This window comes from Pseudoalteromonas fuliginea, from assembly GCF_000690055.1.
Taxonomy (GTDB): domain Bacteria; phylum Pseudomonadota; class Gammaproteobacteria; order Enterobacterales; family Alteromonadaceae; genus Pseudoalteromonas; species Pseudoalteromonas fuliginea.
The window spans coordinates 1-54,877 of the sequence record NZ_JJNZ01000048.1 but is presented as its reverse complement, the minus strand read 5'-3'; the positions used below and the strand labels follow the sequence as shown (position 1 = coordinate 54,877).

The 54,877-nt window shown below is 37.8% G+C and carries 41 protein-coding genes and 2 pseudogenes; 24 read left to right on the top strand and 19 right to left on the bottom strand.

Translation table 11 applies throughout. The features are described 5' to 3' along the window. Nucleotides 1-67: 67 nt before the first annotated feature. Nucleotides 68-1,027 (bottom strand): hypothetical protein, encoded by a 960-nt coding sequence (locus DC53_RS06795; RefSeq protein ID WP_131649242.1) that lies wholly within the window; start codon nucleotides 1,025-1,027, stop codon nucleotides 68-70. A gap of 403 nt (nucleotides 1,028-1,430) precedes the next feature. On the opposite strand from DC53_RS06795, the gene DC53_RS06800 reads away from it, so the two are divergent. Further along, complete coding sequence (locus tag DC53_RS06800) at nucleotides 1,431-4,139, top strand: patatin-like phospholipase family protein (protein ID WP_081824572.1); 2,709 nt, start codon at nucleotides 1,431-1,433, stop codon at nucleotides 4,137-4,139. Nucleotides 4,140-4,657: 518 nt separating this feature from the next. Here the strand turns inward: DC53_RS06800 and DC53_RS06805 are convergent. Continuing rightward, entirely contained in the window at nucleotides 4,658-5,569 is a 912-nt protein-coding gene (locus DC53_RS06805; RefSeq protein WP_033030750.1) for a LysR family transcriptional regulator, read from the bottom strand. A 190-nt stretch (nucleotides 5,570-5,759) separates the two neighbouring features. On the opposite strand from DC53_RS06805, the gene DC53_RS06810 reads away from it, so the two are divergent. The 3 genes from DC53_RS06810 (at nucleotide 5,760) to DC53_RS06820 (ending at nucleotide 8,612) form a co-directional block, all read left to right on the top strand. Continuing rightward, nucleotides 5,760-6,437, top strand: a complete 678-nt coding sequence (locus DC53_RS06810) for a glutathione S-transferase family protein (RefSeq protein ID WP_007375605.1) — start codon at nucleotides 5,760-5,762, stop codon at nucleotides 6,435-6,437. Between the two features lie 86 nt (nucleotides 6,438-6,523). Further along, a complete protein-coding gene (locus DC53_RS06815) occupies nucleotides 6,524-7,651 on the top strand; it encodes a zinc-binding dehydrogenase (protein WP_033030748.1) in 1,128 nt (375 codons plus the stop codon). A 403-nt stretch (nucleotides 7,652-8,054) separates the two neighbouring features. After that, entirely contained in the window at nucleotides 8,055-8,612 is a 558-nt protein-coding gene (locus tag DC53_RS06820; protein WP_033030746.1) for a TMEM165/GDT1 family protein, read from the top strand. Between the two features lie 121 nt (nucleotides 8,613-8,733). Here DC53_RS06820 and DC53_RS06825 read toward each other — a convergent pair whose 3' ends face one another. From DC53_RS06825 to DC53_RS06840, 4 genes are all read right to left on the bottom strand, one after another. After that, on the bottom strand, nucleotides 8,734-10,887 hold the full coding sequence (locus DC53_RS06825) for a TonB-dependent siderophore receptor (RefSeq protein ID WP_033030744.1): 2,154 nt from the start codon (nucleotides 10,885-10,887) through the stop codon (nucleotides 8,734-8,736). Between the two features lie 87 nt (nucleotides 10,888-10,974). Next, complete coding sequence (locus tag DC53_RS06830; protein WP_007375609.1) at nucleotides 10,975-11,502, bottom strand: DUF6436 domain-containing protein; 528 nt, start codon at nucleotides 11,500-11,502, stop codon at nucleotides 10,975-10,977. Beyond that, a complete protein-coding gene (locus DC53_RS06835) occupies nucleotides 11,486-12,952 on the bottom strand; it encodes a methyl-accepting chemotaxis protein (protein ID WP_033030742.1) in 1,467 nt (488 codons plus the stop codon). The genes DC53_RS06830 and DC53_RS06835 overlap by 17 nt, the downstream gene beginning before the upstream one ends. 136 nt (nucleotides 12,953-13,088) lie before the next feature. Next, nucleotides 13,089-13,643: an isochorismatase family protein gene (locus tag DC53_RS06840; protein WP_033030740.1), complete on the bottom strand. Its 555-nt coding sequence runs from the start codon at nucleotides 13,641-13,643 to the stop codon at nucleotides 13,089-13,091. 152 nt (nucleotides 13,644-13,795) lie between these two features. Between DC53_RS06840 and DC53_RS06845 the strand changes: the two genes are divergently transcribed. Continuing rightward, nucleotides 13,796-18,307 (top strand): EAL domain-containing protein, encoded by a 4,512-nt coding sequence (locus DC53_RS06845; protein ID WP_033030738.1) that lies wholly within the window; start codon nucleotides 13,796-13,798, stop codon nucleotides 18,305-18,307. Nucleotides 18,308-18,355: 48 nt separating this feature from the next. Here the strand turns inward: DC53_RS06845 and DC53_RS06850 are convergent, their stop codons facing one another. Continuing rightward, a complete protein-coding gene (locus tag DC53_RS06850) occupies nucleotides 18,356-19,252 on the bottom strand; it encodes a cation diffusion facilitator family transporter (RefSeq protein WP_033015172.1) in 897 nt (298 codons plus the stop codon). 447 nt (nucleotides 19,253-19,699) lie between these two features. On the opposite strand from DC53_RS06850, the gene DC53_RS06855 reads away from it, so the two are divergent. Further along, complete coding sequence (locus tag DC53_RS06855; RefSeq protein ID WP_033030736.1) at nucleotides 19,700-20,653, top strand: SPFH domain-containing protein; 954 nt, start codon at nucleotides 19,700-19,702, stop codon at nucleotides 20,651-20,653. A 21-nt stretch (nucleotides 20,654-20,674) separates the two neighbouring features. Further along, on the top strand, nucleotides 20,675-21,130 hold the full coding sequence (locus DC53_RS06860) for an NfeD family protein (RefSeq protein ID WP_008134418.1): 456 nt from the start codon (nucleotides 20,675-20,677) through the stop codon (nucleotides 21,128-21,130). 34 nt (nucleotides 21,131-21,164) lie between these two features. Here the strand turns inward: DC53_RS06860 and DC53_RS06865 are convergent, their stop codons facing one another. Continuing rightward, the gene (locus DC53_RS06865) at nucleotides 21,165-22,037 is read right to left on the bottom strand and encodes an SMP-30/gluconolactonase/LRE family protein (RefSeq protein WP_007375616.1); all 873 of its coding nucleotides are present in this window, start codon (nucleotides 22,035-22,037) and stop codon (nucleotides 21,165-21,167) included. A gap of 154 nt (nucleotides 22,038-22,191) precedes the next feature. On the opposite strand from DC53_RS06865, the gene DC53_RS06870 reads away from it, so the two are divergent. Continuing rightward, nucleotides 22,192-23,028 (top strand): patatin-like phospholipase family protein, encoded by an 837-nt coding sequence (locus DC53_RS06870; protein WP_033030734.1) that lies wholly within the window; start codon nucleotides 22,192-22,194, stop codon nucleotides 23,026-23,028. 9 nt (nucleotides 23,029-23,037) lie between these two features. Here the strand turns inward: DC53_RS06870 and DC53_RS06875 are convergent, their stop codons facing one another. From DC53_RS06875 to DC53_RS06885, 3 genes are read right to left on the bottom strand one after another with little or no spacing between them, the layout of a single operon-like run. Next, the gene (locus DC53_RS06875) at nucleotides 23,038-23,283 is read right to left on the bottom strand and encodes a hypothetical protein (RefSeq protein ID WP_008134420.1); all 246 of its coding nucleotides are present in this window, start codon (nucleotides 23,281-23,283) and stop codon (nucleotides 23,038-23,040) included. Continuing rightward, nucleotides 23,280-24,875, bottom strand: a complete 1,596-nt coding sequence (locus tag DC53_RS06880; RefSeq protein WP_204247244.1) for a PepSY-associated TM helix domain-containing protein — start codon at nucleotides 24,873-24,875, stop codon at nucleotides 23,280-23,282. Before DC53_RS06880 ends, DC53_RS06875 begins: the two co-directional genes overlap by 4 nt. Then, nucleotides 24,872-25,159 (bottom strand): hypothetical protein, encoded by a 288-nt coding sequence (locus tag DC53_RS06885; protein WP_007375620.1) that lies wholly within the window; start codon nucleotides 25,157-25,159, stop codon nucleotides 24,872-24,874. Before DC53_RS06885 ends, DC53_RS06880 begins: the two co-directional genes overlap by 4 nt. A 640-nt stretch (nucleotides 25,160-25,799) precedes the next feature. Between DC53_RS06885 and DC53_RS06890 the strand changes: the two genes are divergently transcribed. The 3 genes from DC53_RS06890 (at nucleotide 25,800) to DC53_RS06900 (ending at nucleotide 28,480) form a co-directional block, all read left to right on the top strand. Next, nucleotides 25,800-26,021, top strand: coding sequence for a hypothetical protein (locus DC53_RS06890; RefSeq protein WP_007375621.1), 222 nt, complete (start codon nucleotides 25,800-25,802; stop codon nucleotides 26,019-26,021). A gap of 180 nt (nucleotides 26,022-26,201) precedes the next feature. Next, nucleotides 26,202-28,226, top strand: a complete 2,025-nt coding sequence (locus DC53_RS06895) for a hybrid sensor histidine kinase/response regulator (protein ID WP_033030730.1) — start codon at nucleotides 26,202-26,204, stop codon at nucleotides 28,224-28,226. Between the two features lie 32 nt (nucleotides 28,227-28,258). Continuing rightward, complete coding sequence (locus tag DC53_RS06900; protein WP_033030728.1) at nucleotides 28,259-28,480, top strand: hypothetical protein; 222 nt, start codon at nucleotides 28,259-28,261, stop codon at nucleotides 28,478-28,480. 109 nt (nucleotides 28,481-28,589) lie between these two features. Here DC53_RS06900 and ahpF read toward each other — a convergent pair whose 3' ends face one another. Together ahpF and ahpC are read right to left on the bottom strand one after the other, a co-directional pair. Then, nucleotides 28,590-30,170, bottom strand: a complete 1,581-nt coding sequence (gene ahpF / locus DC53_RS06905) for an alkyl hydroperoxide reductase subunit F (RefSeq protein ID WP_033030724.1) — start codon at nucleotides 30,168-30,170, stop codon at nucleotides 28,590-28,592. Between the two features lie 155 nt (nucleotides 30,171-30,325). After that, complete coding sequence (ahpC, locus tag DC53_RS06910) at nucleotides 30,326-30,895, bottom strand: alkyl hydroperoxide reductase subunit C (protein WP_033030722.1); 570 nt, start codon at nucleotides 30,893-30,895, stop codon at nucleotides 30,326-30,328. 258 nt (nucleotides 30,896-31,153) lie between these two features. Here ahpC and DC53_RS06915 point away from each other — a divergent pair, with 258 nt between their 5' ends. From DC53_RS06915 to DC53_RS06925, 3 genes are all read left to right on the top strand, one after another. Beyond that, a complete protein-coding gene (locus DC53_RS06915) occupies nucleotides 31,154-31,573 on the top strand; it encodes a DUF3429 domain-containing protein (protein WP_033030720.1) in 420 nt (139 codons plus the stop codon). A 67-nt stretch (nucleotides 31,574-31,640) separates the two neighbouring features. Further along, entirely contained in the window at nucleotides 31,641-32,042 is a 402-nt protein-coding gene (locus DC53_RS06920; RefSeq protein ID WP_008134428.1) for a hypothetical protein, read from the top strand. 3 nt (nucleotides 32,043-32,045) lie between these two features. Beyond that, nucleotides 32,046-32,876: a class I SAM-dependent methyltransferase gene (locus tag DC53_RS06925; protein WP_033030718.1), complete on the top strand. Its 831-nt coding sequence runs from the start codon at nucleotides 32,046-32,048 to the stop codon at nucleotides 32,874-32,876. Here DC53_RS06925 and DC53_RS06930 read toward each other — a convergent pair. After that, on the bottom strand, nucleotides 32,862-34,469 hold the full coding sequence (locus DC53_RS06930; protein ID WP_033030713.1) for a GMC family oxidoreductase: 1,608 nt from the start codon (nucleotides 34,467-34,469) through the stop codon (nucleotides 32,862-32,864). The two genes, DC53_RS06925 and DC53_RS06930, sit on opposite strands and share 15 nt — an antisense overlap. Nucleotides 34,470-34,570: 101 nt before the next feature. Here DC53_RS06930 and DC53_RS06935 point away from each other — a divergent pair, with 101 nt between their 5' ends. The 4 genes from DC53_RS06935 (at nucleotide 34,571) to DC53_RS06950 (ending at nucleotide 38,933) form a co-directional block, all read left to right on the top strand. Beyond that, the gene (locus DC53_RS06935) at nucleotides 34,571-35,578 is read left to right on the top strand and encodes an AraC family transcriptional regulator (protein WP_033030711.1); all 1,008 of its coding nucleotides are present in this window, start codon (nucleotides 34,571-34,573) and stop codon (nucleotides 35,576-35,578) included. A gap of 28 nt (nucleotides 35,579-35,606) precedes the next feature. Next, nucleotides 35,607-36,602 carry a Gfo/Idh/MocA family protein gene (locus DC53_RS06940; RefSeq protein WP_008134433.1) on the top strand — a complete coding sequence of 332 codons (996 nt, stop codon included), beginning with the start codon at nucleotides 35,607-35,609 and terminating at the stop codon, nucleotides 36,600-36,602. 442 nt (nucleotides 36,603-37,044) lie between these two features. After that, the gene (locus DC53_RS06945) at nucleotides 37,045-37,785 is read left to right on the top strand and encodes a FadR/GntR family transcriptional regulator (RefSeq protein WP_033030709.1); all 741 of its coding nucleotides are present in this window, start codon (nucleotides 37,045-37,047) and stop codon (nucleotides 37,783-37,785) included. 284 nt (nucleotides 37,786-38,069) lie between these two features. After that, nucleotides 38,070-38,933, top strand: coding sequence for an EamA family transporter (locus DC53_RS06950; protein WP_033030703.1), 864 nt, complete (start codon nucleotides 38,070-38,072; stop codon nucleotides 38,931-38,933). An 81-nt stretch (nucleotides 38,934-39,014) separates the two neighbouring features. Here DC53_RS06950 and DC53_RS06955 read toward each other — a convergent pair whose 3' ends face one another. Together DC53_RS06955 and DC53_RS06960 are read right to left on the bottom strand one after the other, a co-directional pair. Further along, on the bottom strand, nucleotides 39,015-40,211 hold the full coding sequence (locus DC53_RS06955; protein WP_008134438.1) for an MFS transporter: 1,197 nt from the start codon (nucleotides 40,209-40,211) through the stop codon (nucleotides 39,015-39,017). 73 nt (nucleotides 40,212-40,284) lie between these two features. Then, on the bottom strand, nucleotides 40,285-41,379 hold the full coding sequence (locus DC53_RS06960) for an NADH:flavin oxidoreductase/NADH oxidase (protein ID WP_033030701.1): 1,095 nt from the start codon (nucleotides 41,377-41,379) through the stop codon (nucleotides 40,285-40,287). Between the two features lie 478 nt (nucleotides 41,380-41,857). Between DC53_RS06960 and DC53_RS06965 the strand changes: the two genes are divergently transcribed. From DC53_RS06965 to DC53_RS06985, 6 genes and pseudogenes are all read left to right on the top strand, one after another. Beyond that, the gene (locus DC53_RS06965; RefSeq protein WP_033030699.1) at nucleotides 41,858-44,272 is read left to right on the top strand and encodes a TonB-dependent receptor; all 2,415 of its coding nucleotides are present in this window, start codon (nucleotides 41,858-41,860) and stop codon (nucleotides 44,270-44,272) included. Between the two features lie 92 nt (nucleotides 44,273-44,364). Then, a pseudogene (locus tag DC53_RS0120595) lies at nucleotides 44,365-45,962 on the top strand (tetratricopeptide repeat-containing sulfotransferase family protein). A 289-nt stretch (nucleotides 45,963-46,251) separates the two neighbouring features. Continuing rightward, complete coding sequence (locus DC53_RS06970; protein WP_081824571.1) at nucleotides 46,252-47,223, top strand: phospholipase A; 972 nt, start codon at nucleotides 46,252-46,254, stop codon at nucleotides 47,221-47,223. Nucleotides 47,224-47,252: 29 nt separating this feature from the next. After that, nucleotides 47,253-48,332, top strand: coding sequence for an efflux RND transporter periplasmic adaptor subunit (locus tag DC53_RS06975; RefSeq protein WP_050484148.1), 1,080 nt, complete (start codon nucleotides 47,253-47,255; stop codon nucleotides 48,330-48,332). A gap of 7 nt (nucleotides 48,333-48,339) precedes the next feature. Continuing rightward, nucleotides 48,340-51,417: an efflux RND transporter permease subunit gene (locus DC53_RS06980; RefSeq protein WP_033030697.1), complete on the top strand. Its 3,078-nt coding sequence runs from the start codon at nucleotides 48,340-48,342 to the stop codon at nucleotides 51,415-51,417. A 44-nt stretch (nucleotides 51,418-51,461) separates the two neighbouring features. Beyond that, a complete protein-coding gene (locus DC53_RS06985) occupies nucleotides 51,462-52,109 on the top strand; it encodes a DUF3313 family protein (RefSeq protein WP_033030696.1) in 648 nt (215 codons plus the stop codon). 15 nt (nucleotides 52,110-52,124) lie between these two features. Here DC53_RS06985 and gltS read toward each other — a convergent pair whose 3' ends face one another. The 3 genes and pseudogenes from gltS to DC53_RS07000 form a co-directional block, all read right to left on the bottom strand. Continuing rightward, complete coding sequence (gene gltS, locus DC53_RS06990) at nucleotides 52,125-53,324, bottom strand: sodium/glutamate symporter (protein ID WP_033030689.1); 1,200 nt, start codon at nucleotides 53,322-53,324, stop codon at nucleotides 52,125-52,127. Beyond that, nucleotides 53,321-53,755, bottom strand: a complete 435-nt coding sequence (locus DC53_RS06995; protein ID WP_033030687.1) for a potassium channel family protein — start codon at nucleotides 53,753-53,755, stop codon at nucleotides 53,321-53,323. Before DC53_RS06995 ends, gltS begins: the two co-directional genes overlap by 4 nt. Before the next feature lie 609 nt (nucleotides 53,756-54,364). Further along, nucleotides 54,365-54,877 (bottom strand): annotated as a pseudogene (locus DC53_RS07000) (transposase); the annotation flags it as partial.

Sequence of the window (54,877 nt, the reverse complement as noted above, 5' to 3'; positions counted from 1 at the left end):
CAAAATTAGTTGACCACTACAAATGGCTGGTGTGGGGGCTGGAGGTTAGAGACCTCCGGCTACCCGATTAGGTTTTATTTGAAGCAGTGATTAGTTTACGAATACTCCTTTTCTTAATATCTTTTTCAAAAGCAACATAGAGCATCAGAAATGAACTTAAAAACATTAAACTAAACAGAATGTATTTAGCATAAACACTACCTTTAGGTACCGATATCTTAGGATATATTTTAGTTGTCTTAAAATACTTCTCTAAATTAACCGTCTCTATATGCTCTGTTTCAATAACCTCTAATTCAGCATTACCATCTAATTCAGGCTTGAATTTAACTTCAACATATTCGCCGTTTATCGGTGCCATATAATTTATTATGGGACGTTCAAACATACCACTTAAAAGCATATAAAAGCTAAATCCCATATATGCTAAACTAATTGCCACTGGCAGAATGTATCCACGAAGTGTTTTTTTTGCATATGGTAAATCTATAAATTTTACCTTTCCTAAATCAGCTATTCGGTGATTCCATGAAATATTATCGATTAAAGCTTTAGTTTTCTTATCATTTATATCACCGTCAATTGAAAATAATGCCTGAAATGAAAAGGACTCCCCCTTTCTAAAAAGTCCAAAATCAAAACAAAGTTCGTTCTCTGACACTACATTTGAAGTTATATTTAAATCATTAGGTTTTGATAAAACTTTACACTCCAGCCACTTCCAATTATCTGGTAATATTGCTGTAAGTTTCTTTTCTATCATAGACGGCGAAATATCTTTTCCACCATCATTTGCTAGATAACCGTTGATAAGGATCACTTTACTGTCTATTTGGTTTTCTTTATAAGTTATCGATAAATTGGGAATTTTACTTGTTACATCATCAAATAGGCCAATAACTTGTTCATACACAAATGATAGTGAGGCTTTATTCTTTGCACTTTTGAGAGCTAAATAGATTCCCCATGCTCCAAATAAAACACTAACAACAATCCCTAAAGCTCCAAAAACATCTGATAATTCCAAAGTTGACTCCATACTTAAAAACCTAACGAATCTGTAGATTAACGCGTTTTTTATTTGTTTTTATTGATAAACAAACCATAGCTGAGTTCCTATTTTGATTCAATCTATTACAGTATTTTATGCAGAATATAAAGTGGGAGTTTGGTGTTGTTTTAATTGCCGTTTTGAAAGGAATTACGGGGGTTTGAGTGGCTTTTTTTAGGTTAAAAAGGGCTTCCCCTTCTTAACGCATCGTGTTTTGCAGTTTTTCTATATTATGAAAAAGGCAATACAGTTGCCATTTACTCTAAAATTAATGTGTATCTGACCATTTTTTTTAATCCTGACAATAGTTGCGTGTTTATTTACATAAAGGCTGATAACATTATCTTGTCTAGCTACATAATTTATGGTGTGAATTAACTTGTCAGTCTTTTCTAATGTGGAATATATAGATCTAAATAATAAAGATATCTTCTTGCTTAATGAGCTTGATGATTCGACGGTTGTGGATGCTATTCAAAAAAAGTTTGATGATTTTTTGAATAATGACCCGATGCTTTCATCTGTATTCACAAAATTAAAAGAAGCTTCAATACCCGCTGTAATATTTGGTGGCTGGGTAAGAGACCAGTACTTATCATGCACTAGAAATGTTGAATTAAGCCCTAGAGATATTGATATCGTTGTTGATTTACCTAAAGGAATATCTTTAGAGTCTATTTTGTCGAAAGATAATAAAAAAACAATGTTTGGAGGATATGTTGCAAAAACAACCATCTCATCGTTGGATATTTGGGATATTAAAAATACATATTTAATAAATTCACTTTCATTGGAATCAAGCCTTACTGTACTGCCATCGACAACTGTATTTTCAATAAACTCTATTATTTTTTATCCTAGCCAGTTACATCAGAAAGCAAAAGTACTCGAGTCTGGCTTTATTGATGCAATAGATAAGGGAACAATTTCGTTTAAGTCATCCAGAGTTCCTTTCCCAACGGTTCAAGTCGCCAGAGCTGTTATGTATTCTGCTAAGTGTTCATTTGAGCTCCATAGTGATGTAAAAAAGTTTATTCATCAGGTATGTATTTCTCCTTATGATGTGGAAACTATATTCGAAGGTATCAATAATTATTGTCCTTCTAAATACAAAGAAAAAGCTAACCATATTTTCACTCAAATATTGAAAGAAGCAGGCCTTGAATATCTCCCGAAAACACATTTTTTTAATCATTGTTGGGGGGTTTTTGAAGGAGGAGGTGTAAGAGGTGCTGCTTTAGCTGGGGCTTATAAAGCAGCTGTCTCATCTGGAATTAATTTTGGTCGAGTGGCCGGTACATCGGCAGGCTCCATTGTTGCTGCTCTAGTAGCAAGTGGAGCAACGCCTGAATTTATTTTAAATCAATTAGAAAAAAAAGATTTTAATGATTTTATGAAAACTACGTTGACCAAAGATAACGCTTTTGGTTCGAAATCATTGTGGAGGCATCTTACTAAGCCTATTAATGGGCTCCCAGGTGAATTGGTTGATATATGGAAAAATTCAGGTAAGTATTCTTCAATTGAAATTCAAACTTGGCTAGATAGGATTTTATGTGAGCAGCTAGGTATAAGGCCACCAGTGAGGTTTTCAGATTTAACAATTCCTCTTTATATCGTTGCATCGGATATTGCAGCAGGTAAACCTCGATTATGGAGCAAAGAAGAAACTCCAAATGAAAGCGTTGCATTTGCTGTCCGTTGTTCAAGTTCTATCCCTCTATACTTTCAACCTGTTTCTGATGGAACGTCACTATTAGTTGATGGAGGTATGATTAGTAATGTTCCTTCATGGGTTTTTTCTACCCCTGAAATGCAGAAAAAATCATCACGAATCCTTTGCTTCAGATTACAAGATACCACCAATTCAGAAATAACTAGCTTAACGGGTTTTATAGAAAGTTTAGTTTCAACAGTCATTAATGGGGGGACTGAGATACAGCTCCAAATGCAAAATAACACTTATGCTGTCAATATTCCTACAGGAGAATATAAGGCTACTGATTTTGACAGAGTCGATCTAGAAGCAAAAAATTGGTTAATAAAATCAGGGTTTGACAGTGTAAAGGAATTTGTCCGAGATGAAAGAATAGCAGTTAGAAATCGGTCGGAGAATATAATTTATAAAGGGTTTGATGAAAAGCTTCTTCTAATTGTTGAGTATCTAAATGAAGCAACTGATGAGGTTTTAATTGTTTCCTCAAATAGCTATTGGCTTTATTTTGTATTCCCTTCAGTTGTTTTTGCTTTAGATCGCGGTGTTAATGTCAACATACTGCTTAAACCCGCGAAACCAGATGATAAAGATGAAATATATAGGCAAAGACTACTTAAAGATATTGGTGCAGGTTTATTTTCTAATGAAGAGATCCCATTTGAAGGTGTACTGTTAGACCGTTTTAACGAACGAGCAATCGCAGCAATTAGTACCGCAGATGGTGTTGTTGGAAGGGACTATCAATATTCAGAGGAAAAAATAAGAGTGTATTCAAATAGATCATATGATTCCCCAATACTGAATGCACTTAACAATCAAATTGAAGCTGATATTTTTGAAAATAATAAGAATGTAAATATAACTATAGAATCAATTCCCCCGGAACAAGTATTTGAAAAATTAAAAGAAATTTCACAGTACAAGAACTCAACATTTACATTGGAATCAGTGTCATTAAGCGATAAGTTAATGACGTTAGATTTGCACGTTAAGGAATATAAGTTGGCCCAAGTGGCTTTGTTGGCAAGTATATTCAAAAAAGCTAACATTGCACTTTTCTCTCCAGCAACTTTTAAAACAAGCTTGGGGGTTAATTCGATTATAACTCCACCAATTATTGAAAAAGTTGGAAGTGAATTTGTTATCATAGAAGGTCACACGCGTTTTTATTATGCGTTAAAGAATAACATCCACTCAATAAAAGCAATTATAATTAATGGAGTTACAGGAATTTTACCTGCAAAACCTAGAGCAATATCTATGCTTAATTTAGTTTCAGATACTCTTGATAAGTCTGAACTATTTGATAATTTTGATAATAATCAAATGAGGCCAATAGAGAGTGTAATGCACCCAGTAGATGATTCTTAACCCTCTCTGTCAGACTAATTGTCGCGCTTCATATTTAACCACTAAATTAAATAGAAGCCCTAAACTTGCCTAGATTCTCATTTAATCCATTAAATAAGTCATTAGCCCTATTAAACCTAAATTACACACATGAAATGGCTGCATGATTCAGTTTTAACTTTTTATTGAGTAGTTTAAGTTTTATGCGAGTAGTTTTTCGCAGTTACTGATATTCGCTCGCCGTTTTCGGTTAAAATTTTTACAGTAACTTGCTTATTATGACAGCCTGTCAAACTCAATAAATTAGACAGCCACTCTAATTAAGCAAGCAAAACGATGGCAATTTAATTTAATTTTTAAGTTAATAATTTACCCTTTGTTGCCGGGTTATTTTCATTTCATCCATTAGATAATAGTGAACGAATAGGTCGCAGGTTAAAAACAATCAATTTAAAATAATAGGATTTTCTCCTAAAAAGGGTAATTACACAGTTTAAGTGCCTAAGAATAAATATAGCGCCCTGAGATTACTCACTTTATTAACTTTCATTTGTTACTTTTATTTTTTGTACTAAAAAATCCACAGCCGCTTTTACCTTTGGTACTAAGTAGCGTTGTTTTTGATATAACAAGTATACGGCCATTTCGGCGCTTTGCGTTATGGTAAGTTCATGTTCAAACGTAAGCTCTTGCAACTTTCCTGACTCTAGATATGAAGCTAACGCCCATCGGGTAGACATTAAAATACCTTCACCGTTGCACGCCTTTTTTGCAAGCCAAGGTCCATTGTTTGAAATAGCGACAGCAGGCCCTGAAACATCATGCCATTGACCATTCATATTGCACAACCAAGGCGTTGGCCCTAATGGAGCTTTAAAATAAAGACCCTTATGATGCTGCAACTCCATCGCGTTCATCGGCACACCGTATTTTTCTAAATAACGGGGTGAAGCGACGGGAATGAATCCATTGTCCATAAGCCTTATTGCAAGTACTCGCTCATTTGGGGCGTAACCGCCACGAATAGCAATATCAACATCATCACGTCCAAGTGTTGATAACTCATCACTTAAACTAACATCTAATATAATTTCTGGGTACAGCTGGCTGAACTCATCAAGTAAAGGAAGTAGGATTTTTTCGCCAAAACCCACCATCGAACTAATACGTAGACGTCCCATTGGGGTAGTTTGGTAACTACGAACAGTTTCATTGCTTTGCTCTAACTGATTTAGTATTTGCTGCATGTCGTTATAATAAATCTGGCCTACTTCAGTCAGCTTCACAATACGGGTCGATCGCTTTAAAAGCGTTGCACCTAAACTTTTTTCTAAATCTGCAACTCGCCTTGATAAAGAAGATGGCGGTACATTAAAAACGTTTGCAGCTTTAGTAAAACTTCCTGTTTCTACTACTTTATTAAAATATCGTATTGCCCGAAGTTGATCCAACTCTTCTCTCCATTAAGTAAATTTGCGAATGCCTTTATTATTGTCTTAAAGGCAAAAGTGATTCGCATTTTCTTTTATATATAACCAAATTAAAACAAGTAATAATGTATTTAGCTTAACGACTGAGATTTTAATTTGCATTTTTGATGCAATTAAAAAGTACCTTCACATTAATAATGGGAACTGATTTATGATTACTTTGCACGGCTTCGCCGCGAGTAACTATTACAACTTAGTAAAACATGTACTTTTGTATAAAGAACTCTCATTTAAAGAACACCTAATTTATAGTGGTAACGATGACTTATTGGCCATCAGTCCGGTCGGTAAAGTCCCGGCTATTACTACATCTGAAGGACTTAATATTTCAGAGTCGAGTGTTATTTGTGACTTTATTGAAGAAACTTATCCTGAAAATGCGTTATACCCAGAAAATGCCGGAGAACGCGCTGTTGTTCGCCAAATAATGAAAGTAGCTGAACTTTATTTTGAATTGCCAAGTAGACGATTAATACCTTATGTATTTTCAGGCACTGAAGCCCCTGAATCACTAAAAGTTGAAGTACGCCAAGTATTAAGCCGTGGCGTTATTGCCTTAAGTAGATTATGTAAGTTTTCTCCTTGTATTGCGGGTGAGCAATTTACAATGGCTGATATTTACGTTTATTACGTTAACACCATTGTCAGTGCTTTTGGCTCTAGCCAACTTGACTGGGATGTACTTGCACAAGTACCTAAAATGAAAGAGTGGAACGATTCGATGAGTCAATCTGCTATTGCCCAAAAAGTAGAAGCGGATCGACAGGCAAATATACCTGAGTTTATGCAAAAGATTAAAACTCAAATTCAAGCAGTGAATCCAAAGTAATATTTTACGCTAAGTGTAATCAAAAAATAACCAATACGATAAAGCGATTGGTTCAACGAACTTAATTATTGACAGGAGTGACCCAAATGACTGATACAAATATTCAACTTACTTCAACTATTAGTGAAAATGGTAAGCTAACACTTGCTTTAAAAAACATCGAAATGCCGCAACCAGGCCCCGATGAGGTTGTTGTTCGTCTTGAAGCTGCTCCACTAAACCCTTCAGACTTAGGCGTTTTATTCAGCGCAGCTGATATATCTACAGCGGTGCAATCAGGTACTGTGCAAAACCCTGTTATTACAGCTGATGTTCCGGCTCAATTTATGCCCACACTTAAAACGCGAGTTGATAAAGCAACGCCAGTTGGAAATGAAGGTGCTGGGACTGTTGTTGCTGCTGGCTCATCGCCCGCAGCACAAGCATTAATAGGTAAAACCGTAGCTGTAATTGGTGGAGGAACTTATCGTCAATTTATATGTGCCAATGTGCAGAGCTGTTTAGAATTAAAAGAAGGGACTACAGCTAAAGAAGGTGCGTCATCTTTTGTTAACCCGCTTACCGCACTAGCAATGGTAGAAACCATGCGCGCTGAGGGTCATAAAGCCATTATACATGCCGCAGCAGCTTCTAACCTAGGTCAAATGTTAAACCGTATTTGTATTGCCGATGGTATTGATTTAATAAATATTGTGCGTAAAGCAGAACAAGAAACACTATTACGTAACATGGGTGCAAAATATATTGTTAACTCAAGTAGCGACTCTTTTCTTTCGGACTTAACGGCGGCAATTATTGAAACGGGTGCAACGATTGCGTTTGACCCCATTGGCGGTGGTCAATTAACAAGTGATATTCTTAATTGTATGGAAGTTGCTGCAACTCGTGATATGAAAGAGCACACTATTTATGGCTCTGACACATTCAAGCAAGTTTATATTTATGGTGCATTAGATCGAGGCCCAATTACGCTAAACCGTAACTTTGGTTTTGCTTGGGCTGTAAATGGATTTTTATTATTTAATGCATTAGGTAAATTAGGAACTAATACAGTAATGGCGATGCGCGAACGTGTTGCAAATGAAATTACTACCACATTTGCAAGTCACTACACACATGAAGTGTCATTAGCTGAAGTATTGCATTTAAAATCAATTGCAGCTTACTCTAAACAAGCAACCGGTGAAAAATACTTAATTAAACCTCAGGCTTAAGTAAATTTCAAAGCTCACTATGGTTTAACTAATTGATTTTAAATATGTAAAAGCAGATGCTATTTATAGCGTCTGCTTTTTATTCATTTTTTAAAATAAAAGCAAACGCCATACTCTTCTTAATATTTACCGAATAAAAAATTTATGGAATAATGCAATTTCTCTTGGGGGAGTAGCCCACTCAGTACTGTCAATTACAATAAATAACTAGTTAGTGAACTAGAGCACTTATATTTTAATTAATTGATAAACGAGTAAACTTATCAACATAATTGCACCTCACGTGCATGGTAAGTTTGTAATGTTGTAGCAGCATTATCGGCGAGACCTAGGTAGGCACTATCCTCATGGCGGGAGATAGTTGTTTGCCTTGGTTTAATATTCCCGCCTGTAAGTAATATTTATGGAAGTTTTTTTCACATCAACCGTCACCGTAGCCTTAGCTGAAATAGGCGATAAAACACAGCTTTTATCGTTAGTACTTGCCGTCCGTTTTCACAATAAAATAGCACTTATTTTAGGTGTATTAGCCGCAACTATTATTAACCATGGCCTCAGTGCTTGGTTTGGAAATTGGCTGAGCAATAACTTTGCAACTCAGTACATGCCATGGATTGTTAATGTTAGTTTTATTGGCGTTGGCCTTTGGCTGCTTATTCCTGATAAGGATGAAAAAATTAGCCATAAGCACGATAAATATGGTGCTTTTTTTGTCGCGTGTATATTGTTTTTTATTGCCGAAGTTGGTGATAAAACACAAATAGCAACCATTCTATTAGGCGCGCAATACCAATCAATTTTGTGGGTTACTCTTGGCACTACACTGGGTATGTTAATAGCAAATATACCTGTTATTTTTGCAGGTAATGCGCTTTTAAGCCAAGTGCCATTAAATACAGTGCGTGCAGTTTCGGCCAGTGTATTTGTTTTACTAGGGTTATATGGCTTTGCTACTATTTAACCTAAACTCCGGAGAATAAACCTATCTCAAGCAGCTATTTCCAACCTTAACTACATTTAATTTAAAACGAAAGCTCAATATTATTGAGCTTTCGTACTTTTATCTTAGAGGTACTTTGGTATTAAAACTGATATTTTGCAGATAAATATACGCGTCTTGGCTCACCAGGAAAATGCCCAGTACGGTCAATAAAGCCACTCGATGCATATTCTTTATCAAAGACGTTTTTAACTGATATTTGCCATGTCCAGTTTTCTACTTGCGTTTTCCAGGCCATGTTATAAATTGTATATGGTTTAACGTGTGCGCCATCAAGGCTTACTTGTTCGTCAACATAGTCAAGCCCTGCAGCTATTGATGAGTTGATGTTTGGTAAATCGTAGCGCGTCCATAAGCCAGCTGTATTTTGTGGGGCATTTGCAAATTTATCAGTGCCTTCTGCTTGCGCAGAAAAATCTTCACTTTGCTCATTAATACGCGTGTCGTTATACGCATAACTTGCGGTTACAACCCACTTGTCAGTTATATCACCCACTATCTCAAGCTCAAAACCATCACTTTGTACTTCACCTAGGGATTCAAGTTGATCAATTCCCGTGTCGTTTTGCAATAAGCTGGTTTGTAATATATTTTTACGAATAATCTGATACGTCGCAATATTAATGGCTAACGAGTCATCAAGTAACTTAGTACGTAAACCTAGCTCTGTAATATGGCTGTTTTCAGGCTCAAATGGTCCACCAACTTCTTGCGACTGGCTTGCTGCATCTTGCGGTAAAAAACCGGTGCCATATAAAGCATAAGGAAAAAAAGTATCGCTAATATTGTAGCTAGTACCTACCCTAAAAGTAACATCGCTATCAGAGAACTCAACGTTAGATACTTTATCCGTGTCTTCAAAATGATCGTAGCGCAAGCCTGCGGTTATATTCCATTTTTCAGTGATATCTACTTGGTCTTGTATATAAATACCTAACCTTTTTGAGTCTGTGCTTATAATTCGCGGTGTTATATTTTCTAAGTCGTAATTAGCCGCCGATGTTAAACCATATTGTGGATCAATCAGCGAGAGTCCAGGTACAGGGCCGCCTTTACTTTGTTGAGTCGCAGTGCGGTACACGGCATCAAATTTTGATGAGTACCAATCAGAGCCCACTAAAAACATATGTTCCATATTGGCTATAGTTGTTTCAGCAATTAAATTAGCGGTAATACTTAGCCCTTCATTCTCGCGCTTTTGATCTCTAAATTCGCGTTCACTCCAATCAACAACACCATCATTATCGGTATCAGACAAGCCACGTGGCTCATGATAGTTTTGTTGCTCTTCATTGGTAAAATAACGAGTCGTAACATCTAAGCTAAACACATCACTTAATTGGTTTTTATACGTTGCTTGGTATACGTCCGCAGACATTTTTTGATAGTCAGTTGCTTCATTATGATTCCAATCTCTACTTGCAATAAAATCACCATTTTCGTCAACAGGCACACCACGTAAACGTGCTCCTCCTAAATCTTGATCTATATTAGTATATTGCAGCACAAGATTAGACTCATCATTAAAATCAAAGCGATAGCCTAAATCTATAATGGTATTATCTTCTGCCGTGTTATATCTAAACGGGTTTTGACTATCTTTGTAAATACCAATTCTGTAAGCTTGCGTTTGCTCATCATTCACGCTACCCGTTGATTCGAATGCGCCACTTATAAAGTCATCATTCCCGATTTCTAATTCAATGGCAGTATTAGCGTCATATTGTGGCTTTTTAGTCATATAATTAATAATCCCACCAGGATTACCGCTTCCATAAACTGCCCCACTGGGACCTTTTAACACAGCAACTTGCTCAATATTAAATAACTGCGGAACAGCAAAGCCATTAAACGGATCACCTTTTACGCCATCATATAAAATTTCGTCTTGGCGAAATCCTCTAAAAGTAACACCCGAATAGCTAAAACCATTTACACCTGCGATATTACTGTATAAATCGGTAATTTGACGTGCAGCTTGGTCACTTATTAAAGCTTGTGGCAATATTTGAATTGATTGTGGTATTTTTTCTAGTGGAGTATTGGTGCGTGTGCCAAATGCTGACTCTGTTGGTCGATATAATGAAAAAGCGCGACCCGTTACTTCAATAGTCTCAATAGCGTTTTCAGCTTTGTTTAATGAATTAAGTGATGTTTGTTCTACTTCACTAGCGATTACGTTTACAGAACTGAAAATAATAGATGTGATTGCAAGAGATAAAAGAGAAAATTTCATTAGAATTAAATAGGCAAAAATACGGTGCGGGCATGATAATGAAAATAAATCTCACTTGCAATAACGTAATTACTTAACGAGGCGTGTTTATGATTCGTTATTTGTGCAATAACAGCCCTTTGTGTCAGTAATTAATAACTCAGAATTAAAACCTGAAGCCAAATTAGTAATGACTGTTTCAACAAAGCCACTCCCCTGTGAACACGCTAATCCTTCAGACAATGGCCCTGCATAAACAAATTGCCCGTGCTTATCTATAATGACAGCAGCAGGCGTAGCAGGTACAACTCGCTTCAATTGCTGCGTTAGTTGAACCTGCACAACACCAAGTCCTTTGCTTTTGGCAAAAGTAGTGAGTGAATTTATATGCGGCTTAGCCTGCGTAAAACAGCCACAACTTTCCTCAGTAACGAGTAGCAGCGACGCTGTATCTTTATTGTCCCACACAATCTGTTGTTTAAAGTCATTAAACCAACTTTTTTGCATAAATACTTTAGCGCTATCAAAAGTTTTTAACTGCCCTAATTGAAAATACACCAGCCCAGTTATAACAACGCTAAACCACACAATGATAAGTATGGCATTCCAATAATTAACCTTATTTAAATTTGGCAATACTTTGCTCTAGCACGTCAATACTGACATGTATTAATTGTACTTTAGAGGTCAGTTGTTGAACTATTTTAGTGTCTTCATATTGATTTTTTCGCATATGATCAGTGCTCGTAGCTATTTGCGAGGTGTTTACTGCTTGTTCTGCAACAACCTGTGATACCGAATTTGTACTTGTAGATACCGCAGCAATTTGCTCGCTCATTGCAGAAATATTCTCTTTCATTGCAGTACTTATATGCGTTAAATCAACAACAAAATCAACACATTGGCTCATAGACTGGGTTGATGTTTTACTGTTATTAACTAAATCTTTTAATGTAAGGCTAATTTTGTCTGTCGTCGCTTTACTGTTATTCGCAAGTGATCTAACCTCATCAGCAACCACAGCAAAGCCACGGCCGTGCTCACCCGCTCTCGCAGCCTCAATTGCCGCATTTAATGCTAATAAATTAGTCTGTTCAGCAATACCTGATATTTCATTAAGAAGACTTGAAATAACATCCCCAGCGGCAACTAAATGATTAATTTGCTCTTCAGTATGATTTAAAAGAGTTAGTAGTTCTCTACTCTTACTGTCAGTTTGTAGCACTTCATGCAGGGCATCACTTGCGGCTTGGGTGATGTTATCTACTTGATGTTTTAAAATCTCACTTTCTTGCTCTACAAGTTTAAAGCCATGCGCAACTTGGGCACCCGAGCTGGCAATATCATCAGTTTGTTGTGTTCGTTGCTGTGCCCCGTCAGCTAATTGAGCCTGTACTTGAATCAACTCTTGAGAGTTACCTTGTAAAGAGTCAGATTGTGTCTGCACTTCTTTAATTACATCAGATAAATAGTCGAGCAACGTATTAAAACCTAAAACAGCTTCACTTTCAGTAGCGTCAGCCCGTAAAGAAAGCTTAATGTGAGCAGGGTCTTGCATTATTTGCTCTGTTGCATAGCTTAGCGATAAACCAGCTCTACGCTCTCGTCGTAATGTTACTGCGATATACCCAGCTACGATTACTTCAACTATTGCATACCCGGCATGGATAAGTACCGTTGTAAAAGCAAGTCTGTCAGGGTCGAATACATACACACCTGTATTTTGAGTTTGTAAGTAATAAAAAGAAAAGTGATGGACAGCGACAAATAAAATTGCAGTTATAAATACACGCCATTGTACAAATACGATTAGCATGGGCATTAAAATAAATATTTCAAAATGCACTTCAATCAGACCAAACGTTTGTTGTATATGCAAAAAAGAAAACATCATAGTTGCTGCTGCAACAATATGTGGTGTTATTTGACTATTTACATTTGTGTTGAGTAACCAAATAGGTAACAAACAAAGTGGCAAACCTACAACAAAAGCTTGCATCAACGTATCAAAATATAAGCCTAAAACTATTGATTCAATAAATAGCAGACTAAATATAATTGTAAATAACCTAGAAACATTAGACATAAAAACCTTACTACTTTTGATTTATAAGTTAAGCCCGATTCATACGTAGTTAAACGCCAATAAGTTCATTGGAATCAGGAAAATTTGGTGAATTTATTTATCCGCTTTATTTTTAATTTAAAGCAGGGTCTATTCATTATTTTATTATAGACAAAACTTCTTTAAATGTTGTCGTTGCTGAATTTTTTACCCATTGAAAAATAACAGTTTCAGCACACGAAATTATAGCACCCGCTTGTTGTAATTGATCAATAGCAATTTGCTTATGCTTTTCATTTCTAGAACCAACGGCATCTGCAATCACAATTACGTCAAACCCGCTTTGTAAAAGATCTAAACATGTTTGCAATACACAAACATGTGCTTCAGTACCAACAACAATTATCTGAGGCCGAGCAAACTGCTTCATACTCGCCAGAAAACCAGGTTCGGCACAGGCACTAAAATGTGTTTTATCGAAATACGTTGCTTTTGGTAAAAGCGCTTTTATTTCATCTTGTGTGCCACCTAAGCCTTTTTTATACTGCTCTGTAATTAAAACGGGTATACCATGTATAAGGCTCGTTTGAGCCAGCTGTAAAGTACAGCTCAAGATTGTAGGAAAACACTCTATCGCAGGTGCCAACTTGCTTTGCAAATCAATCACTAAAAGCACACTTTGTGAAGCATCAATATTGAATACCCTACTCATATTTACCTCATGGGTTTATAACACCAGTATTTAAAAGTTAACTTAATTCAATCACCAAAAAATGTTTGACTCATGTATCTTTCATACGAGTCAAAATTTAAATTTATGCTATATTACAATACTATCCTACTTATTATGGGGCGAGTTTATAAGTGTATTGGAGTAAGTTTTTTTTCCTCACCATCACTGTTTGTTTTCTTTGCATAGGAAGTGTATCAGCTTCGCAAAATTATGCTCAACAGCTACAACGCATCTCAACTGATGAAGGCTTATCACAAAGTTATGCACTGCAATCGATTCAAGATGATATTGGTTACATCTGGATTGCCACGGCACAAGGACTAAACAGATATGATGGTTATCAAATAAAAACCTTTGATGGAGGTTTCGACCTAGACCAAGACTACATTAATAAACTGTTTAAAACCCAAGACGGTCAAATAATTGTTTCTACCGATGTATCTGGCGCATACATGATTAACCCGCTGACCCTAAAAACAGAAAAAATTTATTCGGGTCAACTAGATAAAAAACAAACAGATTTCTCTCCTATATCTAGTATCACACAATTAGAAAATACATTTTATTTTGCGATAAACGAAAAAATATTTAGCTTTAATAATGATCAAAAAAAATTAGACTTAAAAATTGCTCTAAAAAATAAAAATTATTACATCAGAGCTCTCAAAATTTACGACAATACACTCTATATAGGTACAGATAATGGACTTTTTACGTATAATTTAAAAACACAAAGTCTGGCGCCGCTGACAATTCACCAACCTAAAAAAACAACAGTCGACAACAATGACATCAAGTTTTTAACAATTGATGATGACTTAGGGCTGTTAATTGGCACTGTGGAAGGAATGTATCGCATTGCATTTAACACCACTAAACAGATTGATCCTACCCAGATTACCACTCTTATTGCTGATTATAATATTTGGGATTATGCGAACACTGTATATGGTGAGTTTATTGCAACTGAAAGTGGTTTGTTTCAATATCACAGAGACACAACCCAATTAGAATTCATTTTAAGCTTTGATAAAAGCAAATTTAACATCACCGAAAATACAATAAACAATTTAATGCTTGATAGATCAGGTGTACTTTGGCTCGCGTCTCGAACACAAGGCGTACTTACATGGGCAACTCAGAATCGTAGATTTAAGCAAATTACCTTACCTAAAAACAATACCATAAATAAAATTTATCAAGATAAAAATCACATTCTTTGGTTAGGCACCAACGATGGTCTAACTCGCTACAACTTAACAACAAAAGACAGTAAAACATATTTGCAATCAACTGACTCTAAAGCGGTTTATGGTGAATATTCCGTATACGACATTTTTCCTTCTCAGCTTGATGATAAGTACCTCTGGTTAGTGCGGTTTAATGGACTGGATCTATTTGACAAAAGCACCGGCAAAATTATCGAAAAAAGAAACCAGAAAAAAAGTGGCGTGAATGGTGAGAATTTATATGGGTTTTCCCCTTTCAGCTCCGATGTTTTTACCTATATGTCTAGTGAAAACTTTTATATCTATAGTGGAAAAACAGGAGAAAGCAGAGTAATCAATGGATTGAAAGACAAAGTAAACCCTCTAAAGGCTTATACATTTCACCAACCATTGAAATCGCATCCTAAAGAGCTGCTATTGAGCACTGCAAAAAGACTATATCGCTATAATGAGAAAACGCAAAAGCTCACCACTATTTTTCAATCGAACAGCACTAAAGATAATGTTTTTCATACAGTAGAAAATATTTACCTTGATGAAGCTCGTGATACTTTGTGGCTAGCTACTACTCAGGAAGGGCTAATTGGTGTAAACCCAAGTACGTATCAAAGAAAACATTATATAGGCTTAAAAAACACACTGAGAACTGATTCTATCTATTCGTTGCTTGCAGATGATCACAACGGATTTTTATGGGTTAGTAGTAATAATGGTTTATATCAACTCAATTTAGATACGCTTAATACTAATACTTACACAATAGAAGATGGTTTAAGTACAAATGAATTTGAGCCAATTTCAGCCGTTAGACTGCAAGATAATCAGCTCGCATTTGGCAGTAACTCTGGACTACAGGTATTTGATCCATCTGATTTTATCACTACCAGTTCAAAGAGTAGCCTTGAAATTACTGATATAGACCTATTTTCAAAAAGCCTAAGTTATTATCCAAATGAATACACTAACAAGCCATTAATGCTTAGCCATAAAGATATGGGCCTGATGATTAGCTTTTCTATCTTTGATTATCAAAACAAAGACAAAGTACGTTATAAAGTCACTTTATCAGGACCAACCTTGCTTACCTATGATGATTTAAAAGTAAATAAAGTCTTTTTTACTAAATTACAACCCGGCGATTACTCTCTCACTGTATCGGCATACACCAGAGATGGAGTTAATATAAGCATACCAAAAACATTCAACTTTAATGTAGCGTATGCCCCTTGGCAATCACCTATTGCCTATACTGCCTACTTATTCGGTATTATCATCATTTTGTCTTTACTTTTTTGGCAGTATCGCAGTCGCCAAATTGTGATTGGAAAAGCTCACAGAGCGACGATCGATTCGCAAAAGCAAACTGAGCTTGCGCTTAAAAATAATAAAAGCGGTGTATGGAACTATTACTTTAAGGATAACTCTGTAAACACACAACGCGGAAAAGAGCTAGGTTATTTAGACTTACCTAAACGTATTCAACTAGATGATTTTTTAGCCTTGATACATCCAGATGATCGCCGACAAATTGAGGGGCAATTACTTTCATATGCTCAGCAAAACGATACGCTAAGCTTGCAAAATAATTGGCAAGCTACATATAGATTACGCCATAAAACAGGTCATTGGTTATGGTATCAAGACCTTGGCCAAATTGTGTATAAACCACAATCCTCTGAGCCTTTGTATATTTCAGGTATTTATACAAACATTACAGAGCAGCGAGCCAATGAACAACAAGCGGCTATTCTTGGTCAGGTTTTTAGTCAAATAACCGATTGGCTATTGATCCTTGATGATCAACTTATGCCTTTTTCAGCCAATAATAGCTTTATTAATACATTTTCAAACAAAAAATCTATTGCCGAATTAAACCCTAAACTTTTCATTAAAGCGATAGGTAAAGCCAAGTGTAAAGAATATTCAGCAATATTAAAGGCGTTAAAGCCAACACAAAATTGGCGTACAGATGCCTATATCAACACAGCAATAAACAATGAACATCCTATACATATAAGCGTTACAGCAGTAGCAAAAGACACCAATGACGTAAGCTACTACGTTGTCGTTATTTCTGATTTAACCGAACAGAAAAACGCAGAAAACGAGCTTCGCTATCTAGCAAACTTTGATCCCCTAACACGCTTACCAAACCGTAGTTTAATGCATCAAAAAATAGAAAAAGCGATTAATCATGCAGACAAAAGTAATAAGCAATGTGCACTACTATTTATCGACCTTGATAAATTTAAACCCGTTAATGACTCATTTGGGCATGCCGTAGGCGATAAGCTACTTTGTAATATTACAGAACGCGTAACAAATATACTGAGTAACAAAGCAACACTTGGCCGCCAAAGTGGTGATGAATTTTTAGTACTGATAAAGCATGTAGATTCACTAAAGTCGCTTACTGAGACAGTAAAAAAAATTAGCCGCGAATTGGCAAGCAAAGTCATTATTGAGGATTTCTCTATCAATATATCTGCCAGTATTGGTGTTGCCCTTTATCCATTCGATGCTATAAATGCAGATCTACTGATCCGAAATGCTGATGTTGCGATGATGCATGCAAAGCAAGCTGGCAGAAATGGATTTAAATTTTTTAGTGAAGAAATGAATGAAGAAATAAAACAAAAGCTTATTCTTGAAAATGATTTAAAAGATGCCGTAAAAGACAATCGGTTTTTTAATCATTACCAACCTATAGTTGATATAAAAACAAAAACTATTAATGGCGTAGAGCTACTGATGCGCTGGGATAATAAAGGTCAATTAGTGTCACCTGCTGTATTTATCCCTATCGCAGAAGAAACAGGATTAATAGAAAAAATTACAGAGCAAGCAATGAAACGAGCATTTATTGAGCTTGCTCCAATTCTGAGCAATAACCCATTGTTTTATATTTCTTTGAATTTATCACCTAAACATATTTTAAAAGCTAATATAACTGATCGGCTACTCTATATATTAGCAAAATCACAAATATCACCAAGGCAGATCAGACTTGAAATTACAGAAAGTATCTTACTTGAAGACAAGTTTAAAGCAGCTAAACAATTACAAAACTTAAAAGCAGCTGGTTTCAAATTACTGCTTGATGACTTCGGCACGGGTTACTCGTCATTAACGTACTTAAGTCAGTTCCCTATAGATGTAATTAAGATTGATCAAAGTTTTGTTAATAGTATTGGCTTTGATAAAGACGACGAATCTATTATTAAAACGATATATTCGTTAGCTGAAAACTTAGAGCTTTATTGCATTGCCGAAGGTGTTGAAACACAAGAGCAAATGATATTTTTAGCAAATATAGGTTGCCATGTACTACAAGGGTATTACTTTGCAAAGCCAATGAGCGCCAAAGAGTTACGAAAAAATAGTTGTTTTGAAGAAATTTTGGGGTTGATTTAATGTTACTAATTCGTATGCAAATAAAATCACGCCCAGCATGTTCATAAATTAATGAACATGCGTATGCTCAGCATGGCTCTCTATTTGCAACACACTACTTTTAACATTGAATTTGTCTGACAGCACTTGCTCTACTTTTAAGCGACACGCTTCGTCGTGTTTTTCAATAGTGCAGTGCTGTTTAAGTACAACATGGGCACCAACTACGATCCCTCTGTACTTACGAGTAACAGTGACATTATGCACATCATGCACGTGCTCCATACGCGTTATTTCGTTTTCAATATCAATTGCTTTTGGTAACTGCGTTTTATTTAAACGTAAACCTTTAATACAACTAATAATTACTTTAATACCAGTAAATAAAACAAACGACGCAATCAACATGCTAGATAGAATGTCAATTACATCCCAGCCAGTAAAATAAATAAGCACACCAGCAACAAAAGTCGATACAGTAGAAATTAAATCAAAAAATGAGTGTAGGAATACGGCATAGATATTAATACTTGCTTTGCGTCCTTTATATAAAACCCAAGCAGCGGCACCATGAAACAAAAACCCGATCCCCGCAATTACCGACATTAAATAACTATTAATAGCAAGCTCATGCCCCTCACTATGATGCATGAACCGTTCACCGCCTTCATACAAAATAATTAAGCTAATAGCTAAATACAAAACACCATTTACAAGTCCACCTAATAACTCAGCCCGTTGATGTCCATCATTATAGGTTTTAGCAAAATGAATCGCTAAGCTAGACGCAATTAAAGCAATAAAAAGTGAGCTATTATGGACAAATAAATGACCCGCATCAGCAAGTACCGCAAGTGAATTTGAATAATAAGCCCCGATGACTTGAATAACCATAAATGAGCACGTGATAGCCAGGGCAATCAGTAGCCTACGGCGTGAAGCTTGGTGTGTAGTGATCTCTGTCATGAAGTGCTTGAATTACCTATACTTAAAATGCAAGTAAGCCATTAAAAGGCTCAACTGGAAGGAGTAATGATATACAGTATCAATTGTAATACTTTACGCACTTAAACGCACTAAAAAGTTAAGTAAATAGATATAAAAATTTTGTCTCGTTATGGGGTGGTTTTCTCATTGTTAAATAGCCCTATATTTAAGTAAATTAATATACACCTATTGAGTTACATCCAATATAAAACTGAAAATAGAATATTTTTGTGAAAGTAAACTTTCCGTTTCGTGCAGTAAAAATTAATAAAATTAAAATGCCAGCACTTTCAAAAAATGCTATATCCCCCCCCTTCTCTAGTGCCTATTTTTGTGGTTAAAACGCCTTAGTAGTGATAATCTACACACGCTGAAATTATAAACAATACAACTGCTCAGCGTTTAATTATTATAAGGAATGTTTAAATGGATCCAGTCACACAAATTCTCGATATGGTTTTTACTGTTGAGGCTTTTTTACTTGTTTTTGTTATCGTGCTTTTAAAAAGTAGCGTTAAATTTGTACCACAAAATCGCGCTTGGTTAATCGAACGTTTTGGTAAGTACCAATCAACTAAAGAAGCTGGCCTTAACTTTATTATTCCATTTATTGATAGAATATCGGCTGATCGTAGCTTAAAAGAACAAGCTCAAGATGTACCATCGCAGTCAGCTATCACTAAAGATAACATCTCACTTATCGTTGATGGCGTACTGTACTTTAGAGTGCTAGACCCTTACAAAGCAACGTATGGCGTTGACGACTATACGTTTGCGGTTGTACAACTTTCGCAAACAACCATGCGTTCAGAATTAGGTAAAATGGAGCTTGATAAAACATTTGAAGAGCGTGATTTACTTAATACAAACATTGTTGCAGCTATAAATCAGGCATCTGAGCCTTGGGGTATTCAAGTACTTCGCTACGAAATTAAAGATATTGTGCCGCCTAACTCTATTATGGAAGCGATGGAAGCACAAATGAAAGCTGAGCGTGTTAAACGAGCTCAAATTTTAGAGTCAGAAGGTGATCGCCAAGCAAATATCAACGTTGCTGAAGGTAAAAAACAAGCACAAGTACTTGCTGCTGAAGCCAACAAAGCCGAGCAAATTTTACGCGCTGAAGGTGAAGCAACAGCTATTACTACGGTTGCAGAAGCACAAGCAAATGCACTTATTAAAATAGGTGAAGCCGCAGATACAGAGCAAGGCCAAAAAGCAATTCAGTTAGACTTAGCAACTAAAGCAATCGCTGCTAAAGAAGCCATTGCTCGTGAGTCATCAATTGTATTACTGCCAGACAACGCGACAGATGCAAGTTCAATGGTTGCCCAAGGTATGGCAATCATTAATAGCTTAAATAAAAAGCATCAGGGTTAATAACTAAATAAAGAGGTTTGTATGGATTTTATTACGCAAAATTTACCGCAAACACTTATGGTACTTGGTATTGTTGCTTTAATAATAGAAGTAGCAGTACTTGGCCTTTCTACATTTATTTTATTGTTTTTTGGATTATCGTTATTCCTTACCGGATTATTAATGAGTTTTGGTATTTTACCTGACTCATTAACCATAGCCCTTTGGAGTAACGCAGTTGTAACCGCAGGCTTGGCGGTTGTACTTTGGAAACCATTAAAACAAATGCAAAATCGCGTAGATAAAAAACAGGTAAATAGTGATTTTGCTGAACTTACTTTTGTACTTGCTAGCGATGTAACAGAACAAGGTTTAACTACACATCAATACTCAGGTATTAGCTGGAAACTCAAAAGTGAGCAACCAATTAGCGCCGGTACTGAAGTCTTAGTAACCAAAAAAGAAGTGGGTGTTATGTGGGTTAAGCCTAAAAGCTAATCATCACTTTAAAACAAGCACTGTGTATAATAAATTACAGTAAAACGGGCGGCTCAAACTGCCCGTTTTTTATGCCTGAGATTTGAAATACAGCGCCTTGCTCACTAACAGTATTATTAACCGCCTCATCAAACGCCGATGTCACAAGTAACAACTCAGCATTTTTACCACCGAATGCAGCGCATGTCGGTTTTATTGCACAAAGCTTTATCGTTTTAATTAACGCACCGTCTGGGGATAAACACATAACACACCCCATTCCCCACACAGCTAGCCACAAATTGCCTAATTTGTCGGTTACGCAGCCATCGGGGTCAACATCCATATTATTAAATTGATAAAAAACACGTGGCTCAGCGCAAGGTTCGCCAGTTTGCTCATCCAAATCTAATACATAAATACAGCTCGTTAAAGAGTCGCAGTAATAACCGCGTAAACGTGGCTTATCAAAGCACAACCCATTTGGGATACTCAAGCCATTTACAACGGCTTTAAGCTGGCGTTTATAATAACGGTATATTTTACCATCCCCTTTTTTAGCATTTACATCCATTGTACTTAACCAAAAGCCACCCCATGGATCAGCACGGCCGTCGTTTGAACGCCTATTTAGCTGTGTATTTTCAATATTAAGAATAAGATGTCGAGTAGTTGAATTAATATGATATTTATATAAGCCAGTACTTGTACAGAGCAGCAAGTGCTGCTCATCAATCCAAGCGATTGCACTGAGCGTATCGGGCATATTAACTGTTTTTAGTTGGCTTTCACTGTGTATGTTTTTGCTTAAAAGTAATTTTTTATTTATGTCGACCCAAAAAAAAGTATTCAGCACAGGATGCCAAAGTGGACTTTCTGCAAGCTGATACTGTGTGCTTTCAAAAATGGTTACGCTAGGATCAAACATAAGTAATTATTCTTTATTATTAACAAAGCCTTGTAATATTAAACCTTACCAGAAAACAGTGAATTTCGCGATGTGTACCAGGCTTTAATTTATCAACACCATTAGTAATTTTTAGACTGAGTTGATAACATCAAATTTCATAAAAGGATTGACCATGAACAACAATAATAAAAATACACTCGTCGTTGAAGGCGGTGCAATGCGCGGTATATTTGCCGCAGGTGTACTTGATGAGTTTTTAAAACAACAATACCAACCGTTTGAACGCTATTTTGGTGTTTCAGCCGGGGCAACGAATATAGCCGCATTTTTATGCAAACAACCAATGCGAAATTATAAAGTGATTACTGACTATTCATGCCGTCCTGAATTTATTAATTTAGCGCGCTTTATTAAAGGTGGTCATTTATTTGATTTAGATTGGTTATGGCAAGAAACAATTCGCGAAATACGCCTTCATACAGAGGTATTCGAACAAACTCCACACGAGTTTTATATTGTATCTACGGCAATCGAATCAGGCAAAGCACACTATTTAAAAGCCACCAGCGCCGATATGGTGCATCAATTAAAAGCATCATGCGCTATACCCATTGCATATCGTGACTACCCTATTATTAATGGCATAGCGATGACCGACGGCGGGGTTGCTGATTCAATTCCGGTAATAAAAGCTTACGAAATGGGCGCACGTGAAATCACCGTTATTTTGTCTCAATGTTTGGGCTATCGTAAAAAACCAAGTAAAGCACCTTGGCTTACTAAAAAAATGTATAAAGACTACCCCGCATTAATTCAAACTACATTAGGTAGATCTGATTTTTATAATAAGTCTATCGATTTTATTATGAATCCACCAAATGACTGCAAAATCAATATTATTGCACCACCTGCTAACTTTAAAGTTGGGCGTACCACTAAAAAGTTTGAAATACTTAATAGTGGTTACAACATGGGGATTGATGCTGCTAAGGCCTTTTTAGCTAAATAACTGCATTTTTTAACCTAATAATTGCGGTGCTTTACCCGCAATAACTGCAGTTAGTAAACCAGCTAACATGGCCCCGACAACGGTGCATATTGCACCGCCTAAAATACCGTAAATACTCATAAAACATATCAGCGCTAAACCAAATAACAGTGTACTTAAAAATGTTTTAGTCACTATTGTTAGTGTATTTTTTCGTATGTTGAGCATCATTAGTAGCAAACTCACCATTGCAATTGTAATTAGTAGCTCGTTCATGCGGTTTGTACCTCTGCTTGTAATTTTTGTGTGTTTTTTATTTTTAAGGCAGCAAAAATACACGCGATACCCACCACCATAAAGCTTATATCTACTACCGCAACAAACGTACTATTAAGGTTAATAACATTGCTCACGCCAAATATAATATTGAGCGGCAGCACCAACGCAAGCGAAGCGCCGCATAGCAAAAGAGTCAGCTTAAAATAGTTTTTATAACCTACAGGCAATACACTTAAGAGTAACCATGCCAACCACGTATAAAAAAACACGGGTCCAAAAAAGCTATTTTGCGCCACACCAATAACGGTATAATTAAGTACAACTTGTAAAGGAAATAACACAAAGCTTGCTAATACCAAACCTCCACAACTGCCAATAATAAAACGATTCCATCGTGCATATGCCTGCATACTCAGCGACGGGCTACTGCCACGTGTACGCTTTGCCAGCCACATCATCATCCCTGAAATAGGTAAAAGCGCGGTACTTAAGCCAAGCAATACCCAAAGTAATTTTACAAACACCCCTGCAAAGTTCCCAAAGTGCAGCGGAAACATCAACTCAATTACTTGTATTGATACACCCGAAATATCACCAAAACTACTCATCGACTGCACAAACTCACCATTACCACGATAATGCAGTAACTGAGAAGCAACAGCCTCGCCACCTAACAAACGCAAATACACCTGCGCATTCGCATCGTTATGCGCCATTATTGTGACATCCCTAATTACTGCTTCAGGGTAACGGCTATGGGCATTCTCTAAAATAGTGTCTATTTTTGTAGGTTGCTTAATGTGGCTAACTACCGGCTCAGGAATGGCGGTAAACGTTTCTATTAACTTATCTTGATCGCCACCAAAGCTCACAAACGCAGCTGCTGGTAGTAAAATAATGGTCGCGAGCCCTAAAAATGATCCTGTAAAACCAATCACAATATTAAATACGCTGCCCCAAATACCTATAACCTTGTGAGCATCACTGACTGCAATATCTAACCCTTTATTTCGTCTAAACGTAAAAAGCTCTTTTATCAATTTACGATGAATAAACAAACCTGTAACCGCACTTACTAAAAGCGTTAGGCCTAAAAACCCAGTGAGTATTAACCCAATTGGTCGCCCTAAATGCAAGTCTGCATGAAACTCGCCTATATAAGTTGGCGCATCCGTTTTTTTATTAGCGTAAAATTCTTTACTAGGCCCATAGTAAGTATTTTCCAGCGCCAATGTATTGGGATGAAATTGAAATACTCTGGCCACCTCTTGGTCGTAATTTTCATCACCATGGTGAGATTCAAATACCAACGTTAATAAATGAAAGTTATGTCCACTTGGCAAAAACACATGAATGTTTTCGCCAAATTCACTAGGTACTTGTTTATGGTATTCATTTACTAGTCGATTAATTTGCGCGCTGGCAACGTGTTGGCTAGATTGTAGCTCTGGATTTGCCCATATTTTTAACTCAGGTCGCGACAGCACTGCTAATGCCCCACTAAATGCAACAATAAATAGCAGTACCGCAGTAATAATTCCTACCCAGCTATGTAATAAAAATAGCTTTTTTAAAGTGATCGACTTCATCCCTGCCCCTGCGTTAACGCCCAAAAACTCAATAAACCATGTGATACACACAGTACAATCATCACAACAAAAGGTTGCCATACCTTTTGCGCCAAATACGCATAAATAAACAACGCAGTCCAAATAACAGGAAAAAGTAAAATAGGCAGTAATATTTGTTCATTCATTTGAAACGGTAAGTAGGTTGTCATACCCGGAATTATTATTACCGCAGTAATTAGTGCTAATACACACGCAATTAAGTGTCTTCGCCGTGTGGCTGTAAACGTTTTTTTATTATCCATTCTTCGCTCATTAAATTTGCCTAAACATATACAAAACCGCACATGCAAATGATAACAATTGCCATTATATTGTGCATTTATTACTTAATGCAATTTATTAAACAAATTAAGCCGCTTTTATACTAAAAACACGGTTGGTTTTTCTTATTAGCTTTTATGCTATGCAGTGCAATTTAGGTACGCAGTAATGCCCCTTTTCAGTGAAGCCGAGTTTGATTTTTCGTTTTCTCTTGGCTTACCTGTATTAGCTACTCCCTCAGGCTACGAGTTGCTTAAACATTAGATGGCGTAACAGCCCTTTTAAAGCCTTTTATAGTCACTTATTTTTCTATTAAACTATTCATACGGTTTCTAGAAAATTTCACTTTTGTTAGTTTTGTCTTTACCGAATCGTATTTGGTGGTATTTTATTAACTAACCTGAATTCTGGTTAAGAGATTTAAAAACACTATAAATAATAACGATATTTAAGTCTATTTCTCTCTAGCTAGAAATTTTTGGTGAAAACAAGGCGAATTTACGCGTCAATAGCTGGTCTATTGCAAGGAAATTCAACGCAATTAGCGCTAAAAATAGCTGCTTGAGATAGATTTATTATCCAGAACTCAGGTTAGCTATAACCTACACATAAGAGAACATTATGAGCGAAAAAATAAACGAAGAAGCACTCCACGCACTTAAAATAGCCTTTACTTACATGCCTAAAGCGATTGAAGTGACAAAGTATGAATATGGCGAGCGCTACCAAAGTGTGCTTGATCACATTGAAGCTGTACGTGAAACACTGCTTATTAACGATGTTGATCCTGAAGAAGTAGGCGGCGATATCAACCCTGAGTACACACCCAATTCAACTTATTAATATAATGATTTGATAATTAAAAGATTTATAAATAATCTTTTGTGCTCAAATTCAGTAAGAAATGTTGAACAAGTACTACAAATAAAAGCTGAATAACGCTATCTTTAGTTAAGCTGCTTTACTAGCTAGTTCCATATCAAGATATTAATTAGATTCTAAAAAATTAAGGGATGTTTTCTATTGAATTTTCTTAGACGTTTTCACGATATAGTATCGGATCAAGACCTTAATTTTGACGATAAAACCCACCAGCTTTTAGAGTTCGGACTCGAGGTTTTTAACCTCGATTTAGCAATCATTAGCCGTGTTGAAAATAACTGTTATTCAGTGTTACATGCCATAACCCCTAATAACGAATTAAAAATAGGCACTCAATTTGATCTGGATGGCACCTACTGCGTACACACACTTGAGGCAGGTTCCGCACTTGCATTTCATAAAGTATCACAGAGCATAATTGCAGATCACCCATGCTATATTAATTTTCAGTTAGAATCGTACATTGGTGCACCTATAAAAGTAGGTAACAATGTATACGGTACTGTTAACTTCTCTTCTGCAACTGAATCACCAGTATTTTCAGACGACGCCTACGACTACATTGAGTTGTTTGCACAATGGTTAGGGGCTGAATTTGCTCGCAGCATCACAAGAGAAGAACTCACTAAAAACAGTAATAGTTTATTGAAACTAGAAAGTGTAGCTAATATAGGCACGTGGGAAGTAGACTTAACTAATAATAATATTTATTGGAGTCAACAAACTAAACGCATCCATCAAGTTGACGAAAATTATCAACCAAAAATAGACTCTGCGCTTGAATTTTATAAAGAAGGTCAAAGCAGAGATAGTATAACAAAAGCAGTCGAACTCGCCGTACAATCAGGTGAAAAGTGGCATTTAGAACTGGAGATAATCACAGCTAAAAAGCAACATATTTGGGTGTCAACTTTTGGCGAAGCTGAGTTTGATGACGGTATTTGCGTAAGACTTTTTGGCACATTTCAAGATGTGACAGAGTCAGTTACCCTCAGAGAAGAACTTAAAAATAAAAAGGCCGAAGCGGAACGATTACTTGACGATAGAAGCATGTTACTTGCAAAAATAAGTCATGAACTAAGAACACCGCTCAACGGTATAACAGGCATGCTAACCACATTAATAGATGAACAAAACGAAGAGAAACGGTCTGAAAAAATAAAAGTTGCATTACGCAGTGCCGACATTCTTCTGAGCATAATCAATGAAGTACTCGATTTTTCTAAAATCAATCATGGTGAATTGAAACTCGAACCAACCGATTTCTTACTTAAAACAATTTTTACTGATCTTACTTCCTTGTACACCCCATTGTTTACAAATACTAATGTGGACTTAAAAGTTAGCAACAATATACCCGACCATTGCTGGGCTTATTCAGACAATACAAGATTAAGTCAAATAGTCTCTAACCTATTAAGTAATGCTTTAAAATTCACCGAGCAAGGGTCGGTAAAATTGCAAACATCAATAACTAAAGCGAGTAATCAATTCACTTTAAATATTGAAGTGCATGACACAGGCAGAGGCATGACAAGTGGGTTTTTAAAGTCATTATTTTCGCCTTTCACTCAAGAAGTCGACGCCAAAAACAGCAAAGGTGGAACAGGACTTGGCTTAGCAATAGTTAAAGAACTTGTAGAATATATGGGCGGTACAATAAAAGTAGAGAGTGAGATAAATAAAGGCACACATTTTTTACTGAGTATTCCAATTAAACCGGGCAAAGAACAAATACATCACTCAAGTAACATATCGCAAGTTAATCTTTATGCTTGCAAGCTTTCTGTTTTAGTTGTTGATGATAACGATATAAATAGATTAGTACTTGATGCATCATTAAATAAGTTTAGTGTGAGGCCCGACTTTGCAGTTGATGGGCAAGACGCCATATTAAAGTGTCAGCAAAAACACTACGATCTTATTTTTATGGATTGTATTATGCCTATACTCGATGGCTTTGAGGCAACAAAACAACTGCGTTCAAAAAACATTTGCAGGCATGACTCAACTTATATTGTTGCCTTAACAGCTAATACATCAGCGCAAGATAAGCTAACATGCAAACAAGCTGGTATGGATATGTTTATCTCAAAACCATTTAAAATGCACTCATTAGAAATTGCGATTGCATCGGCTGCTGAGCGGCTGAAACTCAAACATTAATAAGAAAATATAATTGTATAAAGAATTCAACAATGAAAAATATGTTTAGAACCGTACTGTTCGCTATATTAGCTGTAGTGCTATTCAAAGGTTTTTCAACTCAACAATGGCAGGCATTAATTATTGTCATTGTGGGGATCAGTATTTTACTACTCTCAACTTTTGTTACAAAGGCTAAATCTACTACAGGCTCGTCAATTTATGTAAGCGGTGGCACGTCTCATACGGATAGCAATTGTGGTGGCTGCGATTAAATCGCATGTTAATTTTTAAGTATAAAAAAGCCGCCTTTGGAGAAGGGCGGCTTGGGTGAACAAACAGCTAAGGGTGAACGCTGTTATATCAAGAGAGATTTCTGGTTAACTATGCAGCGCTTTGATCTTGCTCGGTTTCATCGCTGTGGCGAATTAAATAATCAAATGCACCTAAACTTGCTGTTGCACCGCTGCCCATTGCAATAATAATTTGTTTAAACGGAGTATTGGTTGCATCCCCCGCGCCATAAATGCCTGGTAATGACGTTGCGCCTTTAGCATCAATCAGTATTTCACCAAATTTACTTAATTCAAGGTCGCTGTCTTTTAACCACTCGGTATTTGGTATTAAGCCTATTTGTACAAATATACCGGCAAGTTCAAGCTCTTTGCTCTCCCCTGTCACTCTATCTGTGTACATTAAGCCAGTTACTTTTTTACCATCACCAAGTACTTCGGTTGTTTGTGCACTTTTGATAATAGTAATATTTGCCATACTTTTAGCTTTACGAATAAGCACTTCATCAGCTCGTAATGTGTCTGCAAATTCAAGTACCGTAACGCTTTGCACAATATTGGCTAAATCGATTGCCGCTTCTATACCTGAATTACCACCGCCAATCACAGCAACAGGTTTGCCTTTAAACAAAGGGCCGTCGCAATGCGGGCAATATGCCACACCGTGGCCGCGATATTCTTGCTCACCTGGTACGTTCATTTCGCGCCAGCGTGCGCCAGTAGCAAGTACGAGCGATTTAGCTTTAAGTATTGCGCCATTTTCTAGTGTAATTTCGTAACCATTGTTATAACCAAGTGCCGCAGCACGCTGATTGTGCATTACATCTACATCGTATTCTTTAACGTGCTCTTCAAGCTGAGCAACTAATTTTGGCCCTTCAGTCGCCTTAATCGAAATAAAGTTTTCTATTGCTAATGTATCGGCAACTTGTCCACCAAATCTATCAGCCACAATGCCTGTATTTAACCCTTTTCGCGCTGAGTAAATCGCAGCCGATGCACCCGCAGGCCCGCCACCAACTACAAGTACATCAAACTCGTCTTTTTCGCTTAGCGCTGCGGCTTGTTTAGCAGCCCCTTTGCTATCTACTTTATTGAGTATGTCGGTAAGGCTTAGTGCACCTTGGCTAAATGGTTCGCCATTTAAATATACAGCCGGTACAGCTAAAATATTTCGCTCTTCTACTTCATCTTGAAATAATGCGCCATCAATCATGGTGGCTTTAATATTACTGTTTGTCGCAGCCATAGTGTTAAGTGCTTGCACGACTTGCGGGCACGTTTGGCAACTTAGACTTATGTATACTTCAAAGTTTAGCTCTTGAGTGAGCGATTGTATTTGCTCAATGTCTTCGCTTTTAGCTTTACTTGCGTGTCCGCCAGTATGCAAAAGTGCTAACACTAAACTTGTGAATTCGTGACCCATAGGTACGCCTGCAAACGTAATATGAGTGTTTTTAATAGGTGAATGTACAACCATTGATGGGCGACGAGAGCTTGTATCAGGATTGTTTATTACCGTAAATTTATCGCTTAGTGAGGCTAAATCGTTTGCTAAGCTTTCTACTTCTGCTGATTTTTTGCTGTCATCCAAGGCAATAAGCAGCTCAACAGGTTGAGTAAGCGATTCGAAATGGCTTTTTAATTGATTTTTTATGTTGTTATCTAACATGACTTAACCCTTTTAGGAAAATTTAAACAGCAGGCCTCCCATGCCAAATAATGCATGTGCTTAAACAAATATATTGATATAGGAGGCATCAACAAGCGTACGTTTGTTGATTTAAGGGCAGTAACCTGCCCTTACTTGATTGGAAAATCAGGTACTTAGATTTTACCAACTAGGTCTAGTGAAGGTGCAAGTGTGTCTTCACCTGGCTGCCAAGATGCAGGGCAAACTTCACCGTCGTGAGTTGCAATGTATTGTGCAGCTTGTACTTTACGAACAAGTTCTTTAGCGCTACGGCCAATACCTAAATCGTGAGTTTCAATTACTTTTATTTCGCCTTCTGGGTTCATTACAAATGTACCGCGAAGTGCTAAGCCTTCTTCTTCAATCATTACACCAAAGCTGCGTGTAATACGTCCTGTTGGGTCGCCAATCATTGGGTAAGTAATTTTACCAATTGTGTCTGACGTGTCGTGCCATGCTTTATGAGTAAAATGAGTGTCAGTAGATACTGAGTAAACCTCTACGCCCATTTCTTGAAGTTGTGCATAGTAGTCTGCAACATCACCAAGTTCAGTAGGACATACAAATGTAAAATCAGCTGGGTAAAAGAAGAAGATTGACCATTTACCTAGAACATCTTTTTCAGACAATTCTACAAAGTCACCGTTGTGGTAAGCGGTTGCATTGAATGGTTGTAATTTAGTATTTATTAATGAAGTGCTCATGGTATTTCCTCAACTAGGTTTAATGTATTTAAAAAGTAATCAACGCTTCGTTTAAAACGACCTTCTGCGTTGGCTTGATTAATACAATAAGGGTAATGGATAATTAAATAAAATTGATTGTTTAGATTAAACCAATCGATTTTTAAGATTGAACTAGATTGTGTCTTTTTCCGTAAAGGTAAACGGGCTCTAATTTTTGGACCAGAATACTGTTACAATACCCGCGCTTTTAATTATATAAACACAGGGCATACTGTTATGGAAAAGTTTATCAATCACATTCAATTAGGCTACTTAGGCTTAATACCATTTTTAGGCTGCGTGGGTTGGCCGCTTGTGTTTGGTAGTAACAGTATTAACTTAGAATTTTTCACTTTTTATAGCATTGCTATATTAGCATTTATGACAGGTAACCTATGGCGAGCGGGTGAGCAAAGCTATAGCGATGCAGTAAAAGCCGTACTACCGGTTATTCCTGTGCCATTTTTAGCCTTTGTACCTGTTGAGTGGGCATTGGGTTGGTTAGCTATAAGTTTTTGGCTTGTGCTACTTTTTGAAAAAGCGACTGCGCAATGGCAAACCTACCACAAGGATTACCAAAAAATGCGTGTTGTACTTACCTCTGTTGTGTTTGTTTGTCACATTCTGACTATTGGTATGAGTATTTACCCTAAATAGCAGCTGTAAACTTAAATATTGTTCGGTAATAAGGTAATATCCGCGCACTGCTATTTGAGGACACACTATGATTGACCAACTACGCCAACAACTCGATGAACTAGGCGAAAACTACGTAGAGAAAAACGCTGCATTTAAAATCAAAGTGATCCCTTTTTTTTGTGCTATTCGCATTAAAAAAGATCATAAAAGTGAAGGTCGTTTAAGCTTTTATTCAAGTCAATTACTCGAAATATTTTTAGTCGTCTTATTTTTGCTATTCGGTTTAACACTTTACGATACAGATGCAGGATTTACTCATGGTCCTATTCATATTGCCTTTGCTGTTTTAATTACTTTTAATCTTATTATTAAACAAATCGCAATAGAAGGGTTAAAAACCAGACTTGCGTTTCATCGTTTACTAGCAAAAGACTCACAAACAAATAGCGATATAAATAATACTGCTACAAACATAAACGCTAAATAAAATATGTACTTAAATCCTCAATGGCGAATACTCACCGTAGGCGATGGCGATTTATCATTTTCGAATGCTATTTACACTCACCTATCGCCAAAAGCTTTAGTTGCATCTACTTTCGATGACCAGACCACAATTGAGCAAAAGTACCAGCACAATGCACTTAGCAATTTAAAAGCGCACAACGTTGAAGTACTCAATGGTTTTGACGTAACAAACCCTGCGTGTTGGCAAGCTCTAAGTAAAAGCAAGCACAGCTTTGATGTGGTTATTTTTCAGTTTCCACTCATACCTGCGTTTGTTGGCCGTGAAGCGTTTGAAAACAACACGCGCCAAACCAGCATGAATGTACTTAACCGCGCTTTACTGCACCAGTTTATTAAATACGCTAACGAATATGCGCTTGATAAAAATGGTCCAATGCTGTGCTACATCACCTCAAAGGATGTAAAACCCTATCGCGAATGGAATATAGAAGGCAGTTTAAATACTCATCTAAACATTGAGTATTGTGGGCAAATGCCTTTTGATATTAGCCGCTTTGAAGGTTATAAAATTCGTAATGTTGACCGCGATAAACACGTCAAAGACACCAGCGGTATAACTTACGTTTTCAGCCCAAAAAGTATCGATAAAAATACTAGCGAATTAAGCTCACGTCTTACAAAGCCTACATACTTAACACCAAACCATTGCCCGCTTTGTCGCGTTGGCCCCTATATGGCAAATGAAGATGAAACTAAGCACATAAATGCTAAAAAACATAAGCAAATGCTGCACCTTGAAAGCGATTGGCAACAATGGCTAAATGACTTTTATAGCTCGTTAATCTCTAAGTGATGATTTAATTAAATCAGCCGCTTTTTCTGCAATAGCAATAACGGGTGCATTAGTATTACCAGTAATAATGCTAGGCATAATAGACGCATCAACCACGCGTAAATTACTCATCCCATGAACCCTTAAGCTTGTATCTACCACAGCCATTGAGTCTTGTCCCATTTTACATGTACCAACTGGGTGATATTCGGTATCTGCTGTTTGACGAATGAATGCAATAAGTTGCTCATCGTTATTTATATCAAGCGGATACACCATTTTTCCGCGTATGCTATCAAAGGCTTTGCTTTGCATAATAGCGAGTGTTTTTTTAAGGCCTGCAAGCATTGCTGCTAAGTCATCTGGATGGCTTAAGTAATTAGGGTCGATAAGCGGTGCACTACGCGGATTGTTATCAGCTAACGTAATCGTGCCTCGGCTTTTAGGGCGCATAATACTGCTGTGAATACTGTAACCATGCCCAGTGTGTAATTTACGACTATGATCGTCCACCAGCCCAATAACAAATTCTAATTGCACATCTGGCGCTGGCGAGTCTTCAAATAATTTAATAAACGCATGCGACTCTGCAAAATTACTGGTTAAACGCCCTTGTCGTTTGCAAAACCAATCTACACAACCTTTTAAAATATGTCCTATACCTAACGGGCTCATCCCAAACGTGCCTTTATTGTATTTGGCTTTAAATAATGGCACCACGGTTAAATGATCTTGTAAATTATTACCGACTCCCTCAAGCGGCACAGCAACGTCAATATTATGCGCTTTTAAGTGATTTTTTGGCCCAATGCCTGAAAGCATCAATATTTGCGGAGAGTTAATAGCACCTGCGCTTAATATTACTTCTTTACGTGCGAGCAAATTAATAACCTGATTATTGCGCTCTATTTGCACGCCTTTCGCTGTGTTATTTTTTATATTTATTTTATTAACATGGCTATTGGTTAATACAGTTAAATTTGGGCGGTTTAAATACGGTGTTAAATATGCCTTTGCTGCACTACAACGCTCGCCATTGTGCTGCGTTACTTGCGATAAACGTGCACCGCTTTGTTCTTCGCCATTTATATCGGTACTTAAATTAACGCCCTGCTCAGCACAGGCATTTAAAAAGTATTGATTGACATGGCTTGGGCTATTTAGCTCTTGTATATGCAGTGGGCCTTTTGTACCGTGAAGATCATTATTTATAAACGTTTTATTATTTTCAGCTTTAATAAAATATGGGAGTAAACTCTCAAAATCCCAACCAGTATTGCCACTAGCCGCCCATTGGTCGTAATCGTATTTATTACCTCGAATATAAACCATTGCATTAGTCGAGCTTGACCCACCCAATACTTTGCCTCTAGGTACAAACCCGCAACGATTATTCAGCGCTTTTTGCACTACTGTATTGTAATGCCAACTATTAATACCATAAGGCACACTCGCCGCAATTCCCGCTGGCATTTGAACAAATGCGCTGTTATCACTTTTTCCTGCTTCAATTAAGCAAACGCTTACATTTTTATCCTCTGACAAGCGCGATGCAATAACGCAACCGCCACTGCCAGCTCCAATAACAATGTAGTCAAATGCGGTGTTGTTCATGGTGTACCTTAATTAAAATTTAAACGGCTTTAATGGCAATAGTGCATAGAAAAACTCAGCAAAACTTGATATTTTTAGACACCGTTTATTTGAGGTTAACTATGAGCAGCCTAATTAGAGCTACGTCACTACAAGGTATAGATACCCTAATTAGAGAGTTTGGCGGCGATCCGTATATGATCATGCGAAGTAATAATATTAATATTGACTTTGAATGCCTGGAAAACCAATATCTGCCTTATCGTGCCTACGCCGAGGTATTAGAGTACTGCGCGTGTAAATTTAATTGCCTCAGCTTTGGCCTTCAGCTTGCAAGCAGGCAAAATTTTGATATTTTAGGACACGTTGCAATAGCAGCCAAAAGCGGCACTAACTTAGGTGATGCGCTCAATTGGGTTGTTAAATACTTGCATTTACATAGCCCTGCACTGAGTTTAACGTCGCACCCTTTAGAGGATGAAAAAAGCTTATTTCTCTCATTCGAAATTAACCTTAAACCCTTACCTAACATTAGCCAAGCAATTGAGCTTACCATTGGTTTAGCACTCGCTATTATAAAAAAGCTGAGCAATAACCGCTGTAAACCAATGAATGTATTTTTGCCACAAAGATTAAGTGCTAACGCTCGCGCTTATAACGCTTATTTTGGCTGTGACGTTATAGAACACCGTAATAGCGCCGGCATTGTAATAGTGAAAAGCGACTTGGCACTTAAGCTTGAACAATCAGAGCTAAATAAGGTACAAGCTGCGCTGAGTTTTTTAGCCAAAAATGCAGAGCACACGCAATCCTTACCCAACCAAGTCAGTGCGTTAATAAGGCCAATGTTGCCTATTTATCAATGCAGTAACCAAACTATTTCTGCTGCGCTGGGTATGCACCCTCGCACCCTACACCGAGAACTTGCAAAACATAATACGAGCTTTGTAAAACTAAAAGATGCCACTCGCCGCGCTTTAGCTGCTCATTACTTAGCGCAGAACCAATATACAATATCAACCATATCTGAGCTTTTAGGGTATCAGGAGCAAGCAACATTATGTGCTAATGTTAAACGCTGGTTTGGGTGTTCTCCTCGTACATACAGGGCTAAAAAAGTGATAGACTAAGCGCTCTTATATTTTCTAAGGAGCGGGTATGAACTTTGTTATTGTTGGCACCAATTTTATTAGCGACACATTGTTAGCCGCTGCAAATACGTTAAACGATTTTAATTTGTACGCAGTGTGCTCGCGTGCAGTATCAAGCGGCGAAGCGTTTTTAGCCAAACACCCACAAAATGCACAAGCTAAAATTTTCACCTCAATCGAGCAAGTTTGCCAAGATCACAATGTCGATGCTGTCTACATAGCCGCCCCTAACAGCTTACACAAACAATATGCCGTTATGTGCCTAGAAGCGGGTAAACATGTCCTTGGCGAAAAACCATCAGCAGCCAATTCTAAAGAGCTTGCAAGCATTATAGCTACAGCAAAAAAGCATCAGCGCCTTTACATGGAAGCCATGATGACCACTCACTTGCCTAACTTTGCACGGCTGCAACAGGCAATGGTAAAAATTGGCACACCACGTAAATACATTGGGCAATATAGTCAATATTCATCTCGCTACGATAAGTACAAAAATGGCGAACGGCCAAATACATTTTTACCTGAGTTTGCTAATGGTGCACTGGTTGACTTAGGTATCTATCCGCTTTATTTACTCATTGCACTTTGGGGCGCACCAAAAAGCGTGAGTGCCAGTGGCGTATTGCTTGATACAGGTGTAGATGGTGCGGGCGATGTATTACTAAATTACGCAGATAAACAAGCTGTTATTAGTTACTCCAAAATATCGCAAGGCGACAACATAACCGAAATACAAGGCGAACTTGGCCGTATTCGTATCGAAGCCGTATCACAACTTAAAAAAATAGAGTTTATTGCTAACAATGGAGAGCGTGAGTTAATGTCTATCGCATTTGACGAGCACTTTATGAAATTTGAAGTTGAGCATTTTATGCAAATGGTTAGTCAAAAAAAGTTACAATCGGACATTAACACACATCAATTAGCACGTAATGTGATGGCAGTACTTGACGAGGCCCGTAAACAATTAGGGGTTATTTACCCAAACGACACGGTATCCTAAAAATCTAAAAATAAATGTGGGCGTTAACCAACGACAATTAACGCCCACAGTAATTTATTTTGTAATATGACTTAGCTACCAATATTACCTAAGCCAGAGCGACCCCCTTCCATGGGCAATCAATTTGGCTTAAATTACTTTTTACAATTGTTGCTAATGGCACATGCACTTTCAATATGTAAATTATTTGTTTCAAAAAAGTACGATGCAAAACTATCACAGCAAAACCTACCAATCAAGATTACCAATTATTTATTTTAAATTAAATTGGTAATACATGTAAAAATTACCAATAATGTACTATGATTTTAGTTATAATATGACTTTGCAATTTTGACATAGTGGTTAACTTTACGGTAACCTTTGGTCTTAACATTTGGTCTACGCTTTAAGTTTTACAAGATCTAGCGCGTACAGTCCTTAAGGTATATAAAGGTAAAATATGGGAAATCGTCGCTTATTTTGGCGCATCGTTGATAAGGTTGAGTCTTTAATAAACCAAGGTGAATTTTCTGCTGGCATGCGTTTACCGCCAGAAAGAGAACTAGCAGAGATGTTCGACGTTAGCCGCCCTACAATTAGAGAAGCTATTATCGCATTAGAAGTGCGCGGTCGTGTTGAAGTAAAAACGGGTTCCGGTGTTTACGTAGTAGAAAGCCTCGACGCACCAATTAAATCCCAAGAAATCAGTGCTTTTGAACTAACTCAAGCCCGTGCACTCATCGAAGGTGAAATTGCAGCTTTAGCAGCGTTAAGTATTACAGAACAAGAACTTGAAAAACTAAACAAGACGCTTGAAGCCATGCAAGAAGGCTTATATGTTGAGCAAGCAGACAGAGAATTTCATGAAATAATAGCACGTGCAACGCGCAACAAAGCGCTTGAATTTGCCGTCGCTAATTTATGGGATTTACGCTTAACTAATGCACAAATTGTAACTGATTACAGTAGCGTATGTGCTAATAACAACGAATGCGTAATGAACGAACATACTGCTATTTATAATGCATTAAAGCAACATGATGCAAATGCTGCTCGTGCAGCAATGCATCAACATTTTAATCGACTCATTAACGCGTTATTTGATGCCGTTGAGTCGCGCGCTTTAGAAGAAGTGAAACGTAAAAATAGCGAAAAACGAGGCCTCTACTCTTTAGATGGCTTAGTAAAAAGCGCTCATTAATACAATGAAAAGCTAGCACTCGTCCTGATTGCTAGCTTTTTCTGCTCTTTAGTAATAAAAATATCACTTAAATTTAGAATAACCCTCCTTACTTTTGAACATAAAACCTTACGTATAAATATAAAAAAAGATACTATGCCTGCCATTCAACTGGTTGTAATACCAATCTGCTTGTACAGGAGCTATTTGACGATAATAAAATCACGCTAGAACTAGGCAAAATTTTTTGTATCTAGTTGTTCTAAATGAAAGATTTATGCAGATTGGTATAATTAAGGAGTATTATGCAAGCATCTTCAAAAAGTTATTTACTGGCTATCGTGTGTGTGCTGCTTGCCATGATGACCATTCAAACGGGCGCGTCGTTTGCAAAACAGCTTTTTCCGATTGTTGGCCCTGAAGGTACAACCGCCCTTAGGCTTGGTTTTTCTGCATTTATACTTTGCTTAGTGTTTAAACCTTGGAAACACTTACCCACGTCGGGTAATCGTATTCCTATAATTGTGTATGGTTTAAGTTTAGGCGGCATGAACATTTTGTTTTATTACGCCATTGAACGCATTCCACTAGGCATTGGTGTAGCGCTTGAATTTACAGGTCCGCTTGCTGTTGCCTTGTTTTCATCGCGCCGTAAACGTGACTTGTTTTGGGTTGCCTGTGCTATTACCGGTATTTTGCTTTTGCTTCCAGATATGAGCGGCCAAGACAGCCTTGACCCATTAGGTGTAGCCCTTGCGCTTGGTGCTGGTGCGTGTTGGGCAGGTTATATATTATTTGGTAAAAAAACAGGCACACAAAGCTCTGGTGGAGCCACTGTCGCATTGGGAATGACCGTTGCCGCTATAGTGCTAGTCCCTTACGGCGGCATTATGCAAAGCGCCGCGTTTACATGGGAAATTATCCCACTAGGTATTGGTATTGCTATTTTATCAAGCGCACTGCCTTACACACTTGAAATGGTTGCACTGCGTAACATGCCTTCACAAGGGTTTAGCGTAATGATGAGTTTAGAGCCTGCAATTGCCTCGCTCGCAGGGTTTATTATACTGGGTGAATTGCTTACTTTATGGCAGTGGCTCGCTATTTTACTTGTAATTATTGCATCTGTTGGTAGCTCTTTTTCAAACGCAAAAAAACAAACTACTTAATTAACTACCAAACTAACCTAAACAAGCTAAATAAAGTCACCACGCAACATGGTGACTTTATTGTGCTCTTTACAGTGATTTTTAACTCACAGCCTTACTTTGCTTTTTAGTTGTAACTAAATAGCCAATCAACGAAATAAGCGGCATGCCGGTAGCCACCAGTGCAATACCTGTCCATCCGCCCGCTTCATATAATGGGCTGGCAATAAGCGAGCCTACTGCGCCACCTACAAATATACTCGTCATATAAATAGCGTTTAAACGCGCACGGCTTTGTGGCTCTAGTGCGTACACTGCACGTTGCCCCAAAACCATATTGGCCTGCACAGCAAAATCAATAAATACACCGGTTAACGCCAATACTATAATGCCGTAAGGTAACTCAAATAAGCTTGGTAAAAAGCACAGTGCTGCAATAAGTTTGGCCAGTAACGATACCTGATGTGTATAGCCCTTATCAGCCAAACGCCCAACAATGGGGGCTGCAACAGCACCAGCAGCACCCACTAACGCAAACAATGCTATTTCTGATTGGGATAAACCATACTCACGGGCAAGCACAACCGGTACGCTCGTCCAAAATAAACTGAACGATGCAAACATTAACGCTTGAAAAAGTGAACGTTGGCGCAGCACTGGCTGGCTTATCATTAACTGCTTAAGCGATTTTAATAACTTAAAATACGTGGTTTTATGGGTAGGTTGCCTACTTGGAATAGCAAAATAAATTACGCCTGCAATAAACACCATGCACCCTGCTGCAAAGTAAAATACAGCGCGCCAACCAAAGTGATCGGCTATTAGGCTCGATACCGGTCTTGCTAGCAAAATACCTAACAACAAACCCGCCATAATATTGCCAAGAACTTGTCCGCGTTTTTCGTCAGACGATAAATGCGCAGCAAGCGGAATAAGCACCTGAACAGAAACCGAGCTTATACCTATCATCAAACACAAAATAAGCATTACATTGGGTGAATCAGCAAGTGCCGTACCCACTAAACTCAAAAACGACACAGTAAGAGTGACCAGCATGAGCTTTTTATTTTCAATTAAGTCAGCTAATGGCACTAAAAAAAATAACCCCAAAGCATAGCCTATTTGTGTAAGCGATACGATAAGGCTAGCACTGCGTGAACTTAATCCAACTTCTGGGGCAAGTAACTCAATAATAGGTTGAGCGTAGTAAATATTGGCAACAATAAGACCGCAACACAAAGCAATAATAGTAACGAGTGTATTGCTAAATGGTTGCGCTGAAACGCCTGTTTGGGTCATGTGTGTCTCTACTTTACAAAAATAATAAAACCCAACCAGCAAACGCGGGTTGGGTTATAACCTCGTAATTTACTTATTTTATTGGTGATGGCTGCCCATGTGGGCTTGAACGTAAATATTGTTTAGGTGCAGTTACTGTAGCGCCAAGCTCTGCAGCTGCATGCCACGGCCAGTGCGGGTTATATAAAATGCCACGCGCTAGTGCTACGCCATCGGCTTGCTGCTCACTAATAATATCTTCTGCTTGTTGCGCCTGTGTAATTAAACCCACCGCTATAACAGGCATTTTAACCGCTTCTTTTATGGCTGTTGCAAACGGTACCTGGAAATTAGGTTTAACTGGTATTTGTTGATCTGGGCTTAGGCCCGCCGTACTTACATGAATAAAGTCACAACCGAGTTCATCAAGCGCTTTACTAAGCACTATCGATTGCTCTAAATCCCAGCCGCCTTCAACCCAATCAGTTGCCGAAATACGCACACCTACCGCTTTATTACTGGGGAATACCGCTCTTACCGCTTTAAACACATCAAGCAATAAACGCATTCTGTTTTCTAGGCTACCACCATAGTTGTCATCGCGCTTGTTTGAAAGTGGCGACAAAAACTGGTGTAACAGGTAACCGTGCGCACCATGTAGCTCGATTAAATCAAGGCCGAGTTCATCGGCGCGTTTAGCTGCACTGACAAAATTTTTAATTAGTGAGTCAATGTCGTCTTGGCTCATTGCTTTTGGTACTGGGCTTTTATCGTCGTACGCAATTGCCGAAGGTGCGAGCGTTTGCCAGCCATTTACCTCATCAGGTGCAATGGCATCGCCACCGTCCCATGGTTTTTCAGTTGATGCTTTGCGCCCGGCATGCGCCAGCTGAATACCGATAGGCATAGGGCTGTATTGCCTTACTGCTTTTAGGCTTTTGTCTAGTGCTTGTTGAGTTTCGTTATTCCAAAGCCCTAAATCGCCATAGCTAATACGCCCTTCTGGGTTTACTGCTGTTGCCTCTAAAATAAGTAATCCTGCACCACTTAAACTCAATTGGCCTAAATGAATAGTATGCCAATCGCTAGCAGCGCCATTATTGGCTGAATACTGGCACATAGGGGCAATAATAATACGGTTATCTAGTGTTACTTGCCCAAGCGATAAAGGCGAGAATAGTTGGCTCATTGTTAATCCTTAAAAACACGCACAAAAAAGTGCGGACAAAATAAAAAAAGAGAATACGAAGCGGCAATCAAATACGCTCACTCAATAATTTAAACTGTCACTAATAATGGCGACTTAACATTCTTAATGGGGATTAAAATACACTTTAATAGTGCTGATAAAAACATAAGTAATGGCGTTATGAAATATCAATTTTAATGTAATAATTTGTTTAACGAGCACGTCATAACACCATTTTAAAAAATGAATGACTATTTACCTTTAAACAAGGGTGTGATTTTTAACCTAACTGTATCTAATAGCACTAAGCTATTGCTTATATTGCCTATTAGCTAAATAAAAACCCCACACATAAATCATATTTATTCTATAAAAGTGAATTAAAATTCAATTTAAATATTCCAAGCGACTTCACTCCCTGATAAACTGCTTAACTTAATTTACTAATGTAAAACTTTTGAACCGGGGATCACTTTTTATGTTTAAACCAAGCTTGTTAACCTTGGCTATTTCGAGCGCTGTTTCTAGCGTATTTTTATTGCCCAATGCCGCACTTGCTCAAGAAGAAGTTGCAGCTAAAAACAAATCACTCGAAGTAATCGAAGTTACAGCAACAAGGCGCAGCGGCTCTGTGCAAAATGCACCGTTAAATATTACAGCCCTAGACGCTGATATAATGAAAGATCAAAATATCAATGAGCTTGCGGATGTAGCGCGCTGGGTACCTGGTTTAACAATTACTGATCAAGGTGGCCGCTCAGGCTCGCCTATTATTGTTCGTGGTTTAAATACAAACTCGTCTGGCCCATCATCAGATGGCGGCACAGTATCTACTTACATTAACGAAATTCCGGTTTCGGTAGATATGCGCCTAGTAGATATTGAGCGTGTTGAAGTATTAATTGGGCCACAAGGCACCCTTTATGGTGCAGGCACATTAGGCGGTGCAATTCGCTACATGCTTAAACAGCCGGAGCTTGATTTTACATCGCTTGAAGTTTACGGCGACCTGTTTCAAACAAAAGAAAGTGGCTCTTTAGGTGGCGAAGGCGGTTTTATATTTAACCTTCCTATTATCGAAGATAAATTAGCAGTTCGCGCCAGCTTAAACGTATATGAAGACCCTGGTTTTATCGATTACGGCTACGTAGTGCGTGAATCTGGCGTATCACTACCCGATCCAGATTGGAGCGACAGCTCAGCAGTTAGTAACAACCTTAAAAATGTAAAAGACGCCAACGGCGAAACCACCACTACAGGTCGTATTTCTGTTCGCTTTAAACCAAATGAATCGTTTGAAGGTACGCTTAACTACTTTTATCAAAACCAAGACAGCGAAGGCCGCTCGATTGTTCATTACAACAGCCTTAATTCAAACAACGGTTTAAGCGACGTAATAGGTAAATACGAATCGGCTTATCGCTTTGAAGAACCTCGCGAGAAAAAAGATCAATTACTAAGCCTTGAACTAAAAGCCGACCTAGGTTTTGCAGAGCTCGTATCGGCAACCGGTATTTCGAGCTTTGATGCCGACGGTCAACGCGATCAAACAGACTTACTTATTCGCCTAGATTACGGCTATGAAGAATTTCCTTCGTTTTCAACGTTTACCCGTGAAATTGAAGAGCAAGACACGTTCACACAAGAAATTCGTTTAGTATCACAAAACGACAGTGACATTAACTGGATTGTAGGTGGCTTTTACAACAAAATTGAAAGCGATGCGTCTAGCCAAGAATACACGCCAGGCTTTGGCGACTTTGCAGTAGAAAATTTTGGCGCAGATCAATCTCGTCCAGACCAACTTGAATACTACTCAGTTGACCGCGTTGAAATAACAGAATCGGCTTTATTTGGTGAAATTGGCTACCAAGTTACCGAAAAACTCGATATTACCGTTGGTGCTCGTTTTTACAAATACGATGTAGAATCTGAGTCAGCGGTCGATTTTCCATTATTTAATACCTTATTCGGCGGCGCAGGCCCAGACGACGTAACACTTAACTTTGAACAAAATGAAGCAAGCGACAACGGCAGCCTATTTAAATTTAACGCCAAGTATCAATTTACTAATTCAGTAATGGGTTACGCAACAATAAGTGAAGGCTTCAGAATTGGTGGTTCAAATGGTTTAGCACCTTGTCCTGATCCACTACCAGCTAACCAAGCAGGTTGTGGTAACCCAAGTGAAATGCTTTACGATGCAGATACAACAACTAACTACGAGCTTGGTTTTAAAAGTACATGGTTAAGAAGCCGTTTACACTTTAACGCCGCATTATTTAATATAGATTGGGACGATGCACAAGTTGCCGGTGCAACCGAGGTAGGCCAACTACCGTACCTGTCTAATGCGGGTTCAGCCAATGCGAGAGGTATAGAGATATCGTCGCGTGCAATTTTATCTGACTCATTCTCTGTGTATTCTACATATGCATACACAAAAGCAGAGTTAACATCTGACGCACCGTTCTTATTTAATTCAGACGGCACAGATGGCGCAGAAGATGGCGACCGTTTACCTGGCTCGTCTGAGCACCAGTTTTCAATGGGTGTAAACTATCAAACTGATGTGTTTAACGACAAAACGCTTGATATTAACTACGGTATTACAGCACAAAGCGATGTGATTTCTCGTGTTGGTTTACGCGACAATGGTGAAACTTTACCAGGTTATAGCTTAAGCAACATATCGGCTAAACTAACCGCCGATGAGTGGTCTGCTACTGTGTACGTAGACAACGTATTTAATAAATACGCCGTTACGTCTGTTCGCCGTTCAAACGCTGATATTACCTCAGCAAATAGAACTGATATACAACGTAACTATGGTTACTTTATCAACCGTCCATTAACGGTCGGTATTAAATTTAATTATAAGTTTGAAATATAATTAACCGTTAAGTTTAAGTACAATCAAAAGGCTCAAATTTATTTGAGCCTTTTTTCTTTATTAACGCGTAACCAAACAATACAAATTAAAAAATGCAGCCAAATTTAAAACAACTCCATCAAAGCGCCATTAAATATTTAAACGAAGGCAAAGTACAACTTGCCCACAAAAACTTAGTAGAACTGGTTTCGCATAAACCTGACTTTGCCGACGGCTATTTTTTACTGGCAATGGTTAACTTGCAGGTAGGGCAAATTTATAAAGCCATAAAGCTAATCGAAAAGCCTTGACGCTGGGTTCAAGTATTGAATATACCGCACAACTGGCAAAATGTTATGCGCTTACAGGTGACTTAAAAAAAGCAAAAAATGTAGCGCTGTCGGTGCCTATTGCACAAATAAAAAAAGCACTCGACGCCGATACCTTAGGCGTTGCACTTACGCAAGCAGGCCTTCACGAACATGCACTCAATTATTTTGACTGCGCACTTACTTTAGCCAATGCCAAACAACAACCACAGCCCCAGTTTTATTATAACTTTGCCGTTAGCGCCAAGTTTTTAGGCTTATTTGAAAAAGCACACACCGCGTTTGAACATGCTATTGCACTCAATCCGCTTCATCATCAAAGCCACTTTGCACTCAGTGATTTAACTAAAGCGACAAAGCAAAAAAATAATATTACAAGGTTAAAACAAGTATTTGAGCAGGTTTCACACCCTGATGCTAAATTACACATAGGTCATGCACTGGCAAAAGAATACCAAGACATTGGGGCATTTTCTGACGCCTTTGCCGCGTTAAAACAAGGTAAAGCAGCAAAGCATGCGCTTACCCCGTTTGATAACGCATCGTCAAACGCGTTGTTCGAACATATAAAACAACTCAGTGCTGAACACAAAAACCAACAAGTAAACGGCAACCCCACCGCTGAGCCTATTTTTGTATTAGGTATGCCCCGCTCTGGTACCACGTTAGTTGAAAGAATATTATCGAGCCACAGTGATGTGCAGTCAGCCGGTGAATTACAAGACTTCGGCCTAAGCGTAAAAAGATTAAGCAACACACCCACACCTAACGTGCTCGACATACAAACATTAACTAAAGCGTATGAGCTTGATTTTAATGAGCTTGGCTCAACGTATTTGAACGCCACCCGCGTAACTACTGGCAGCCATAAACATTTTATAGATAAACTTCCATTTAACTTTTTTTATATAGACTTAATCACTAAAGCACTGCCAAACGCTAAAATTATTTGTATGCTGCGCGATCCAATGGACACCTGTATTGGTAACTACCGCCAGCTATTTACTATTAATAACCCATACTACGCGTATTCACTCGATTTACTCGACACCGCTAAATTTTATAGCCGCTTTTACTCACTCATGCAGCACTTCAGCACCGTGCACAGCAGTATCAAAATTGTAAAATACGAAGAACTAGTCGCACAGCCCGAACAGCAAATAAAAGAGTTAGTCAGCTTTTGTGATTTAGAGTGGCAAGAACAGTGTATAGACTTTCACTTAAACACCGCACCGGTGTCTACTGCCAGTAAAATGCAGGTACGCCAACCACTTAACAACAAAGCAATTGGTCGTTGGAAGGCATTTAAGCCCCATACTGATGAGGCTCAAAAATACCTTTTAGAGCAAGGGATCCCTTTTTTAAAAGACCCTTCGCCATAATTTTTACTTCAATATACTCAGTATCAGGTTTACTTCTCTCATAAAATTAAAAAGTGAACACGGCACGCAAATTAAATCTATCCAAAAAATGGTTTTAGTTGATTTAGGTCACAGCTTTTCATAACTGTTAATGTATTATTTAGCGACTCCTACCTAAAAACTAATTCAATTGTATTTATTAAAAAGTGAATCATGCTCTTTTAGTATATAATTTCAATAATTTGCAATAAAGCTGTGTTACAAAAGAGTAAACAACATGTATAATTACAAGAAAGCCTTGGTAAACATAATGTCTAAATATAAGCTGCCATTTGCCCTTTGTGTATTAATACCTTTTTCAACCTTGTCGCAAACCGCTGATTTATCAGCCTGTATAGCTGAAAAAAGTATAAATGCCGATGATAATGTAACTATTGGCGAACTAAAAAAACAGTGCTCCGATATACTTACAAACTCTATCGAAAAAAGGAGGGTATTAGAAAACCAAGCATCTCCTAATCCGTTTTCTATTTTACCTCACAAACCCAACTACGTTTTGCCTGTTAGCTATTCCAATGTAAGCTCAGTGCCTTATCAAGAACGTTTAGAAGGCGAATCACTTGATGATGTCGAAACCAAGTTTCAGGTTTCATTAAAATATTTAGCTATGGAAAATGCGTATTTTGACGACTTAGACATTTATGCAGCGTTTACAGCGGTTAGCTGGTGGCAATCATATAATAGCGATATTTCAGCGCCATTCAGAGAAACTAACTACGAACCAGAATTAATATTCAATTATAGTCGTCCGTGGCAATTTTTAGGTGTTGATATTAGCAACACCTCCTTATCGTTTAATCACCAGTCTAATGGCCAAGCAGGTACTTTATCTCGCAGTTGGAACAGAGTAATTGGAGCTGTCACTATTGTTGATGATGACCTAGTTTGGAATCTTAAAGCTTGGTGGCGACTCCCTGAAGATGACAAAGAATCATCTTTTTTAAGTGATGGCGACGATAACCCAAATATAGAAAACTATTACGGATATGGTGAATTAGGTGTGTTGTGGCAAGTTAACAATGACCATAACTTAGATTTGATGTTTCGCAATAATCTAAAAAGTAACAACCGAAGTACCTTTCAACTTGGTTGGTCTTTCCCTCTCACTTACCGCTTAAGAGGCTATGTAGAATACTTTAATGGCTATGGCGATGGGCTTATTTATTATAACCAACACTCATCTCGTTTAAGTATTGGTGTAAAGCTTACAGATTGGCTTTAAAGTTAAAAATTAAAAGTTAGGAATTATTTATGATCTTCAATTATTTAAAGCTCACTGTCTTCATATTAAGCGTTTATTTTTTAAATGGCTGTAGTGACAACAACAACCAAAACGAATCAACACTTGCTGCAAGTAAGCCCGCTAAACTACTTACAATAAAAGAAAGCAACCTAGAACAGTTTCTTCGCTATCCAGCAACCGTTAAACCCCAAAAATCCTCAGACTTAAGCTTTGAAGTATCAGGCATTGTTAAAGAAGTGCTTGTTACTGAATCACAACGTGTAAACGCAGGTGATGTAATTGCAATTTTAGACTCAAGAGACATTAAAGAAAGTTATAATGCAACGCTATCGCAATTTAACATCGCAGATAAAGAATATCAGCGTATGTTAAAATTAATGGGCACAAATGCGATTGCTAAAAATGAATTAGACAAACGTCGTTCTGATAAAGAAGTTGCAGAGACAAAACTTAAAACCGCAAAAAAAGCGCTTGAAGATACAACCCTAAAAGCCCCATTTTCATGTTTAATTGCTGAGCTTAACCTTAAAGAAAAACAAGTTGTTCAAGCCGGTAGTACCGCCGTTAGTATCATTGCCGATGGGTTAATGGAAGCAACAATTAATCTACCGGCAAGTGTTATTGCAACAGCAAAACCGCAAAGTGCAAGTAATACCGCCGCGTTTGTTACTTTTGTATTTGACCCTTCAAATAAATTACCCGCAGTTTTTCAAGAGGCTAACCTAAACGCTGATGCGACTTCACAAACCTACCAAGTAAAATTTGCATTTAAATCACCTGAAAATTTAAACATACTGCCAGGAATGAACGCAACTGTTTGGTTTAAAGACCCAACAAGTACACTCAACGATAAAGGTCTAGTCCAAGTTCCTCTCAGTGCTATTGGCATCGAAAACGAAAAAACCTATGTTTGGAAAGTCACACCCGATACTGGCACCGTGTCTAAACAAATTGTGACACTTGAAAAGTCAGCAACAAAAAATGCGATTATTAAAGAAGGCTTAGTTTCGGGCGATGTAATAGTAACAGCAGGTATAGCGAGCTTATATGAAGGTATACAAGTTCATGCATGGTCTGAAAAGCAATAGGTGACATATGAACTTAGCTGAATTTTCCATTAAAAATCAATTACTGTGTGTAATTGCAATAATTTTAGTATTCGTTGGCGGTATCAATGCTTACACCACAATGCCAAGATTTGAAGACCCAGAGTTCACCATAAGAAATGCGCTTATTTACACTCAATATCCTGGAGCAAGCCCTAATGAAGTAGCAAGAGAAGTAACTGATCCTCTTGAAACCGCCTTACAACAACTCCAAGAAGTTAAGTCTATTAGCTCTACTTCATCCGCAGGTGTCTCGGAGATTAATGTTGAAATAAAGTATGAATTTTCAAAGTCTAAGGAAGACTTACAAGTCATATGGACCAAGTTACGAAATAAAATTAGTGATGCAAAAAGCACTTTGCCTCCAGATGCACTAACACCTATTGTTAATGACGATTTTGGCGATTTATATGGCCTCTCTTATTTGATTACAGGTAATGATTATAGCTACGCTGAATTACAAAATTACGCAAAGCAATTACAAAAAGATATTTTACAAGTTAATGGCGTCGCTAAAGTACAATTAGCAGGCAGCCAACAAGAAGCTATTTTTGTAGAGATTTCGCAAGAGAACGCTGCAAGTCTGGGTGTTTCAATTAACAAAATTTATGACATACTCAAACAACAAAATAGTATTACTTTTTCAGGTAGTGTTGACGTTGGGGATTTACGTTTAAGCTTTAGTCCATCAGGTAGCTTAAATTCCATTGATTCAATAAAAAATTTACTTGTTACCGACTCAACAGAAGGCCGTGTAATTTATCTAAAAGACATTGCTAATGTATACAGAGGTTACGAACAACCAGCGCAAAAGCTAATCCGTTTTAATGGTCAAAAAGCCATAGCCATGGGGGTATCTAATACCTCTGGTGGTAATGTTGTTGAAATAGGCAAAGCTGTTGATGAAAAAATAAAAGAAGCTGATAGCCGTCGCCCATTCGGTATTGAAGTAAGCGAATACTATAACCAAGGTAAAGTAGTTGAAGCATCAGTTACTAATTTTTTAGTCAATGTAATATCGGCATTGGTAATTGTAGTGTGCTCTTTATTGTTCACTATGGGGGTACGCTCAGCGGCTGTTATCTCATTTATTTTGCTTGTTACTGTTGGCGCAACGCTGACGACTATGCAACTTATGGGCATTCCACTTCACCGCATATCATTGGGTGCTCTTATAATATCACTCGGAATGATGGTTGATAACGCAGTAGTAATAACAGAAGCTATTTTAGTAGGTGTTAAACAGGGACGACGTAAGCTAGATATAGCAAAAGAAATTGTTATGCAGACAAAATGGCCTCTTTTAGCCGGAACACTAGTCGGCGTAATTGCTTTTGCTCCAATTGGCTTTGCACCAGGACAAACAGCTGAGTATACCGGCTCACTTTTCTGGGTTGTTATGATCTCATTACTTTTCAGCTGGGTATTAGCATTAACCATTACCCCATTGACCTGTTACTGGCTTTTCCCGCAAAGTGACGCAAAAAATTCAGACGATTCAAAAACAGAAAAAGAAAGTGCTTTTTTCTTAAAATATAAAGCGCTTATGCGCTGGTGTTTAAGGTCGCGTGCATTAGTTATTTCAAGCGTAATGGTTTTGTTTGCTATCTCAATTTGGGGTGCGCAATTTATGACGCAAGGTTTTTTCCCTCGCTCTACGTCACCTCAAATGGTGGTTGACTTTTGGCTACCTGAAGGAACAAACATCAAAAAAACTGAGCGCGAAATGATCAAACTAGAATCATTCGTTCAATCTTTAGATAACGTCAACAGTGTGCAAACTCTGATTGGCGGCGGTGCAATTCGTTACATGCTGACCTATTCACCACAGTCAGCTAACACAGCATACGGCCAACTTCTTGTAAAAGTCGACGACTATAAAAAAATTGATGCCATGACTCCTGTTATTCAACAATACGTTGAGGAGAATTTCCCAGAAGCAGAATCAAAGGCTTGGCGTTTTATTTTAGGGCCTGGTGGCGGCTCAGCAATTGAAGCCGAGTTTAGCGGCCCCGACCCTGTTGTCCTTCGCTCCTTGGCTGAACAAGCTAAAAAAATAATGTCCTCTGATCGTAAGTCTGTATCTGTTAAAGACGACTGGCGACAAAAAGTAGCCGTTATTGAGCCTATTTATTCAGAAGATAAAGCAAGGCTTTCGGGCGTATCTCGTAAAGATTTATCCCAAGCAATCGCTCACTTTTACAACGGCGAAAAAATTGGTACTTTCAGAGAAGGTAACGATTTAATACCTATAATATCTCAAACACCAACAACTCGTTCAGCCACGCTAGACAACTTAAAAAGTATACAGGTTATAAGCTCGGTAACGGGTAAATCTGTTCCTATTTTACAAGTAACTGATGGGTTTGAGACCAAATGGCGCGACAGTAAAATAAAAGCGGAAGACCGTATATTTATGATCAAGGCGCAGTCTGATCCTATAGCTGGCGAACTTTCGAGTGAATTACTTGCCAGAATAAAACCACAAATCGAAAATATTGCATTGCCCTCTGGATATAACTTAACGTGGGGTGGTGAGTTTGGCGATTCGAGCGAATCAAATGGTGATTTAATGTCAACAATACCCCTTGGCTTTTTAGCTATGGTGCTTGTTGTAATTGTATCATTTGGCAAAATTAAGCAGCCGTTAGTCATATGGTCTGTTGTACCATTGGCTTTAATTGGTGTTGTGTTTGGTTTAGTTGTGACCGGTGTACCACTAGAGTTTATGGGTATTTTAGGGTTGCTTTCGCTTTCAGGATTGTTAATCCAAAACGGTATAATTTTAGTCGACAGAATGGACACTGAAATAGAAGAAGGCAAACCTCGTTTTGATGCAATTGTTGACTCGGCGTCTAGCCGTGTAAGACCAGTATTATTAGGATCTTTCACTACTGCGCTAGGTGTTATCCCGCTATTTTTTGATGCATTTTTTCAGTCAATGGCTGTGGTTATAGTATTTGGTCTCAGTTTTGCCACACTACTCACATTACTTGTTGTACCGGTGCTTTATGCAACATTTTTGCAAGTTTCATCAAACGAAACAGCAAATAGTTCGCAACTATAAATCTCAGGGCTCTTTGAGCCCCAAATTAATTAAGGTTTTTCTCAGTGAAACAATCACAAATTAAAAAGTTAATTTCTGGATCTATTATATCTACCACTCTGTTTATAAGTGCTTGTACAGGAATAAGTAAGAATGTAGTAAAAGAAGATATAAATGCTGACTTAGCGGGCTTAATTCAAGATGAGTCAATGAAACCTGCGTTAGTTTACATCAGGCCTGATGCGCCCACACTCGCAGATTATAAAAAGTTTATGTTTGATCCAATCAAAATCGATTATTCAGATCCAGATATAAAAAATATATCTACCGAGGATATCCAATCTTTGCAAAGTTATTTTTTATCAGCGATGACCACTGAACTGAATAATTCAGGCTATCAAGTTGTGACACAACCAGACAAAAACGTTTTAAGAATTTCGTTTACTTTATCTAACTTAAAAGCTCCGTCATCGCTAATGAATGCGACACTGTTAGTAGTACCAGGCGTAACACTCAGTGTCGGTGAAGTATCTATTGAGGGAGTTTTTAGAGACTCTATAAGCAGAAAAGTTAACGCCGTCGTGTACGAAGGTAGCCAAGGAAGTTACCTATTTAAAGATAAACCATGGAGTACATTTAGCGACATAGAAGCAGCCTTTGATCGCTGGGCTATAGGGTTTACGGAAGCAGTACAAGCAGCCCATAACAAATAAAAAGTCAGCACTGAATTATAAGTAATTCAGTGCTAATTTTATAATAAACGAATTACTTATATCGACAAAAAATGCCGCAACCAAAGGTAATATTATAAACGCGACCGGTGCAGGCCCATGCGATTTGGTCACTGCCGTCATATTAGCTATAGCAGTAGGCGTTGCGCCTAATACAAAACCACCAAAGCCTGCACTTAAAACTGCTGACTCGTAGTTCTTTCCCATTAACGGAAACACTAAAAACAATATAAAAATAATTGCTGTTAGTGTTTGAAATGCCAAAATAATCAGTAAGTCTCCTGCTAAACCTGCAATTACCCACAATTGCATACTCATCAAAGACATGGTCAAAAATAAACTAAGAGAAAAATCAGACACAATAGCCAAAGATTTTGTTCTTGCAGGCCACTTTAGCTTTGGTAATAAATAAGGAACCGTATTTGATAACAACATACCAACTAATAGGCACGAAACAAATAAAGGCAACTTAATACCTAGACTTATTAAATGCTCATTAATTATATACCCAACAATAACGCATAAATGAATTATTAAAATTACACTCATAAAGTTTAAATGTGAAAATGTTTCAGAATCAAACTTAGCGTACTTAATACCCACAGATAAGGGAGCAGACTCACTGGATAGTTTATATTTTTTAATAAGATACTTAGCTATAGGACCACCTATTAAGCTTGCAATAACTAAACCTAACGTTGCTGAAGCTATACCAATTTCTAACGCGCTTTCAACACCTCTTTGCGCGATTACCGGAGACCAAGCTATAGCTGTTCCATGGCCCCCAATGAGTGACGGAGACCCTGCTAACAACCCAATTTCACCGGGTAGATTAAGACTGAATGCCCCCGCTACACCTACAATATTTTGAATTATAATAAAGGCCAATGTGAGTATTAATAATATGATTAACGGTTTGCCGCCGCGAACTAAATCGGCTACCCGTGCATTCAACCCTATACATGTAAAAAAATACACCAGTAATTTGTCGCGCGTAGATAGGTCAAACGTGATTTCTCGTTCGAATATAAAATAGGTTAAGGTAATTAATATGGCTGCAATTAGGCCACCAGTTACAGGCTCTGGGATGTTAAAATTACGCAAAAAAGTAATTTTTTTTGTGAGGTATATTCCAACAAAGAATACAATAATAGCAATCGTATATGTCAAAAAGCTATCGACATTAATAACATTCATTTTGAGCCCTCTAACTGTGCCTTTCTTATTTGTGAAATAGCTTCCATCAAAAAGGCTGTATTTAACCCTACTATAATTAACCCATTAACAGCAGTTAAACTGCCCAAAATTCTCCATTGCGTACCCAGTACAACATCACCATAGCCAAGTGTTGTAAAGGTGACAACCGAAAAGTAAAGTGCGGGCTCTAACTCATTAAATACATCAAAAATTAAAAATATAGCAGCCCATAACCACGCACTCGCCGTTAAGCCTCCTACCAACCAAATTACCATTGCCGTTACAACTAAAATCATCTTTAGAGTATTAGAGCTTTTTACTAACCAATCACCAATACTTGTCAATACCTTAGATAAAACACCAATAAACATTGCCTGTATTAGCACCGTACCACAAATAACAAATGTTCCAATAATAAGCTGTATTAGCATTTTGATCCCACTGTTTAAATCCTTATATTTTAAGTAACAGTATACATAAAATTCACAACAAGGTAGGTACCTGAAATAACTATAACAAAGTATTTTCAATACCGTTATTTAACCGTTTATTACTGCTATTTATTACTGCTATTAGTACCGTGCTAAAACTCAGCCAAAACCTAAGCAAGACAATATTTAGCTAAATAAAAACAGAAATGAACACTTTAAACCAAAAGGAATGCAGTACACGCAAATATCACAAAATCGCTAAGTAATCATCGGGAAAGCAATAATAAAAAATGTTTGGCGTAAATCATCGATTTAATAAAACGACAGACAGTTATGCCTGTACTTACTTTAACTCACCTGACTCATATTTCGTTAAATTTTCATTTAACTCGAAAACGGCGAAACTAGACAGCCACTTTAATTATACAAGCCAAACTGTGTCATAAAATTTATCTTTTAGGTTAAAAATTTACCTTTCCTACTGGATTACTTTCATTTCACCTATTAAATAAGTCATTAACTCTATTAAACCTAAATCACACGCATAAAAATGGCTGCATGGTGCAGTTGTGATTTATTACTGAATAGTTTTACTGAGTAGCTTAAGCTTTATGCAAGTAGCTTTTCGCAGTTACTGATATTCGCTCGCCGCTTTCGCTTTAAGTTTTCACAATAACTTTCTTGTGAGGCTGGCCTGCCTACTGCGCCATGAAATACGCGCGTAAATTGGGTTGTAAGCTTTAACCAGTTTTCGGGGGATATATTCACTCTTTCGAGTAAGGGTAGGTGCGAACTTTCAATATAACCTCGTTTGTCTTCTCGTATACAACGTCCAGTTAACTCAACAAGTTCAAGGTACGATTTAAGCTTAAACGGCAGCCCTTTTGGCATAATTTGACGTGGTATTCCTGCAAAACGCAGTAGTTGTTTTGGTTGTTTGCCTTCTTTTGCGTATGTTAGTCGTTGTTTAACGCTGGTGTGGTCTGATTCCTCAGGCGTTTTAGCCATTTTGGCTCTAATTGGGTTTAAATCGACATACGCCATACAAGCAGCAAGTGCCGCTTCATCCAGAAGTGCTTGGGACGTAAAACGTCCCTCCCAAAACCTACCTGTGCAGTTATC

Coding starts and splice junctions, on each gene's coding strand:
- DC53_RS06810 (WP_007375605.1), top strand. CDS start 5,760: ATGATTACTTTGCACGGCTTCGCCGCGAGTAACTATTACAACTTAGTA.
- DC53_RS06815 (WP_033030748.1), top strand. CDS start 6,524: ATGACTGATACAAATATTCAACTTACTTCAACTATTAGTGAAAATGGT.
- DC53_RS06820 (WP_033030746.1), top strand. CDS start 8,055: ATGGAAGTTTTTTTCACATCAACCGTCACCGTAGCCTTAGCTGAAATA.
- DC53_RS06825 (WP_033030744.1), bottom strand. CDS start 10,887: ATGAAATTTTCTCTTTTATCTCTTGCAATCACATCTATTATTTTCAGT.
- DC53_RS06835 (WP_033030742.1), bottom strand. CDS start 12,952: ATGTCTAATGTTTCTAGGTTATTTACAATTATATTTAGTCTGCTATTT.
- DC53_RS06840 (WP_033030740.1), bottom strand. CDS start 13,643: ATGAGTAGGGTATTCAATATTGATGCTTCACAAAGTGTGCTTTTAGTG.
- DC53_RS06850 (WP_033015172.1), bottom strand. CDS start 19,252: ATGACAGAGATCACTACACACCAAGCTTCACGCCGTAGGCTACTGATT.
- DC53_RS06855 (WP_033030736.1), top strand. CDS start 19,700: ATGGATCCAGTCACACAAATTCTCGATATGGTTTTTACTGTTGAGGCT.
- DC53_RS06860 (WP_008134418.1), top strand. CDS start 20,675: ATGGATTTTATTACGCAAAATTTACCGCAAACACTTATGGTACTTGGT.
- DC53_RS06865 (WP_007375616.1), bottom strand. CDS start 22,037: ATGTTTGATCCTAGCGTAACCATTTTTGAAAGCACACAGTATCAGCTT.
- DC53_RS06870 (WP_033030734.1), top strand. CDS start 22,192: ATGAACAACAATAATAAAAATACACTCGTCGTTGAAGGCGGTGCAATG.
- DC53_RS06875 (WP_008134420.1), bottom strand. CDS start 23,283: ATGAACGAGCTACTAATTACAATTGCAATGGTGAGTTTGCTACTAATG.
- DC53_RS06880 (WP_204247244.1), bottom strand. CDS start 24,875: ATGAAGTCGATCACTTTAAAAAAGCTATTTTTATTACATAGCTGGGTA.
- DC53_RS06885 (WP_007375620.1), bottom strand. CDS start 25,159: ATGGATAATAAAAAAACGTTTACAGCCACACGGCGAAGACACTTAATT.
- DC53_RS06890 (WP_007375621.1), top strand. CDS start 25,800: ATGAGCGAAAAAATAAACGAAGAAGCACTCCACGCACTTAAAATAGCC.
- DC53_RS06900 (WP_033030728.1), top strand. CDS start 28,259: ATGAAAAATATGTTTAGAACCGTACTGTTCGCTATATTAGCTGTAGTG.
- ahpF (WP_033030724.1), bottom strand. CDS start 30,170: ATGTTAGATAACAACATAAAAAATCAATTAAAAAGCCATTTCGAATCG.
- ahpC (WP_033030722.1), bottom strand. CDS start 30,895: ATGAGCACTTCATTAATAAATACTAAATTACAACCATTCAATGCAACC.
- DC53_RS06915 (WP_033030720.1), top strand. CDS start 31,154: ATGGAAAAGTTTATCAATCACATTCAATTAGGCTACTTAGGCTTAATA.
- DC53_RS06920 (WP_008134428.1), top strand. CDS start 31,641: ATGATTGACCAACTACGCCAACAACTCGATGAACTAGGCGAAAACTAC.
- DC53_RS06925 (WP_033030718.1), top strand. CDS start 32,046: ATGTACTTAAATCCTCAATGGCGAATACTCACCGTAGGCGATGGCGAT.
- DC53_RS06930 (WP_033030713.1), bottom strand. CDS start 34,469: ATGAACAACACCGCATTTGACTACATTGTTATTGGAGCTGGCAGTGGC.
- DC53_RS06935 (WP_033030711.1), top strand. CDS start 34,571: ATGAGCAGCCTAATTAGAGCTACGTCACTACAAGGTATAGATACCCTA.
- DC53_RS06940 (WP_008134433.1), top strand. CDS start 35,607: ATGAACTTTGTTATTGTTGGCACCAATTTTATTAGCGACACATTGTTA.
- DC53_RS06945 (WP_033030709.1), top strand. CDS start 37,045: ATGGGAAATCGTCGCTTATTTTGGCGCATCGTTGATAAGGTTGAGTCT.
- DC53_RS06950 (WP_033030703.1), top strand. CDS start 38,070: ATGCAAGCATCTTCAAAAAGTTATTTACTGGCTATCGTGTGTGTGCTG.
- DC53_RS06955 (WP_008134438.1), bottom strand. CDS start 40,211: ATGACCCAAACAGGCGTTTCAGCGCAACCATTTAGCAATACACTCGTT.
- DC53_RS06960 (WP_033030701.1), bottom strand. CDS start 41,379: ATGAGCCAACTATTCTCGCCTTTATCGCTTGGGCAAGTAACACTAGAT.
- DC53_RS06965 (WP_033030699.1), top strand. CDS start 41,858: ATGTTTAAACCAAGCTTGTTAACCTTGGCTATTTCGAGCGCTGTTTCT.
- DC53_RS06970 (WP_081824571.1), top strand. CDS start 46,252: ATGTCTAAATATAAGCTGCCATTTGCCCTTTGTGTATTAATACCTTTT.
- DC53_RS06975 (WP_050484148.1), top strand. CDS start 47,253: ATGATCTTCAATTATTTAAAGCTCACTGTCTTCATATTAAGCGTTTAT.
- DC53_RS06980 (WP_033030697.1), top strand. CDS start 48,340: ATGAACTTAGCTGAATTTTCCATTAAAAATCAATTACTGTGTGTAATT.
- gltS (WP_033030689.1), bottom strand. CDS start 53,324: ATGAATGTTATTAATGTCGATAGCTTTTTGACATATACGATTGCTATT.
- DC53_RS06995 (WP_033030687.1), bottom strand. CDS start 53,755: ATGCTAATACAGCTTATTATTGGAACATTTGTTATTTGTGGTACGGTG.